We start from the raw sequence: 54,389 nt of genomic DNA, 5'->3' as shown, positions 1-54,389 counted from the left end.
TGTCAGCGCCTTCAACCACGGCTTCGACGCGGCGGCCTATGTCGACGCCATCCCGGCCGAGCGGATCGTCCAGGTGCACCTGGCCGGGCCCAGCGACTACGGCACGCACCTGATGGACACCCACGACGCCCCGGTGCTGGACGCCGTCTGGCCGCTGTACGCCCAGGTCCAGGCCCGCACCGGCGGGGTGTCGACCCTGCTGGAGTGGGACGCCAATATCCCCGCCTGGCCCGACCTGCTGGCCGAGCTGGCCAAGGCCGACGCGGTGCGGGGCGGCTGGCTGCCGGACGGATTCCGGACACCGGCGCGGGCCCCCTTGCACGCCCATGGCTGAGCCCGACCTGACCGACCTGCAGCGCTGGATGCAGGGCGCGATCCTGGGGCGCGCCGCGCCGGCGGGCCTGGACGCCATCGTCGTCGGCGAACCCCGGGGCGGGAACAGCCTGACCGCCGCCCAGCGCCTGACGCTCTACGCCCGCGGCTACCGCGCCCGGCTGATGGAGTGCCTGGCCGCCGAATTCCCCTGCCTGCGGGCCCTGGCCGGCGAGCAGGTGTTCGAGCTGTTCGCGGCCGGCTACATCGCCGAGCGGCCCTCGAACGATCCCAGCCTCTACGGCCTGGGCGCCGGTTTCGCCGACTATCTGGAGGCCACGCGGCCGGCCGGCGACGACGGGCCCTGCGCCTTGTCGGCCATCCCCGCCGATCTGGCCCGGCTGGATCGGGCCCGGGCCGAGGTCCAGCGCGCCGCGGGCGTGGAGCGCCAGGCGGGGCCCCTGGCCGCGGCCGACCTGATGCTGATGCCCGGCGCCCGCCTGCGGCGACCCGACAGCGTGCGGCTGCTGACCCTGGGTTTCGATCCCGGGCCGGTGCTGGCCGCCGTGGACCAGGGCGGGCCGATCGATCCGCCGCCGCCGTGTCCGACGCCGGTCGCCGTGGCGCGCAGCCGCTGGCGCGTCGCCGTCCACGCCCTGCCGGTCTGGCGTCATGCCTGGCTGGAAGCGCTGGGGGAGGACGGGACCGACGTCCACGCCGCCGCCGCCCGCGCGGCCCAGGCCACCGGTCGCGAGACCGGCGCGGTGATCGCCGACCTGACCCTGTGGCTGCCGGTGGCGGCGGCCCAAGGCCTGGTGACGGTCTGAGAGCGGCCGGGCGCCGAGACGACCGTCATCGTCCCAGCATATAGCGGACGCTCAGCGACGCGCTGAACTGGTCCGGCGAGCCGAGGTCCGCGACGATGGGGCTGTCGGCGATGTCGCCCAGTCCGCGCCGATAGCGGGCGGCGGCGACCAGGTTCCAATGGCGGTTCAGCGGGAACTCGGCGCTGGCCGTGACGCCGGCGGCCAGGGCGGGACCGTCCGGGGCGTAGGGCGCGATGTCGAACGGGCTGCGGGCGGCTTCGGCGGGATCGACCGCGAAATAGGTGCGGGCAAAGGCGTCGTCGGCCCAGGTCAGGCGCGGTCCCAGCGAGGCGACGAGCCCGCCTTCGCGCCAGACGATGTCGGCCCCCGCGTCGGCGATCCACGCGGTGTGGCCGCCGACCCCGCGCCGCAGCTCGCCGCGCAGGCGCAGCCAGTCCCTGGGCCAGTAGGCCGCGAAGACGCCGCCTTCGGCCGCCCAGTCGACCTTGTCGAAACCCCGCAGGTCGCCGTCGCTCTCGCGGGGACCGCGCAGGCGTCCGACCAGTCCGGCGGACCATCGGGAGTCGCCGATCAGGCCGAGGCCGGCGCCGTCGTCGGGCGCGCCGAAGCCCGGCTGGGTCCCCCGCCGGGCGAAGTTGATGCTGCCGCTGGGGAACAGGCGATAGTCGTTCGAGCCCATATAGTCGGGCGCGACCCGCGCGCCGAAGCGCACGTTGTGCAGCGACCATCCGAGGATCGTGATGTCCGTCAGGTCGGCGCGGGCCTGGACATGGGCAGGAAGCGACGAGACCGCGACGGCCGTCCCGATCGCCGCCGCCCAGGAACGGGCGCGGGGCGCCTCCACCGCCGAACGAAGCACGGCTTGCCTCTTCATGGCAGGGAGAATTGGCCGCAAACCGAGCCCCGCCAATGCGGGCAACCCCCGAGACGTCGCTCAGCGAATCCGGGGCTAGGCCGAGGCCGGCGACCGCCGGCTATCGAAATCGGCCTTCAGCCTGGGGTCGATGATCGCTCTTCCTTGCACGTCACGACCACAGCAGGCCGGCGCGCCTGTCGGGCTCGACGAAACCCAGCAGGGTGGTGAGGGCCGTCGTTCGCGCCTTTTCGGGCAACTGAGCATCGGTGATCTCGTCGGCGATCCAAAAGGACAGGCAGCCGCGAAAGGCGATCGCCAGTTGCTCGGGCACGCGCTCGGCGGCGACCTTGGCCAGGGCGGGATCGACGCCGTCGCCCTCGCCGAATGCAGCGGCCCATAGGGCTCGTGATTGAGCGCTGACTTCGCTCGGCTTGGCGCCGGGGAAGCCTAGCGACCGGATGATCGCCCGGTTGATCTGGGGCTCCTCGAGCATGACGGCGACCGCGATCGATACGGCGGCGAGCACGCGGCTGATCGCGTCGCCGGGCGGCGCGGCTTCGGAAAAGCGCTCGCTCATGAGATCAATCCGGCGAGCCGACAGCGCCTGCGCGATCGCCGCCTTGCTTCCGAATTGATTGAACGGCGTGGCGAAGCTCACGCCGGCCTCGGCCGCCAGCTCGCGCATCGAGAACGAAGCGGCGCCATCGGCGCGGAGCAGGCGCTCGGCGGCGTCGAGCACCGCCTCGCGCGCCCGTGTTCGCTTCTGCTCTCGAACCGACATCTCAACCATGTGGGCAAAGGTGGTCCGCCCCGCGTCTTGCGTCAAGAAATTATATCATAATATAAATTTGTATTCCCCCCCCATCTGACGACTTCGAGAACCGCCATGACCGCATCGACCAAGACGTTTTTGATCACCGGTGTCAGCTCCGGCTTGGGCCGCGCCTTCGCCAGCGCCGCCTTGCGGGCCGGCCACGTTGTGATCGGTACGGTCCGCAACACACAGGCCGCGTCGGCGCATGAGGCGCTGGCGCCGGGGCGGGCTCATGCGCTCGTGCTCGACGTCACCGATTTCGACGCCGTGGCCGCCCAGGTCCCCGACGCGGAGCGCCGGTTCGGCGCGGTCGATGTCCTCGTCAACAACGCCGGTTACGGCCAGGAAGGCGTGGTGGAGGAGTCGTCGATCGACGATCTGCGCCGCCAGTTCGACGCCAATGTCTTTGGCGCGGTGGCGATGATCAAAGCCGTGCTGCCAGGCATGCGTGAGCGCGGCTCGGGCCGCATCATCAACGTCACCTCGATGGGCGGCTTCATCACCATGCCCGGCATCGCCTACTATTGCGGAAGCAAGTTCGCGCTGGAGGGTATTTCCGAAGCCCTGGGCAAGGAGGTCAAGTCGTTCGGCGTCCACGTGACCGCCTTGGCGCCGGGTCAGTTCCGCACCGACTGGGCCGGACGTTCGATGGACCGTGCGCCGCGCAGCATCGCCGCCTACGACGCGATCATGGATCCGATCCGTTCGGCGCGTCAGGCCAAGAGCGGACGCCAGCCGGGCGATCCAGCCAAGGCCGCCCAGGCCTTGCTGACGCTGGTGGAATCCGAGGCTCCGCCAACGCGGCTGTTTCTTGGCGAGGACGCGCTGGCCGTGGTCGAGCAGAAGCTGGACCTGATGCGAACCGAGATCGCCGCCTGGGATGCGCTCTCCCGGTCAACGAACTTCGACTAGGGGGAGGAGGCGGGGCATTGCCGGCGTGAGCGGCGACGCGACGCCCCGCCTAGTCGAACACCACCGTCTTGGCGCCCGCGATCAGCACGCGGTGCTCGACGTGCCACGTGACCGCGCGGGCCAGCACGGCGCACTCGACGTCGCGGCCCAGGGTGACCAGGTCCTCGGGGGTGTGGCTGTGGTCCACGCGGTGGACGCCTTGTTCGATGATCGGGCCCTCGTCGAGGTCGGTGGTGACGTAGTGGGCCGTGGCCCCGATGATCTTCACGCCGCGCTCGTAGGCCTGGTGATAGGGCTTGGCGCCCTTGAAGCTGGGCAGGAACGAGTGGTGGATGTTGATGCACTTGCCCGACAGCCGCGTGCACAGGGCCGGCGACAGGATTTGCATGTAGCGGGCCAGCACCACCAGATCGACGTCCAGGTCGTCGACCAGCTTCAGGAAGGCTTCCTCCTGCTCGGCCTTGTTGGCCTTGGTGGTGGGCAGGTGGAAATAGGGCAGGCCGCTCCATTCGGTGAACGAGCGCATGTCCTCGTGGTTGGACACCACCCCGACGATCTCGACCGGCAGCAGGCTGGCGCGCCAGCGGTGCAGCAGGTCGAACAGGCAATGGCCGAATTTCGAGACCGCGATCAGCACCTTGGGCTTGGCGCCGGCGTCGTGCAGGGCCCAGGTCATGCCGAACCGCTTGGCGATCAGTTCGAAGCCTTTGCGCAGGTCGTCGATCCCCGGCATGTCGCCGTCCGGGCGGAACACCGTGCGCATGTAGAACTGGTCGGCCAGGCCGTCGTTGAAGTGGCTGCTCTCGACGATCGAGGCGTCGTTGTCGGCCAGGAAGCCGGAAACGGCGGCGACCACGCCCTTCCGGTCGGGGCAGTGCAGGATCAGGATGTAGCGGTCGGCGGCGGTCTGGGAGTCCATGGCGGGCGTGGTAGTCGACCGCGCGCGCGAGGCCAAACGCATTGTTCTGGCGGGGCTTTCACAAAAAGGCCCGCCCTTGACGAAAACGGGCCGCGATCACCGACATGATCGCGGCCCGCGCCTCCGGCCGGTCGAAGGGGATATCCCGGCCGAAAGCCCCCCAAGGGACCCCTAGAACCGCACCGCCAGAGAGACGGCGTAGTTGCGATCAGGCTGGGTGTAGGCGTCCTTGACGGTGGAGTTGTCGGCCAGGCCGCGCACGTCGCTCCACCAGGCGTAGGTCTGGCCGGTGATGTTGAAGACGCCGCCGCGCAGGGTGACGTTGTCGGTGACGTTCCAGTAGGCCGTCAGGTCGAACACCGTGAACGCCTTGGGCATCCAGCAGTAATCCGAACCGGTCTGGGTCAGGGGCGGCAGGGGCGCGGGACGGGTGATCGTCACGCTGCAGCTGACGCCCGAGCGACCGGCGGACTCCTTGGCCGAGTGGACGGCGTTCAGCGCCCCGCCGAACCGGCCGGCCGGATCGCGGTACGACAGGCCCGCCACCAGCTTGACCGGGTCGATCGAGACCAGCGGCGTCTTCTTGCCGGCGTTCTCGGAATTGCCCCGGGCGTAGGAGGCCGCGCCCTGCAGGGTGAAGCCGCCGCCCAGCTAGGTGATGAAGCGGGCTTCCGCGCCCGAGATCTCGGCCTTGGACTGGTTGATGTACTGGTAGACCGCCGGGTCGGTGGGGGTGAACGCGCCGCGCACCTGCACCTGCTCGATGAAGTCGTCGTACTTGCCGGTGAAGCCGGTGACGCTGGCGTTCCAGGTCGGACGGTTCAGCCGGAAGCCCAGTTCGAAGGTCTCGCTGGTCTCGGGCTTCAGGTCGGGGTTGGAGATCGACATGTAGTTCGAGGCCAGGTTGGCGAAGCCGTTGTTCACCTGGGACGGGGAGGGGGCCTTGAAGCCGGCGGCGACGTTGGCGAACACCGTCACCAGGTCGGTCGTCTTCCACACCACGCCCAGCTTGGGCGAGACGTGGCTCTCGCTCTGGCTGGCCGGGACGTTGGCGGTGAACAGGGCGTCCTGCTTGGGGTCCAGCTTGTAGTAGTCGAAGCGCACGGCCGGATAGAAGGTGACCGGGCCGAAGGCGACCTCGTCCTGCAGATAGGCCCCGGCCAGGGTGTAGTCGGTGGTCGGGAAGGCGCGGGTGGGGAAGGTCTCGCCGGCCGGCGGCACGGTGCCGTCGCGCACGCCCTCCTGGCGGGTGATCGAGGCGTCGCCGCCCCAGACGAACTTGTTGGCCACGCCGCCGATCGTCGCGTCGCTGTGCAGCTCCAGGGCCGCGCCCCAGACCTCATTGTCGAAGGTGGCGTCGCGGGTGCGGTCGACGGCGGTGTTGCGGTCCTCGGCCGAGTACTGCCGGGTGGTGCTGTCCTGGTAGTAGATCGTGGTCTGGGCCGACTGGATCAGGCCCTGGCCGCCGTTGAAGCGGTGGTCCAGGCTGACGCGGTCGCGCCGCATCTTGTCCCAGGCGGTCAGGCCCAGGACGCTGGTCGAGGCCAGCGGCGGCTTGGCGATGGCGCTCAGCACGTTCCAGGTCGTGTCGCTGTCCAGGTGGTCGTAGGTCAGGCGGAAGCGGTTCTGGTCGTTGGGCGCGTAGACCACCCGGGCCAGCACGGCGTTGGACTGGTCGTCCTCGGGATTGGCGGTGGTGCGGTCGGTGTTGGCGGAGTCGTTGGCCCCGGCCGTCTTCTGGCCCTCGCCGTCGCGGCGGGTGTAGGCGATCATGCCTTCCCAGTTCCCGCTCTTGCCGGCGGCGGTCAGGCTTTCGGTCCAGCTCTCGTCGGCCGAGGCGTAGGCGACCTTGGCGCCGCCCGCGAAACTCTTGCCGCCCTTCAGGAAGTCGGACGGGTCCTTGGTGAAGTAGTTGACCGAGCCGGCCAGGCCGTCGCTGCCGTAGAGGGCCGAAGCGGGGCCGCGCACGATCTCGACCGACTTCAGGGTGTCCAGGTCCACATAGTCGCCGCGGCCCATGTTCTGCGCCCCGAAGGCGTAGCCGTCGGGCACGCGCACGCCGTCCACCATGATCAGGACGCGGTTGCCTTCCAGGCCGCGGATGTTGAAGCCGGCGTTGCCGTCGCGGCCGGTCGAGGCGCCCGCGGCGGTGAAGCGGGCGGGGGCGCGGCGCACCGAGACGCCGGGCTCGAAGCGGACCAGGTCCTTGATGTCCTTGACCAAGGCGTCGTCGATGTCCTGGTCGGAGATGACGCTGGCGGTGACCGGGGCGTCCTGCAGCTTCTTCTCCGAGCGGGTAGCGGTGACCGTCACCTTGTCCAGCTCCACGGCGTCGGCGCCCGGCGCCGCGTCGGCGGCAAAGGCCGCCTGGGCGCAGAGCAGGGCGGTGGCCGAAACGGCCGCGAAGATTGCGGACTTTCTGGCGAGCTTGGAGCGAGACATCGAAGACCCCCGGGTCTGTTGATTAGATGCGAACCGTTCGCATCTCGTTGGGGTCGAGCTACGGCCATCGGGCGGCCCGGTCAAGCTAAATGAGATTGATTCTTAGAATCACTAGCATTAGGGATTTCGGCAACGCTTCCCGAAACCGACCTCGAATCCGGAGATCTGGCCCATGCGCCGCTCGCTTTCCTTCGCCGCCTTCGCGACCGGCGCGGCCCTCGCCGGCGCCCTGGCCGGCGCGGCCCAGGCCCACTCGCCCTACCTGCTGCCCACCGTCTTCGACGTCAGCGACCGCAAGCTGGTGACGGTGGAGGGCTCGTTCACCGAGAGCTTCTTCACGCCCGAGGTGGTGATGAAGTCGGACGCCTGGGCGGTGGTCGGGCCGGACGGGACGCGCAAGCCGCTGACCGCGACCAACCTGCGCGAGCTCGCCCTGGTCGAGGTGGCCACCGAGGCCCCCGGCACCTATCGCATCACCAGCGGCCAGCGCACCGGCCGCACCGCCAAGGCCGTGCTGGTGAAGGACGAGTGGGTGTTCATCGAGGACCCCAGCAAGGCGCCCGCCGGGACCACGCCGGTCGACATGCAGAGCCTGACCCTGGCCGACGTCTACGTCACGCGCGGCGCGCCGACCAAGGCGGCTCTGGAGCCCATCGGCAAGGGCTTGGAATTCATGGCCGTCACCCATCCCAGCGAGATCACCACCGGCCAGGACGCCCGGTTCGTGGTGCTGTTCGACGGCAAGCCGGTGAAGGGCCAGGCGATCACCCTGCACGGCGCCGACGACCGCTACGCCGACGCCAAGGCCGCGCCGATCACCGTGACCAGCGACGATCAGGGCCGCTTCACGATCAAGCCGAACCGTTCGGGCGTCTACCAGATCCAGGCCCGCTATCGCGTCGCGCCGACCGCCGCCGACCCGGTCGGCCACTCCTACACCTACGCCCTGACCTTCGAATCCCTGCGCTAGAGAAAGCCTCCCCGATGAACACCAAGACCGCCCTCCTGGCCGCCGCCGCGCTCGCCGCCGTTTCCTTGGGTGTGGCCGCCCCGGCTTTCGCCGCCTCGCACGCCCGCGACACCTTCATCAAGGAGCAGGACCTCAACGGCGACGGCTCGGTCAGCAAGGAAGAGTTCAAGACGGGCCGCGAGAAGCAGTTCGCCAAGATCGACGCCGACCACAACGGCGTGCTGTCGCACGACGAATATGTCGGCGAGTTCAAGGCCCGCCTGACCGCGCGCCTCGCCGCCTCGACCGACACGGCCGAGAAGAAGGAAGAGGAGCGCATGCGCCAGGAGCGCCAGGCCGAGGTGCGCTTCGGCGTGCTCGACACCGACAAGAGCGGCGGCATCACCCCGGCCGAGTTCGAATATTCCGGCTGGCGGATGTTCGTGACCCACGACACCAACAAGGACGGCGCGGTCTCGGCGGCCGATCCGGTGGCCGAGGATACGAACTAGGACCCCTCCTATCCGCTCATCCCGGCGAATGCCGGGACCCAGATGGAATGGCCCTGAGACTGACGCCAACAGCGCTGAGCCCTTCCAGTCAGCTACCCCGCTATAGGATCTGGGTCCCGGCATTCGCCGGGGAGCGGATTTATTTGCAACTCAATGGTTGCCTATCCGGTTTCCCGGAGTCATGAATGCGCAATCAGGAGGTTGCTTATCATGACCGATCGTATCGAGAAGACCATCGACTTGAACGCGCCCGTCGAGCGTGTCTGGCGCGCCGTCAGCGACCACAAGGAATTCGGGACCTGGTTCAAGGTCGACCTGGAGGCGCCGTTCGCCGTCGGCCAGGAGGCGCGGGGCCAGATCACCCATCCGGGCTATGAGCATGTCACCTGGAAGGCCAAGGTCGTGGCCATCGAACCCACCAGGCGCCTGGCCTTCACCTGGCATCCCTACGGCGTCGATCCGGACATCGACTACGACCAGGAAGAGCCCACCCTGGTGGAGTTCCTGCTCCAGCCGAACGGCGACGGCACGCGGCTGACGGTCATCGAGTCCGGCTTCGACAAGGTGCCCGCCAACCGCCGCGAGGAAGCCTTCCGGATGAACGACGGGGGCTGGACCCAGCAGGTCCAGAACATCAAGGCCCATGTTGAATCCTAGCGCCGCCGACCCCGCGCCGATCTTCGCCGCCCTGGGGGATCGCACCCGCCTGGCCCTGCTGGGCAAGCTGGCCGACGGCCAGGCGCGGTCGATCTCGGCCCTGTCGCTCGACACCGCCCTGACCCGCCAGGCGATCACCAAGCACCTGCACGTGCTGCAGGACGCCGGCCTAGTCGCGTCCTTGCGCGTCGGCCGCGAAAGCCGCTTCGCCGCGCGGCGGGAGACCCTGGACGAAGCGCGGGCCTATCTGGACCGGGTGTCGGCCCAATGGGACGAGACGCTGGGGCGGCTGAAAGCGTTCGTGGAGGGGTAGGGTCGGGGACATGCCCTTGCGGCGTGTCCCCATCAGCATCCACTGCGCCAAGACTTGGGGACACGCCGCAAGGGCATGTCCCCGGCCCTACGCCCCCACCGGCGGCTCAGCGTAAGACGCCGACGCCGTGATCACCTCGTCGGGCGCGGCCAGCATCTGGAGATAGGCCTTCCTCGGATAGGCCATGTGCGGCTTGTCCTCGGCGTATTCCGGCTGCGGCACGGGGCTGGGGCCGTCATAGGGAGCGGGGGCCTTGAAGCGGGCGGCTTCCTCGGGGCTGATCCCGGCCTTGGCCAGCACGGCCGGGTCGACCCAGCGGGCCGGGTCGATCGGCTCGCCCGGGGCGGCGACCTCCAGGGTCATCTGGTCGGGGCCGGCGAAATAGATCGAGCGGCACATGCCGTGGTCGATGGGGCCCAGCACGTTGACGCCGTGGCTGCGGATGCGGTCGCGCAGGGCCAGCAGCTCGGCCTCGGTGTCGGCGCGGAAGGCCAGGTGCTGCAGCGTGCCCGGCGCGCTGGGCAGGGCCCCGTTGCCGGCGTGGGTGACGCCCAGCTGGACGGGGATCTTGTCGACGTCCGGCAGCTGGACGATCGAGAAGTAGCTGTGATCGTTCATCCGCAGGAAGGCGTGCAGGCCGCCGGGCACGCCGTGCATGTCGAACAGGGCCACCAGCGGGCAGCCCATCACCTCGCTGAAGAAGGCGATGTGTTTCTTGATGTCGCCGGCCATGAAGGCCAGGTGGTGGATGCCGGTCGGATGCTGCGCCATGGCGGTGTTCCCTTGCCGCCCCGAAGGAGGGGCTGCCTTGACTTCCCCGGGGACAGTCGCCGTCCCTTTTATTCCGGATAACGATGTTACGTTGCGGGAGGCAAGATGGCGAAGGATCCGGTCCGCGTCGTGCGCGAACCCTACGGCTACACCTATGCCGAACAGGCCCGCCTGAAAGAGACCTATGGCGGGCCGGCGGGCCAGGTGTTCGTCGAGTGCATGCGCGTTCGCCCTGAAACAGGCGAGTCCGACACCGTGATCCTGTTCAGCCATCCGATCGGCGGCGGCTCGTTCCTGCCGCTGGTCACGGCCCTGGCCCGGTCCGGGCGGCACGTCGTCTATTGCAACACCCGCTACCGGGGCAACGACACGGCGCTGATCCTGGAGAAGTGCGTGCTGGACCTGGGGGCCTGCGTCGCCGATCTGAAGACCCGCTTTGGGTACAAGAAGGTGGTGCTGGGCGGCTGGTCGGGCGGCGGCTCGCTGTCGCTGTTCTACCAGGACCAGGCGACGAACCCGACGATCACGCAGACGCCGGCCGGCGACCCGGTCGACCTGGTCGGGGCGGGGCTGCAGCCGGCCGACGGGGTGATGCTGCTGGCCGCGCACGTCAGCCGCTCGGTGACCCTGACCGAATGGCTGGACCCCTCGATCCTGGACGAGGACCGGCCCTTCGACCGCGATCCGGCCCTCGACATCTACGCGCCGAACTGCCCGCACCAACCGCCCTATGACGAGGCGTTCGTCACGGTGTTCCGCCACGCCCAGCTGTCGCGCAACCGCCGCATCACCGCCCGGGTGCGCGAGACGCTGGCGGCGCTGAAGGCCCGCGACCCGGACATGGAGCGGCCGTTCGTGATCTACGGCACCATGTGCGACGTGCGCTGGACCGACCCGGCCCAGGACCCGTCCGACCGACGGCCCCACACCTGCTATCTGGGCGATCCGCGCATCGCCAACGACGGTCCGGTGGGGCTGGCGCGGTTCACGACGCTGCGCTCGTGGCTGTCGCAATGGAGCTACGACGAGAGTCGGGCCAACGGCGTGCTCAACGCCGCCAACGTCTCGTGCCCGGTCCTGGTGATCAGCAACACGGCCGACCTGGCCTGCACGCCCAGCCACGCCCGCCGGCTGTTCGACGCCCTGGCCAGCGCCGACAAGTCCTATGTCGAGATCAAGGACGCCGACCACTACTACATCGAGCGGCCGGACCTGCTGCCCCAGGCCGTGGCGGCGGTGGGAAGCTGGTTGGATGAGCGGGGGTTCTGAGGGGCGGCTATTGGGGTTCTGGTTCCCCAAAGTTGTCATCCCGGAAAGCGCGCAGCGCTTGTCCGGGACCCAGGGCAACCGCACCGCCTTCGCCCAGTCTCCTGGGTCCCGGACAGCCCCTGCGGGGCTTCCGGGATGACAACGGTTTGGACGGGGGCGAGGCGGTCCTTAGTCGCGCACCGCCAGCACCCGCACGCCGCGGGCCCGGCCCTCGGGGTCGGTCCAGTGGAAGGCCTCGCCGGCGGTCAGGCCGATCAGGGCCGCGCCCACGGGGCTGAGCACCGAGATGCGGTTGTCGTCGATGCTGGCGTCGCGCGGCAGGCTGATGCGCACGTCGCGGACCTGGTCGTTGGACAGGTCCTGGAACTGGACCCGTGAGCCGATGCGGACGAAGGGCCGCGGCGCCTCGCCGGGCTCGACGATCACGGCGCGGGCCATCTCGTCGGCCAGCACGCGGCCGGCCGGGGCGCGATCCGCCGTGGCCTCGGCCAGGTTGGTCAGGACCTCGAAGTCCGCCTCGGTCACGTAGATCGCGGGCAGGGCTTGGGTGGTTTGGGTTTGGGTATTCAACATAGTCTTTTGCTTTTTCTGGATGTGTTCCGAGCCCGGGCCGGCGCTTCTGTGCGCGGGCCTGCTGAGGCTCGAGGCGCTCCGCGAGACGCGGGCGTTTTCATGAAGACCGGAAGCTTCGGGGAAAGAAGCCGCGTGCCGGATCAGGTTCGTGCGTGGCCTTGAGCGACGCGGGCCGTGTTACGGCCGAGCTGAAACGGGCATGGCGGGGAAACGTTCCTATTCATTCCAGGCCTCAAGGCCAGATGTTCTGGCGCTGTGCGCGGCCTGGATGTCGGAAGCCTGAGGTCAGGCGTTTCGGCGCGATGTCCTCGCGGCCGACGAAGGATAGATGGGGGCGATGGCCGCCGATGTCAAATGGAGGGGGGAGCGGTGGCGGTGAGAGAGGGATTCGAACCCTCGATAGAGTTTCCCCTATACACGCGTTCCAGGCGTGCGCCTTCAACCACTCGGCCACCTCACCATGCGCACCAGATGCGGAAGGCGGTTGAGACCCCCGACGCAGGAAGGGGCGCAATATACTCAGGACGATTGCGGTAGCAAGCGGCCATACGAGGTGAAACGAGATCGCGAAGGTCCTAGTATCGGCGGCTCAGTTTCGATCCCGAGATACCGCCATGGCTTCCGCCACCAAAATCCTGGACATGCCGACCGTCGACATCGCCCTGCCGGGGCGGGAACAGGCGATCCCGACGGCCCGCAGCCACTTCGTCAACGGCCACCCGCTGAAGGGGCCCTATCCCGACGGGACCGAGATCGCGGTGCTGGCCATGGGCTGCTTCTGGGGCGTGGAGCGGGTGTTCTGGAAGGTCCCGGGCGTCTACGTCACCGCCGCCGGCTACGCGGCGGGCGTCACGCCGAACCCCACCTACGAGGAGGTCTGCACCGGCCGCACGGGCCATACCGAGGTGGTGCAGATCGTGTTCGACCCGCGCGTGGTCACCTACGAGGCCCTGCTCAAGACCTTCTGGGAGAACCACGACCCGACCCAGGGCATGCGCCAGGGCGGCGACATCGGCACCCAGTACCGCTCGGGGATCTATGTGACCTCCGACAGCCAGGCGGCCGCGGCGGTGGCCTCGAAGGAGGCCTACCAGCAGGCGCTGGACGCCCAGGGTCTGGGGACCATCACGACCGAGATCGGCGCGGCCGGGCCGTTCTACTTCGCCGAGGACTATCACCAGCAGTACCTGGCCAAGAACCCCGAAGGCTATTGCGGCATCGGCGGCACCGGCGTGGTCTGCCCGATCGGGATCGGCGTGGAGGCATGACCTTAATCCCGCTCATCCCGGCGAATGCCGGGATCCAGATGGAAAGGCGCTGAGGCGGGTTCCATGAGCGCCGAGTTCTTCCAATCATCCACACCGCCATCGGATCTGGGTCCCGGCATTCGCCGGGATGGGCGGATTGGGGATGGTGCTTTCAGGATAACTCCATGACCCCCGAGGCCTTCCATGCCGCGGCCCTGGCCCTGCCGGCGGCGACCATGACCGTCCAGTGGGGCGCCGACCAGGTCTACAAGGTGGGCGGCAAGATGTTCGCCGTGCTGGGCGAGGGCGGGTTCTCGTTCAAGGCCTCGGACGTGGCGTTCGAGGTGCTGACCGAGACGGGCCCCGGCGTGCCCGCGCCCTACATGGCCCGGGCCAAGTGGGTGCGGTTCTACGACCTGGCGGCCGCCGACGAGGCCGAGGTGGCCGACTGGCTGAAGACGGCGCATGCGCTGATCGCGGCCAAGCTGACCAGGAAGGCGCGGGCCGAACTGGGGCTGTAGAGCTGGCCCTCCCCCTGTGGGGGAGGCGATCGCGCAGCGATCGGTGGGGGGAGTATTCGGGCCGGCGATCGCAGGTCCGGCCGTCTGCCGACCACGCCCCCTCCGTCGGCTTCGCCGACACCTCCCCCACAGGGGGAGGGATGTCTAAACCTGTTCGCTGTCCTTGCCCGCCAGGTGCGGGCCCACGACCACCGGCTGGTGCTCGAGGATGTGGCGGATCTTGCGCACGGCGGCCGAGGCGGGGCTGCGGCGCTGGCGCCAGAGCAGCAGGGCCATGGCCCCGCCGGTGGCCACGGCGAAGGCGATCGGGCCCAGCAGCCAGGCCGCCGCCGCCAGCGCGAAATAGTAGCCGCGCACCCCGGCGTTGAAGGCCGACAGGGCCGGGTTCAGGATCGCGCCCGCCGCCTCGGCGTACTCTTCCAGCACCGCGCGCGGGGCCCACATCGGGGCCGCGCCGATGGCGGCCAGGCAGTAGTTCATCTGGCGGATGGCCCAGATGAAGTCCAGCAGGCCGCGCGCCAGGGCGACCAGCACCACGCCCAGCTTGATCTGGAACACCAGGGCCGAGGCCGGGGCCAGGACGGCGATGCCCTCGATGCTCTTGAGCGCGCTGTCGCCGCCGAACAGCACCCCGGCCGCCGCGGCGATCAGGATCAGGTTCGATGAGGCGAAGAACGAGGCCGAGTTGATCGCGTGGCCCAGCAGTTGGCCATCCAGCAGAGCCACCTCGCGCACCGCCATCTCGGCCATCCACCGCCGTCGGATCACCGTCATGTCGGTGTTGATGACGTTCTTCTCCTTGCCCAGCTGCTTGAGCATCGGCTCGTAGAACAGCCAGCAGAACAGGAAGAAGGCCAGGACGACCAGGTCGATGACCGGCATGGCCAGGAACTGCTTGGACAGGGCGTGGGTGAGCGAAGAAGCCATGGCGCGAACTTAGGTCGATAACGAGAGTCGATGAAAGAGGGCCGGAGGGGCCAAGCTGTGAGCGGTATCAGTCCTCGAGGATCAGGCTGTGCTTGCCCGTGTCCTTCAGCAGCAGCGAGACGGTCAGGCCCACGGCCATGATCGCCGCCACATAGAGGTAGAAGCCGCTCTCCATCCCCTCGGACTTGAACCACAGGGCGACGTACTCGGCCGTGCCGCCGAACGCGGCGTTGCCGATGGCGTAGGGCAGGGCCACGCCGAGGGCGCGCACGTGGGTGGGGAACAGCTCGGCCTTCACCACGGCGCTGATCGAGGTGTAGCCCGACTGGACGAACAGGGCCGCGAAGATCAGGCCGAAGGCGACGAGGGGGCTGCCGGCCCTGGCGGTCAGAGTGAACACCGGCCAGGCGATCAGGGCGCCCACCCCGAAGGCGAAGACCAGCATCGTCTTGCGGCCCAGGCGGTCCGACGCCCAGCCGAACAGCGGCTGGATCAGCATGAAGCCGGCCAGGGTGGCCAGGTTCACGGCCCCGGCCGTGGCCTTGTCGAAGCCGGCCGTGTTGACCAGGAACTTCAGCATGTAGGTCGTGTAGGCGTAGAAGGCCAAGGAGCCGGCGGCGGTCAGGCCGATGATCGCCAGGGTCTGGTTGGGGTGGCGCGAGACCAGGGGCGCGGCCAGGGCCACATAGGTGGCGACCAGCAGGACGACCGCGCCGTACTGCGCCGTGGCCGCGAACGCGGCTTCGGTGAAGCTCCACACCATGGACGCCACCGTGGCCAGCAGCAGGCCGGTCACCCAGACGATCTGCCGGCGGCTGACGGGATCGCGGGGCGCCGTGACGTTCTGGTGCGAGATGCTCTCCTCGATGCCGGTGCGGATCCAGAACACCACCACGGCCAGGGCCGCGCCCACGAAGAACGGGATGCGCCAGCCCCACTCGGCCAGGTCGGCCTTGCTCAGGGCGTTCTGCAGGATCACCAGCACCAGGGCCGCCACCAGCTGGCCCATGATCAGGGTCACGTACTGGAAGCTGGACCAGAAGCCGCGGCGCTTCCGCCCGGCCATCTCGCTCATATAGGTGGCGCTGGCCCCGTACTCGCCGCCCACCGACAGGCCCTGCAGCAGGCGGGCCAGCAGCAGGATCACCGGGGCGGCGTCGCCGATCGTGGCGTGGCCGGGGCAGAGGGCGATGATCAGCGAGCCGACGCACATCAGGCCCACCGCCAGGGTCAGGCCGGCCTTGCGGCCCTTGCGGTCGGCGTAGAGGCCCATCAGCCAGGCCCCGACAGGGCGGGCGCCGAAGCCGACCGCGAAGATGGCGGCGGTCTGCATCAGCTGGGCGGTCTGGTCGCCCTTGGGGAAGAAGACCTTGGCGAAATAGATCGAGAAGGCGGCGTAGGCGAACCAGTCGTACCACTCGACCAGGTTGCCGGCCGATCCGCCGAGGATGGCCCGGGTGCGTCGCCAGGCGCTGAGGGGCGGCGTCGCCGTCGCGGCGGTGTCGGTCATCTGGCCCCCCTCAGGTCGTCTTGGCGACGACCTTAGGCGAACATCGGTCGTTCGGGGAGGGGGCGCGGTCGGGGACACGCGCGGGCGCGTGTCCCCAGCAGGCTTTGGGTCGCTAGATCCTGCCGAGCAGGACCAGGATGATGATGATCACCAGGATCAGGCCCAGGCCGCCGGAGGGGAAATAGCCCCACGAGCGGCTGTGGCCCCAGGTCGGCAGCGCGCCGATCAGGGCCAGGATCAGGATGATGATGAGGATCGTGCCGAGCATGTCCGTCTCCGTTGCATTCGTGCGCCCTGCGCGCCGGGGTTAGGCGGAGGGAATGCGAGAAGCGCGGCCAAGGTTCCGCGAGCGGAGCCTCAAGGGTGCGGCGGCGCGGGCGGCGGCGCGGGCGGCGGCGGGGGCGCGGGCGGATGGCGCCGCCGCCACCACCGGCGCAGCTTGGCGCGGTTGGCGAAGGCGGTTCCCAGCAGGGCCAGCAGGCCGCCGATCACCCACTGCAGGCCCTTCATGCGGTCCATCTGCCACGACAGCCAGTCCAGCAGGCCGATCTTCACCGACATCTCGTGGACCAGGGCCGGGCGTTCCAACTCGATCGGTCCGTCGGGCGTGACCAGTTCGTTGAAGATGCGCAAGGTCAGGGTGGTCCGGCCCGGGCGGGTCGGCTTGACCAGCCAGACGAAGGTGACGTTCTGCAGGGCGGTGACGTCGCGGACCTGTTCGGGCTTGTCGATCTCGACCTCCAGCCCGGAGAGTTCGGCGCGCACCCGGCGGCCGATCGCGACGGGCTTTTCCTCGACATGGGCCCCGCTCTTGGCGGTGGCGCTGTCGAGGGCGGCGACGGCCGCCGCGCGGTCCGCCGAGGCGATGACGGCGGTGATCGGCGTCTGCCGGCCCCAGGGCAGCTGGTCGCGCCAGCCGACGAGGACGGGCAGGGTGCGGATCTGCCGCCGGGCCAGGTCGGCCAGATAGCTGGCGCGTTCGGCGTCGTCGCAGGCCGGGTCGGGCGTCTCGGCGGCGCAGGGCGAGGGGTGAGGCGCCTCGCTGGCCGCCTCGTAGCGGGCGTCGCAGCCGGCCAGGACCAGCGCGACCAGGGCCAGGAGCGTGGCCGGACCCCGGGCGAGGCGGCGCGTGAGCGGCCGGTCGGGAAGGCCCGCGGCCGCGATGGCGACAAGGATGAGCAGGACGAGCAGGCCGGCCATTTCACGCCTCCCCGGCGGATGGTCCGATCCTCGCCCTATCGGCGCCGGTTGGCAACCATGGCGCGCGTCGTGGTGGATGATCGCCTGCCGCGCGCTTTCCGGGCGGCCCTCAGCCGCCGGGGCAGTCCTCGGCCTTGCGCAGGCCCACGGCCCACAGGGCGCCGATCACCGCGCCCTTGACGCGGGGCAGCAGGAGCAGGGTCAGGCCGGCCAGGGGCAGCACGGTCAGCGGCACCACCAGGGCCGGCGTCATCTTCCAGATGAACGGGAACAGCAGCAGCGGCGCCACCACCAGGTGGCCGATGATCAGGATGGTGAAATAGGCCGGGCCGTCGTCGGCCGGATAGCGCGCCAGGTCATGGCCGCAGACCTCGCAGTCGAGGTCGACCTTCAGATAGCGCGTATACAGCCGACCCTCGCCGCAGTTGGGGCAGCGATGGCGCACGCCGCGCTTCATGCCGGTCAGCATGCTGACCGTCGGAGCGCTGGAGGAGGACGGCTGGTCGTTCATGGGCGTGCATATGCCTCCGCGACGGTCCTGAAGGAAGGGGGCGCGGGGTCGCATGCGCCATTTTGAATCAGGTTTCGTTGAGATGAACGACGGTTTCGCAAAGCATTCGCCCGAAAGGCGAGCGAGTAGAAACGCTGTTACCTGGACGGGTTAACCACGACTGCTTTGGGGTTCTGCGGCTAAGCCACGGTTCGCTTGGGGAAAACGCGACGGTTGCGGCGTCGCCCGGCGGAGCAGCTTAACTATACCGAGGTTCGCGGACTCCGGTCGGCCGGAGCCCGCAACCCTCGATCCTGCGACTATTTGGCGTCCTTGGCGGTGTTGGTCACGGCGCGGCCGGCGGCCGAGACGTCCTGGCCGACGCCGGCGATGGTGTTGCAGGCCGAAACCATCAGGGCGGCGGCCACGGCGGCCAGGATCACGATCTTGCGCATGGAGAGGTCTCTGAGTTGAATGGCGGCGGACCTTAACCTTGGCCCATGGCGACGTTCAAGCGTGCGACCACGGCGAAGTCATGGCGCCGGGGCGCTAGCGCTGGGTCCGATCCAATTGCCGCTTCCCCAGCCGTTGTCATCCCGGAAAGCGCGCAGCGCTTGTCCGGGATCCAGGTGAACCGCACCGCTTCCACCCAGTCCCCTGGGTCCCGGACAGCCTCTGCGAGGCTTCCGGATGACAACCGTTCTGAGATGTTCGCTAGCGAATGCGAGCTCACCGCTTCCCGGGCCGATAATCCTCCTTCACGTGCCCTCGAAGTGCGTCTTCCGTGAACAGCACCGGCTTGGTGCGCATGGCCGCGAACAGCGGGGTCTGGTCGGCGTAGTGGGGCGAGGCGGCGTCCAGGGTGGCCGAGCCGAACTGGTGGATGCTGTCGGAATGCACCGCCCCGGCCGCGTCCCAGCGCACGAACATGATGAAGGTGTCGCCGGCGTCGGCGGTCAGCGTGCCGTCTTTCTGCGGGACGCCCCAGACCGAGCGGTAGGTGTCGGCCCCGCCGTCGATGGGCAGGTCGACCTTGCCGCGGCGGATGCGGTTGACCTGGCCCCATTCCGGGTCGAGGCGGCCGAAGTTCGTCTTCAGCGTCTTGATGGCGGCCTTCAGGCTGTCGATCGGGGCGGGCGGCGTGTCGCCGTTGATCTGGGCCACCAGGATCGGCTGGATCGTCAGCGAGGCCAGGGCGGCGGCGCGGTTGTGGACGTCGGTGCGCCGGTCCCAGCCGCGCAGGATCGTCTGGGCGGCCTTGAGGTCGGCGTCGGTCCCGGGATCGAGCGCCGTCAGCGCCTTGATCATCGCCACCTCGGACGAGTGCTCCGAATAGGTGATGTCGAACTTGTAGCGCCGGAACGCCTCGTCGGTGATCGCCGGATCGGCGCCGACCAGTTCCTGGATGCGCAGGGCGCGGTTGGTGACGTTGGTCTGCAGGCCCTGGCTGGCCGGGAAGTCGGCGGGCTTGAGGTTGTCGGCCGGATCGCTGGCCAGGAACGGGCTGTTGTTGGAATTGTAGACGTAGCCCGACTTGGGGTTCCACAGCTGGGGAATGGCGTCGACGGGACGATAGCCCTGCCAGATCAGGTCGGAGCGGTCGCCCGGCAGCACGCCGCTCCAGTCGACGCCCTCGCGGCGGTTCGGATACTGGCCGTTGTGGACGAAGCCGATGTTCCCGGCCGCGTCGGCATAGATGTAGTTCAGGCTGGGCAGGGCGTGGGTGGCGATGCCGGCCCGCCATTCAGCCAGGTTCCGCGCCTTGTTCAGCCGCCAGTACTGCAGCGGCTGGCGGTATTCGCCCATGCCGGCGTAGCGCAGGGCGAACAGGCCGTGCTTGGTCTCCAGCACCGGGCCATGGACGGTGCGCAGGGCGGACTTGGTCACCGGGATGACGATCGGGCCCCACAGCCTGACCTTCAGCTTCACCTCGTGGCGCTGGAAGTCGCGCCAGGCGCCGTCCAGCCGGTACTGGTTCTTGTTCCGCGGATTGATCGTCAGACGATAGGCGTCGAACAGGTCGGGCTTGGAGACGGTGTTGGCCCAGCCCAGGTTGGCGTTGTGGCCGTGCAGCATGAACGGCGCGCCGGGGAAGAAGCCGCCGGCCACGTGCCAGCCGTCGCCGCTCTCGACCACGGCCTCGTACCAGGCGACCGGACCGGTATAGGGCTGGTGCGAATTGACCAGCAGGCGGGGCAGGTGGTCGGCGGTGCGCGAGGGCGCCAGGGCCAGGCCGTTCGAGCCCTTCGGCGGGGCCTTCTGCGGCTCCTCCGGCGCGTTCAGCCGCTTCAGCTCGCCGTCCAGGCCGTAGAAGAACGGCTGCTTGAACACGAAGCCGGCCAGCACGTCCTTGCCGGTCATCGGCAGCAGGCCCGGCGTCACGGCCTTCGGATGGGTGGCGGCGTAGTAGTTCGCCCCGTCGGCATAGGCCTCGAGCACGGCGCGCAGGTCGGCCGGCAGCTTGGGATATCCCGCGTCGACCGTCGGCCAGACGTCCAGCAGGCCCACCAGATAGTCGGTGACGGCCGCCTTGGGGCCGTCACGGCGCGCCAGCGTCCCCCGCGTGGCCAGCACCACCGACTGCAGGGTCGCGAAGTCGTCCTCGGACTGGGCGTAGGCCAGGCCGAACGCGGCGTCGGGATCGTGCTTGCCCAGGACGTGCGGCACGCCCCATTCGTCGCGACGGATATGGACGTCATAGGCGTCGGCGCGGGCGATCAGGGCCTGGGTGTCGGGCTTGGGCGGCCGGTCGGCCAGGTCCAGCGCGATCAGCACCAGCACGGCCGCCAGGGCCAGGCCGACGACGGCCAGCAGGCCGCGCGCAATCCACCGCATCATGTTCCGCCCCGATCCTTGTTTTGGGGCGATGATGAGCGCGGATCGCCGCCGACGATAGGCGGACCTTAGGGAAAGGCGAGCTTTGGCTGGAAACGGCCAGGCATGACGCCCGGCCTGGCGTCAGCCTTCGCCGTCCGCGCCGCTGGAGCCGGAGCGCAGCGGGCCGTCCACCACGCCGAAGTCGCGCGAGCGCATCTTGCCGTCGGCGAGCTGGACGCCTTCGGCCTCCAGGCCTCGCTTCAGCAATTCGCGCACGGCGGCGGCTCGGCTGGGCATGCGGCGCGCGAAGCGCCAGTCATCCAACGCGGCGAGCTCATCCTGCGTGAGCATGATCTGCAGGCGTTCGGGTCGGGTCAGGTCGTTCATCGGTCTCGGCCCCCGGAAAAGGGGCGGCTCTCCTCTAGTTCGGTGGAGCTAACGCGCGAGGGCCGCCACCGGGTTCCATGATAACGCCAAAACCGTAACTGGCCAAGAATGGGCCACTTACTCATTAAGTGCATTCAGCGCCTTTCACTAAGTTAACGCCAAGTGATTGATCGGCTGAATTTAAGTCAAAGATCAGTCGAGTTTCCGACATTGAGGGTTGTGATTGTGATCACTAAATAAAACTCGGATTCTTCGTCAAACAAAACCATCGCTTTTTACCTCGATTTGTGGTTTCTTGGCGGTGACGGAATATCCTGCCGCCTTACCGAAAGCCCCCCGAGCCATGGACGTCGAGCACCGAGAATTCGGTGATGCGGCCGTTCGCCATGTCGGGTCTGACGACCGGCTGAGCGAAGCCCAGCATCGCATCGCCAACAACCTGGCCCTGATCGCCGGCTATACGCGGCTGCAGGCCACGCGGCTTCACAAGTCCGGTCAGCCCCTGTCGGCCCGCGAGGCCTGCATCGCGCTGGAGGAAGTGGCGACCCGGATCGAGACCGTCGGCGAGCTGCACCGCCTGCTGTCGGCCGCGCCGGGGCATGGCCCGGGCTCGAGCGACGGCCGCGTCGACCTGGGGCGTTTCCTGTCCAAGCTGTGCCGCAGCCTGATGGAGACCGTCAGCTTCGCCGGCGAGACCGTCATCACCCACAGGGACGCCGGCGGCTGCGTCGTCCGGCCCGACCAGGCCACGCCCGTGGCCCTGATCGTCAGCGAGCTGGTGACCAACGCCCTCAAATACGCCCACCCCACCGGCGTGGCGGGCCGCATCCTGGTGTCGTGCCGGTCGACCGGCGGCGGCCTGGTCGTCGAAGTGACCGACGACGGCGTGGGCCTGAGCGAGGACTTCGACCCGCTCACCGACGGCGGCCTCGGCTTCCGGGTCGTGCGCGGCCTGGCGCGCCAGCTGGGCGCGGACCTGGTCTACGAATCCCGCGGCCTCGGCCTGACCGTGCGCCTGACGCTGGGCGCCGACGACGAGCACCGGGTCATCCCGCTCTGGCCGGATCGCGGCGCCGGATCGAGCGCGGATCGGGACTAACCGCTCGCGTTCTAGGGTTTTACCCGATGGCAGGCCCGATACGGATGCTGCAACCTGAACGGGCTTGCAGACGTCGAGGTGTCCTCCCCCGATTCCCCTCGACGCGCCGGGCCGCCTACTTCCGACGGGGCGTGTCCAGCCGCAGGCCGAGAGCCGGCCGGGGTGTCCCGACGCACGAATTCGGCCGGCTCTCCCCCATCCTCTTCCCAGATCAGGTTTCGGCTCAGGGCGCCGTCTTGCGGGCGTCCGGCGCCTCGTCGACCGGCATGTCCAGGCCGCCCAGCCCGGCGGCCTTCATCGCGTCGCGCAGGTTGGTGACCGGGTCGCCGGTCCCGGTCGTGAACGACAGGCTGCCGGGCGCGGCGCGGTTTTCGGCCAGGTTGCTGAAGGCCGGACCGCCGGGCGCGGCCGGGTTCAGGGCGACGGCGTAGGTCTTGCCCGGCAGGGCCGTGCACAGCAAGACGAAGGTCTTGGCGTCGTTGAGCAGGCGAGGGGTCCGCAGGCAGTCCAGCTTGTCGCCGCCCGCGCTGCCCAGATCGTAGGCGAAGTCGCGCGGCGTCATCTGCTGGTCGAACACCATCTTCAGCACCAGCACGCCCGGGGCCACCGTCTGGCCGTTCTCGGGCCAGGTGGCGACCAGCTTGGGCTTTTCGGTCGGCGGCATGACCGTGACGGGCGAGACCGGCGTCGGCGTCTCGGCGGGGGGCTTCGTCGGCGGTTTGCCGGCCTGGGCCAGGACGGGGCCGGCCGCGAGACTCAGGAGCAGGACGAGGGGAAGGGCGCGCATGATCCGCAAGGTGTGGTCAAAGCACGGCGTTCTCAAGGCGCCGCTTCGCACGCTAGCGCGTCATCCAGGGCTTGCTCTTGCTGCTCGAGGCGGCCGCGGCGGCCTGCTCGCGCTGGAACCGGCCGCCCCGCGGCGGCTTCGGCTTGGCGGCCAGGGCGGCCTTCTTCAGGCGCAGGGCGCGCTGGATCGGGGTCTCGTTGGGATCTTCGGGCTGGTCGGTCATGGCGGGCTTCTAGCATGCTCCGGGCGATCTGTCCGGAGGCCGGCGAGCAACATGGCGACCCAATCCTGGCGTTGCGCTCCCGCATCGGGCATCGTCGCCGCGTGGGCGACTCGGCGATCAACGGCAAGACCTGGAACGAGGCCGAGCAGGACATGGTGGTCGGCGACTACCTGGTCATGCTCGACAAGGTGATGACCGGTCGCGCCTACGATCCGGCCAACCATCAGCGCGCCCTGCGTTTCGTCACCAACCGCTCGGGCGGGGCGATCACCTTCCTGCAGGGCGAGATCTCGGCCGTGCTGACCCTGATCGGCCTGCCCATCCTGAAGGACCACCCGCCGCGCTGGGACTTCGGCGACGGCCTGGTGGATTCGGTGGACCGCTGCCTGACCGCCAAGCCCGCGGCCCTCAAGGACCTGGCCCAGCCGCCAGCCCTGCTGGGCCGTTCGGTCGCCCCGACCCTGGCCGAGGGCGCGCCGTCGCGGGCCCACCACGCGCCGCCCAGCGAACGCACCGAGCGGCTGGTGGCCAAGTTCGACCCCGCCGCCCGCGACCTGGAGGCCCGCATGCTGGCCCGGATCGGCGTCGCCGCCGCCCTGGTCTACGAGCAGCGCCGGCTGGAGGAGCGCGGCCGGGCGGACCTGGCCGAGCAGGTGCGCCTGATCCAGCCGACCGATCCGGAAGGCTGCGACCTGGTCAGCTTCAGCCGCACCGGCGCCCCGCGCCTGATCGCGGTCAAGACCACCACCGGCGGCCCGGCCACGCCGTTCCGGCTGACCCCCGCCGAGGACGCCCTCCGCGAAGCCCAGCCGGGGGCGTTCATCGTCTATCGCCTGTACGACGTGGCCCGCGAGGCCCGGGTTTTCCGGGTGCGGGGCCAGCCGCAGGCCCAGGCGCCCGAGGATCAGGCGTCCCAGGATCGGGCGGCCCAGGATCAGGCGTCCCAAGATCAGCCGTCGATGTCCCAGCCCAGCGCGACCCTGCCCGAATAGCGCCGCTGCGGTCCGTCCTGCAGGGGATGGAAGCGCGCGCCCTGGACGTCGCGGAACGCCCGCTCCAGCCCCGTGTCGCGATAGAACGACGCCCCGCCCGCCGCCTCCATGGCCCGCTCGACCGTGGCGATCGCGTTCTGGGCCAGCAGGGTGCGGCCGATCATGACGCGGCTGGTGGTCTCGGGACCGGGGACGCCGGTCTCGGCGGTGTCGACCATCCGCTCCCAGGCCATCTCGGCGCCGGCGAAGGCGTTCTCGATCGACCCGACCAGCTCGGCCGCGGCGGCGTCGGGCGACTTGCGGCCCACCAGTTCCAGCGCCCGGGCCCGCGCCCCCTCGGCCACGCCCAGATAGGCCGAATAGATCAGGGGGAAGGCGATCATGCCGATGATGTGGAACAGCGGATGCCACGGTCCGCTGGGCCGGCGGCCCGAGATCGCCGCCTCGGGCACGAAGACATCGGTCAGCACCACGTCGTGCGAGCCCGTGCCGCGCATGCCCAGGGTGCGCCAGGTCTCGATGATCTCGACGCCCGGTCCCTTCAACGGCACGGCGAAGTGCAGCACCGTGGGGCCGCCTTCCGGGTCGTTCCACACCGCGCTGGTCGACAGCAGGTCGCCGGCCAGGCAGCCGCTGGAGAACGCCTTGCGGGCGGTGATCGCAAAGCCGCCCTCGACCTTGACCGCCGTCCCGCCGCTGGCCAGCCAGTCCGACCCGCCGCTGGAGACCAGCACCAGGTCCTCGGCGGCGACGCGCTTGAGCAGGCCCTCGGTCGGCGCGCCCTGCTTGCGCCAGCGCCACGCGGCGGCGGCGACCAGATGGCTGTGCATGGCGAAGGCCAGGGCGGTGGAGCCGCAGGCCGCGCCCAGGCGGCGGATCACCCGGCAGACCTCGGCGACGCTCGCCCCGCCGCCGCCGAACTCGATGGGGACCAGGGCCTTGAAGAAGCCCTGCGCCTTCAGCTGGGCGTAGGCGTCGGCCACGAAGCTGTCGTCGGCGTCGTGGGCGGCGGCCTGGGCCGCGATGACCTGGGCCAGCGCGTCGGCGCGCGCCAGCCAGTCGATCGAGGCGGTGATTTCCGGAGTCGCGGTGTCGAGCGGCATGTCTTGAACCCTGTTGTCGAAGGCGGGTCCTTCGCCCGCCGGTTCCGCGACCTTGCCCAGGCGGGCGACCGGCCAGCTAGTTCAGCAACTGAATCTGGCCGGTACAGTCACTGAACTAGTCCGCCCGGCCCGGCGGGCTTAATCTAACATCGTTATGTCTTCGGGAGGTGGCGATGTCGCAACGCAGCTACGGGCAGTTCTGTCCTGTCGCGATGGCGGCCGAGATTCTGTGCACGCGGTGGACGGTGGTGCTGCTGCGCGAGATGGTGGCCGGCTCGACCCGGTTCAACGACCTGAGGCGCGGCGTGCCGCGGATGTCGCCGGCCCTGCTGGTCCAGCGCCTGCGCGACCTGGAGGACCACGGCGTGGTGCGCCGCGTGGCCGGCCGCGACAGCGGGGTGCTGGAATATCACCTGACGCCGGCCGGCCAGGAGCTGGAGACCCTGGTCGGGGCCATGGGCCATTGGGGCCAGCGCTGGGTGACCAGCGAGCTGTCGCTGCAGCAGCTCGACGCTTCCCTCCTGATGTGGGACATGCGCCGCCACCTCGACCTGGAGCCCATGCCCCGGCGGCGCAGCGTGATCCAGTTCCTCTACGCCGAGCAGGCCGCCGTCGACCGCTCCTGGTGGCTGATCGTCGAGCCCGACGCGGGCCCCCACGCCGGCAAGGCCGGCGCGCCGGTCGACCTGTGCTCGGTCGAGCCGGGCTTCGACGTCGACCTCTACGTGGCCTGCGATCTGAAGACCATGACGGGCATCTGGATGGGCGTGGACACCGTCCGCGCCGCCCTGGACAGCCAGCGCATGCACCTGACGGGAGACGCGGAACTGGCGTCGAACATGCAGTCCTGGCTGGGCCTCAGCCCGTTCGCCAAGACGCGGAAGCTGGCGAGCTAGCTCTATTCCTGATCCGCTCATCCCGGCATTCGCCGGGATGAGCGGAGGGGAGGCTAAGGAACCTCGTCCAGCGCCCAGCGCCCGAACTCCGGACGGTCCTTCAGGCGCGCGTAATAGGCCCGCACCGCCGGCAGGTCGGCGTGGTCGATCGGGGTGCGCACCCAGCGGTGGACCGAGACGCCCAGCACGATGTCGGCCAGGGTGAAGTCGTGGCCGGCGGCGTGGGCGCCGGTCTGGTCCAGGCGCTGGTCGAGGATGGCCATGGCCTTGTTCCAGGCCTGGGCGCTGGCGGCGATCTTCTCGGGATCGTCATAGCCCGGCGTCGGGCGGCCCAGGGCCAGGAAGGCGTAGCCCCAAGTCGGGTTCAGGGTGGTGGCCTGCCAGTCCATCCACTGCTCGACCCCGGCGCGGTGACGCGGCTCGACCGGCAGCAGGTGGCCATGGCCGAAGCGGGCGGCCAGATAACGGCAGATGGTGTTGCTCTCGTAGAGCGCGCCCTGCTCGTCGATCAGCACCGGCACCAGGCCGTTGGGGTTCAGGGCCAGGAATTCGGGCGACCGGGTCGAGGCGAAGCCCGTCCCCCAGTCCTCGCGCTCATAGGCCAGACCCAGCTCGTCGCAGGTCCACAGCACCTTGCGGACGTTCAGCGAGGAGGTGCGGCCGAGGATCTTGAGCATGGGGGTCTCCGTCTCGATGGAGCGGTCTAGGCGACGCTTCCAACATAGGAAGCCGCCACCGCCTCGGCGACCTTGATGCCGTCCACGGCCGCCGAAAGGATGCCGCCGGCGTAGCCCGCGCCTTCGCCGGCCGGGAACAGGCCGGCGACGTTGAGGCTCTGGAAGTCTTTGCCGCGGGTGATGCGGATCGGCGAGGAGGTGCGGGTCTCGACGCCCGTCATCAGCACGTCGGGATGGTCGTAGCCGGCGATCTGGCGGCCGAACACCGGCAGGGCCTCGCGCATGGCCTCCAGCACGAACGGCGGCAGGCATTCGGCCAGGTCGGTCATCTTGATCCCCGGCTTGTACGAGGGCTGGACCTCGCCGAGTTCCTCCGACGGCCGCCGGGCCAGGAAGTCGCCGACCTTCTGGGCAGGGGCCCTGTAGTCGCCGCCGCCCGCCGTGAAGGCCAGGCTCTCCCACTTGCGCTGGAACTCGATGCCGGCCAGCGGGTGGCCGGGATAGTCGCGCTCGGGATCGATGGCCACCACGAAGCCGGAGTTGGCGTTGCGCTCGTTGCGCGAATACTGGCTCATGCCGTTGGTGACGACGCGGTTCGGCTCGGACGTCGCGGCCACCACCGTGCCGCCGGGGCACATGCAGAAGCTGTAGACCGTGCGGCCGTTGCTGCAGTGGTGCGACAGGCTGTAGTCGGCCGCGCCCAGGTCCGGGTGGCCGGCGCAGGCCCCGAAGCGGGCCTTGTCCATCCACGATTGCGGATGCTCGATCCGCACCCCGATCGAGAACGGCTTGGCCTCGATGTGGACGCCCCGGTCGTACAGGGTCTGGAAGGTGTCGCGCGACGAGTGGCCGACGGCCAGCACCACGTGCTCGGCGGCGATATAGTCGCCGCCGGTGATGTGCAGGCCCTTCAGCTTGCGCGAGCCGTCGGCGGCGGTCTCGATGTCGAAGTCCTCGACCCGGTGCCGCCAGCGGTACTCGCCGCCCAGGCTCTCGATGAGCGCCCGCATCTGCTCGACCATGTGCACCAGGCGGAAGGTGCCGATGTGGGGGTGGGCCTCGGTCAGGATCTCTTCGGGCGCGCCGGCCGCGACGAACTCCTCCAGCACCTTGCGGCCCAGGTGGCGGGGGTCCTTGATCTGGCTGTAGAGCTTGCCGTCCGAGAAGGTGCCCGCGCCGCCCTCGCCGAACTGGACGTTGGACTCCGGGTTCAGCACGCTCTTGCGCCACAGGCCCCAGGTGTCCTTGGTGCGCTCGCGCACCACCTTGCCCCGGTCCAGGATGATCGGCTTGAAGCCCATCTGGGCCAGGATCAGCCCTGCGAACAGCCCGCAGGGGCCGGCGCCGATGACGACCGGACGCGGGCCGTCGAAGCCCTCGGGCGCCCGGGCCACCAGGCGATAGTCGGTATCGGGCCGCGGCCGCACCTGGCTGTCGCCGGCGAAACGCTCCAGCACGGCCGCGTCGTCGCGCAGCTCGATGTCGACCGTATAGACCATCAGGATCGCCGCCTTCTTCCGCGCGTCATGGGCGCGGCGGGCGATCGTCCAGCCGATCAGGTCGCGCTCGGGAATCCCCAGGCGCTTGCAGATCGCGGGCCCGATGTCTTCGAGCGGGTGGTCCAGGGGCAGGCTAAGGTTCGAGAGGCGCAGCATGGCGCTAACTCAGCTCCCTCGGATCAATCCTCGTCCATCTTCAGCGCCGCGATGAACGCTTCCTGCGGGATCTCGACCTTGCCGAACTGGCGCATCCGCTTCTTGCCGGCCTTTTGCTTGTCCAGCAGCTTGCGCTTGCGGCTGGCGTCGCCGCCGTAGCACTTGGCGGTCACGTCCTTGCGCAGGGCCCGCACGGTCTCGCGGGCGATGATCCGGCCGCCGATGGCCGCCTGGATCGGGATGACGAACATGTGCTGGGGGATGAGCTCCTTCATCTTCTCGCACATGCCCCGGCCCCGGCTTTCGGCGCGGTCGCGGTGGACCAGCATCGACAGGGCGTCGACCGGCTCGGCGTTGACCAGGATCGACATCTTCACCAGGTCGCCGACGCGGTAGTCCTCCAGCTGGTAGTCGAAGCTGGCGTAACCCTTGGAGATCGATTTCAGGCGATCGTAGAAGTCGAACACAACCTCGTTCAGCGGCAGGTCGTAGATGATCATGGCGCGGCTGCCGACGTAGGAGAGCTCGCGCTGCACGCCGCGACGGTCCTGGCAGAGCTTGATGATGCCGCCCAGGTATTCGTCCGGGGTGAAGATCGTGGCCTTGATCCAGGGCTCGGCGATGCTCTCGATCTGCATCACGTCGGGCAGGTCGGCCGGATTGTGCAGCTCCATATGAGAGCCGTCGCGCATGTTGATCTTGTAGACCACCGACGGGGCGGTCGCGATCAGGTCGAGGTCGAACTCGCGGCTCAGGCGCTCCTGGATGATCTCCAGGTGCAGCAGGCCGAGGAACCCGCAGCGGAAGCCGAAGCCCAGGGCGGCGCTGCTCTCCATCTCGTAGGTGAAGCTGGCGTCGTTCAGGCGCAGCTTGCCGACGGCGGCGCGCAGGTCCTCGAAGTCGGCGGCGTCGACCGGGAACAGGCCGCAGAACACCACCGGGACCACTTCCTTGAACCCCTTGAGGGCTTCGGAGGTGGGCTTCTTCTCGTCGGTGATGGTGTCGCCGACGGCGGCGTCGGCCACTTCCTTGATCGAGGCGGTGAAGAAGCCGACCTCGCCCGGGCCTAGCTCGGCCACGTCGGTGGCCTTGGGCGTGAAGACGCCGACCTTGTCCAGCTTGTGGGTGGCGCCGGTCTGCATCATGCGGACCTGCTGGCCGGCCTTCAGCGTGCCGTCGAAGATGCGCACCAGCACGACCACGCCCAGATAGGCGTCGTACCAGGCGTCGACCAGCAGGGCCTTCAGCGGGGCGTTGCGGTCGCCCTTGGGGGCGGGCAGGCGGGTGACGATGGCTTCCAGGACGTCCGGGATGCCCAGGCCGGTCTTGGCCGAGCACTCGACCGCGTCCGAGGCGTCCAGGCCGATGACCTCCTCGATCTGGGCCTTCACCCGATCGACGTCGGCGGCCGGCAGGTCGACCTTGTTGAGGACCGGGACGATCTCGTGGTTGTTGTCGATGGCCTGGTAGACGTTGGCCAGGGTCTGGGCTTCCACGCCCTGCGAGGCGTCGACGACCAGGATCGAGCCTTCGCAGGCGGCCAGCGAACGCGACACCTCGTAGGCGAAGTCGACGTGACCGGGGGTGTCCATCAGGTTCAGGACATAGGTCTCGCCGTCATTGGCCTTGTAGTTCAGGCGCACGGTCTGCGCCTTGATGGTGATGCCGCGCTCCTTCTCGATGTCCATGTTGTCCAGCACCTGGGCGCTCATCTCGCGCGCGGTCAGGCCGCCGGTGGTCTGGATCAGACGGTCGGAAAGGGTGCTCTTGCCATGGTCGATGTGCGCGACGATGGAAAAATTGCGGATCTTGTCGAGAGGCGTCGAAGTCATGGCGCTGCGTCTAGCATATTTGCGGGCATTCGCGAGGGTCGTTGCGAAGTCCCTCCCCCTGTGGGGGAGGCGGCCGAAGGCCGGTGGGGGGAGTTCCGGGATCGATTATCCGGAACCCGGCCGTCATCCGATCACTTCCCCCTCCGTCGCCCTGCAGGCGACACCTCCCCCACAGGGGGAGGGATGGTTAACTCGCCATTAAGTTCCAGGCCGCAAACCCGACTCAATGGGTTGAGACAGTCAAGACTGTCAGAATCGCGAGAGAGACCATGGACCGCCGCAAGCTGATCCTTTCGGGCATCGCCACCGCCGGGCTGAGCGCCTGCGCCAGCACGGCCCAGGAGCAACCGGGCGCTCCGCCGGCCAAGTCGCAGTACGACACCGGCCGCGCCCAGACCTATTCGGCCGACGAGATGATCCGCAGCGGCTCGGACTTCCTGGGCGTGACCGCCGAGAGCATCGGGGCGGTGATCGAGCGCGCCTTCCGCGACAACGGCCAGCCCACCGGCTACGTCGCCGGCGAGGAGGGCTCGGGCGCCATCGGCGTGGGCCTGCGCTACGGCCGGGGCCTGCTGTACATGAAGGGCCGCGACACCCAGGAGGTGTTCTGGCAGGGCCCGTCGGTGGGCTGGGACTGGGGCGGCAACGCCAGCCGCGTCTTCACCCTGTGCTATAACCTGCAGTATCCGGACGCCATCTTCCGCCGCTTCCCCGGCGTCGAGGGCTCGGCCTACCTGGTGGGCGGCCTGGGCGTGAACTACCAGAAGGCCGACACCATCACCCTGGCCCCGATCCGCGCCGGCGTCGGCCTGCGCCTGGGCGCCAATGTCGGCTACCTGGCCTACAGCCGGCAACGGAACATCCTGCCGTTCTAACCTTCTTTGAGGGCGGTGGTTCTCGCCACTTGCCCCCTACGGACCGCTTCGCGGTCGTCTTCCCCCATAGGGGGAAGAGCCTCGATAGCGGCCGCGCGCGTGGCTCCGCCCCCTACGGGGGCGGACAGGCGGCGAAGCGGCCAGGTGGGGGCAAGTGGGCGCGAACACCCCAGACCTAGCGCTTGGATTCGCGCGAGTTCCCTTGCAATATCAATCCCAACGAGAATGAGTCCGCCTGGAGCGGTCCGTCGGTCGACGGCCGACCGTTCGCCCTCGGCGCGCTCGCCCGCAGGGAAGCGCCATGTTCGAGCGGCTGAAGCGTACCTGGTTCGTCTGGCTGCTGCTGGCGCTGGTCTGCGCCGTCTTCCTGCCCCGGCTGATCGACGCGCGGACGACGTCGGCCGCGCCGCCGTCCGCCCAGGTCCTCGCCGCCTCGCGCTTCGTCGTCCACGACCCCGGCGGCGCGACCATCGGCTGGCTGAACATCAAGTATCCCCGCACGATCCGCGAGAACGAGGAGGGGGTGCTGGAGGCCGAGTACACCACCGGCGACACGCACTGGACCGGGGCGGCCAAGGGCGGGTCGGGCGACATCTACGACAAGGCCTATGACCACGCCTACGGCTACGTCCAGCCGCCGGCCGGCATGAAGGTCGAGCTCAGCGGCGCGGACCTGGCGATCACCCCGGCCCCGACCCACGAGTTCGACGTCCAGCGCATCGCCGCCACCGGCGTCGAGCGGGTCAAATGGATCGTCTCGCCCAAGGCCGAGGGCGACCACGTGCTGCTGGTGCGGTTCAACGTCAGCCCGGCCACCTTCAAGGCCATCCCGATCTCGGCCAACGGTCAGCCGCAGGGGGCGGACCCGCAGATCCTGCTGCCGGTCAAGGTGTTCACGATCTACGGCGTGCCCAAGGCCACGGTGCTGATCGCCAAGGGCGGGGTGGGTCTGGTCTCGTTCCTGCTGACCCTGCCGGCGGCCTTCGTGCTGTTCGAGCGGTTCTTCAGGAAGAAGCCGAAGGCGCGGCGGAAGAAGACGGTCTAGACCGCCGTCACCGTCACGCTCTGCGCCACCATGGTCGCCTTGCCGAAGATCGTCAGGAACGCCACGTCGGCCGCGTCGCGGCCGTAGGCGATGCGGACCAGGCCGTCGATCGGCGCCAGGCCCGTCGGGTCCAGCAGGCGCCAGCGGCCGCCGACGAACACCTCGACCACGGCGTGGAAGTCGGGCGGCTCCAGGGTCAGGGCGTAGACGCTGGCCACCCGGGCGGGGATGTCGCTGGCCCGGCACAGGGTGATGGCCAGGTGGGCGAAGTCGCGGCATACGCCCGCCCGCTGGACATAGGTCTCGAGCGCCGTGGTGCGGGCGTCGCTGCAGCCGATCCGGTATTCGAGGTGGCCGGCGATCCAGGCGGCGACGGCGGCCACCCGCGCGCCGCCCTTCAGGGCGCCGAACTTCTGGTCGGCGATGGTCTCGAAGGTGTCGGACGGGCAGTAACGGCTGCCGCGCAGATAGGGCAGGGTGTCGATCGGCAGCTCGGCGATGGGGTGCTGGGCGGCCTCGGCCAGGGCCATATCACGGTGGTCGATCTCGACGACGGCGTCATAGGCGATCGCCAGCCGCCCCTGGTGGGTGAAGGCCACCCGGCGCTCGCCCGAGACCGGGTCGTCGCGGCGGGTGACCTGGACCGGCGGATCGAAGACCAGGCGCTCCTCGACCACCGTCTGGTCGTCGGCCACGGCGGCCTCGATCTGCAGCAGGGATTCCACCCGTTCGGGGAAGTCGTAGTCCAGCCGGGTCTCGAGGCGCACGCGCATGGTCGTCTCCCGGCGGTCCAGCCGGCACAACGGCTCGTGGACGAGGAAGGTTCAGTGCCGGGTGACCTTGCCGGAGATCCAGTCCATCGTGGCCATCAGCACGCCGGAAACGATGAACGCCACGTGGATCCCGACCAGCCAGCCCAGCCGGATCTGGTCGAACTCCACATCGGGGTCCTCGCTCATCTTCAGGCACAGTTTGAGCACCGAAACGGCGGAGATCGCGGCGACGGACGCGATCAGCTTCATCTTCATGCCCGAATAGTCGACCCGGCCCATCCAACTGGGCCGGTCGCCGGAGTTGGTCTCGATCTGCGAGACGAAGTTCTCGTAGCCGGCCAGGATGACGATCAGCAGCAGGTTGCCGGTCAGGGACAGGTCGATCAGCGACAGGGCCAGGATGATCGCGAACTCGGGCTTGGAGCCCAGGGCCTTGGGCAGGTCGTGGGCCAGTTCCCGGAAGAAGACGACGACCAGCAGGCCCAGCATGAAAACCAGGCCCAGATAGATCGGGACCATCAGCCACCGCGAGGCGAAGAGCCCCTTTTCCAGCGTGTGCTCGAACGACCGCTTCTCCAGGGGCATGTGCGATCTCCAGCCTTCGTCCAGCGGCGCGTTTGCTGGGCGTACTCCGGAGGCAAGCGGCCTGAGCGTCAATCAGGGGAAGACCTGAGTTTCCGGGCGGCCGGCGCCAGGCTCAGCGCTGGCGCCGTCGAGGCGTCAGCCGCCCCACACCTGCTTCAGCCGCAGGTCGCGGCCGCAGCCCATGCGGTAGGCGTGGTACTCGATCGAGTGGTTCCGAGCGTAGTCGCGGTGATAGGCCTCGGCCGGCCAGAAGGTCTTCAGGTCCAGGATCTGGGCCTTCATCGTGCCGGTCTTCAGGCGCTTGGCGGCCTCGGCGCGGGACTTCTCGGCGATCGGGCGCTGGTCGGGCGTGACGAACACGGCGGGGCGGTACGAGGGGCCGCGGTCGCAGAACTGGCCGCCGTCGTCGGTGGGATCGACCAGCTTCCAGTACTTGTAGAGCAGGAAGCCGTAGTCGAGCTTGGCCGGGTCGTAGGTGACGCGCACCGACTCGTAGTGGCCCGAGGTCTCGCTGGTCACGTCGCGATAGGTGGGCCGGTCGACGTGGCCGCCGGTGTAGCCGCTCTCGACCTTCAGCACGCCGGGAATGCCGCGCATGTCGTTCTCCATGCACCAGAAGCAGCCGCCGGCGAAGACGGCGGTGGCGGGCGGGGCGGGCTTGCCGGCCGCCAGCACGTCGGCGGGCAGGACGATGGCGGCGAAGCTGGCGATCAGGACAAGGAGACGGCGGATCATGGGGGAACTCCGGGGAACCTGTCCCTAGATACGGATCAGGCCGGCGAAAGGTTACACCCTAGCGCCAGCCGAATCCGACGCCGCGCACCGACGGGCAGGCCGACAGGCGGGCGGCCAGGGTCTGGGCCCGCTCGTCGCCCTGGTCGTCCAGCTCCAGCCGGATGCTGAGGCCCGCGCCGTCCGGCTGGGCCGTGAGGGCCCGCAGCCGGGCCTGCTGGACGTTGGCCACGCCCAGCACCCGCATCAGGGCGTCGGGCGTGTCGTCGGCGATCACCAGGAAGAGGCGGCGTTTGTCGCCCTCCGGTTTGGCGGCCTCCGCGAGGCTCAAGGCCGCACCCACTGATGCTCGACGCTGGCCGAGGTGACGCCGGGCCACGCGGCCAGGTCGCGGGCCAGCAGGCGAGCCGCCTGGTCGCTGAGGTGGCGGACGCGCAAGGACCCTTCGACGATCTGGCCGACCGGCTTCATCGTCAGGCCGCACAGCTCGGCGCCGCTGTCGGCCAGGCCCTGGCGGACGGCTTCCAGCGCGGACGGGGCGTCCTGGGCGGCCAGCAGCAGCTGGTGGACGGTGACGCCTTCGGGGTCGGAGTGGAAGGCGGGTGGGGAAGGCAGGTAGCTCATGGGTGTTCTCGGATCCTTTGGGTTTGAAGGGAGGACCGATGACCGCACAGCAAAAACCCCGCTCCTGGTGGGAAGCGGGGCTTTGCGGATCTTGCGATCTTTCGGCTTTTTGGTCGTCTAGTCGACCGCGCGCCTGTGCTGCCCCGTTCGCACACGAACGGTTTTAATCTTGGCCTGCATCATAATGGCGCGCGCGCACGAGATCGCGACGCCGGCGGTGAGGCCGGTGGCGATCAGAACGTTCATGGCCAGCTGCGAGAGCATGACGGCGGCGAAACTCCGTGTGCGATTACACAGTTAGCGTGGGCGTAGGGTTAGCGCAAGGCTTTGCCGGGCGCGTGCGGCGATTGGAGCCGGGTGCGCAAGAAATGTGCGGCGGGCGCCCAATAGGTCCTCCCCCCATGGAGGAGGTGTCGGCGAAGCCGACGGAGGGGGGAGTTCGCCGACGCGGGTCTGCTCCCCCCACCGGCCCATTCGGGCCGCCTCCCCCACAGGGGGAGGGCCTTTGATCCTAAGACCGCAGCTTCCCGCCGGCCTTCTCGACCGCCGCCACGATCTTGGCCGACAGGGCCTCGATCTCGGCTTCGGTCAGGGTCTTGTCGCGCGGCTGGACCACCACCTCGAGGGCGATCGACTTGGCGCCGTCCGGCACGCCGGGGCCCTCGTAGACGTCGAACACCCGCACGGCGTCGATCAGCGCCTTGTCGGCGCCGGCCGCGGCCTTGACCAAGTCGCCCGCCGCCTTGGCCTTGTCGGCCACGAAGGCGAAGTCGCGGGTCAGGGGCATCAGGGGCGAGGGGCTGAACGCCGGACGCGACTTGATGGCCTTCTTCTTCGGCTCGGGCACGGCTTCCAGGGTGATCTCGAAGCCGTAGACCGGGCCCGCCACGTCCAGGGCCTTGAGGACCGCCGGATGCAGTTCGCCGAACTCGGCCAGCACCGCCTTGGGGCCCAGCTGCAGGCGGGCCGAGCGGCCGGGATGCCACCAGGACGAGGCCGAGCCCTGGGCGGTCTGCAGCGAGGCGACCGGCGCGCCGATCTCCTCCAGCAGGGCCAGCAGGTCGGCCTTCACGTCGAACAGGTTCTCGGCCGGCGCCTTGTCCCAGCCGCGCGGGGCGCGGGGGGCCAGGATGGCGGCGACGGCGGTCTTCTGGTCCTGCGGGCGGTCGCCGAAGAACACCGGGCCGATCTCGAACAGGGCGATGTCCGGGAAACCCTGGCGGGCGTTGCGGCCGGCCGCGTCGATCAGGTTGGGCAGCAGCGACGGGCGCATGCAATCCAGCTCCGAGGCGATCGGATTGGCCAGCATCAGCACGTCCTGGCCACCGCCGAACAGCTCGGCCGTCTTGCGGCTGGTGAAGCTGTAGGTCAGGGCCTCGGCGTAGCCGCCGGCCGCCAGGGCGCGGCGCGCGGTGCGGGCGCGGGCCTGCTTGGCTGTCAGCACGCCGCCGACGGCGCGCGGGACCTCGGGCAGGGCCGTCGAGGGCAGCTCGCCGTAGCCGGCGATGCGGGCCACTTCCTCCACCAGGTCGGCCTTGCCTTCCACGTCGCGGCGGAAGGTGGGCGGGGTCACGCAGACCACGCTCTCGGCGTTCGTGGCGAAGGCCGCGGTCGAGACGTCCTTGGGCGGCTCGATCGTGAAGCCCAGGTCCGTCAGGATTTTCAGGGAACGCTCGGGGGCGATCTCCAGGCCCGACAGCTGGCCGACATAGGCCGGGTCGAACAGGATCGGGCCGGGCGCGGCCGGGGCCTCGCCGGCGACGACGATGTCGGACGGCTGGCCGCCGCACAGCTCCAGGATCAGCTTGGTGGCCAGCTCCAGGCCCGGCACGACCGAGCCGGTGTCGACCGTGCGGGCGAAGCGGTACTGGGCGTCGCTGGCGATGCCGGTGGCGCGGCCCGTCTGGGCGATGCGGATCGGCTCGAACCAGGCGCATTCCACGAAGACGTCGACGGTCTCGTCCGAGCAGCCGGTGCTTTCGCCGCCCATCACGCCGCCCAGGCCGATCGGCCGCTCGCCGGCGGCGTCGGAGATCACGCTCATCTCGGGCGTCAGCTCGTAGGTCTTGCCGTCCAGGGCGATCAGGTGCTCGTCGCCGTTGACGCCGTGATGGCCCAGCCGCGCCTCGATCACGGTCCCGACCAGCTTGGCCGCGTCATAGACGTGCAGCGGCCGGGCGCGGTCGTACGAGATCAGGTTGGTGACGTCGACCAGGGCGTTGATCGGGCGCAGGCCGATGGCCTTCAGGCGGTCCTGCAGCCACTTGGGCGAGGGGCCGTTCTTGACGCCCTTGATCAGGCGGCCGGCGAACACCGGACAGGCGTCGCCGTCGACCTTGATCGCGATCGGGCAGGGGAAGGTCCCCGGCACGGGGGCGATCGACAGGTCCTTCAGCGTGCCCACACCCGCTGCCGCGAGATCGCGGGCGATGCCCGCCACGCCCAGCCAGTCGGGGCGGTTGGGGGTGACCTCGAAGTCGATCACGGCCTCCAGGCCCAGGGCCTGGGCGGCCGGGGTCCCGACGGCCAGGTCGTTCGACAGCTCCAGGATGCCCTCGGAGCCGTCGTCGGCCTCCAGCTCGGAGCCCGAGCACAGCATGCCGTTGGACACCACGCCGCGCACCGGCTTCTCGACCAGGGTCACGCCCAGGCCGGGCACATAGGCGCCGATCGGGGCGTAGACGGTGGTCAGGCCCGGACGGGCGTTGGGCGCGCCGCAGACGATCTCCTTGCGGCCGTCGACGGTGTCGACCTGGCAGACGCGGAGGCGGTCGGCGTTGGGGTGCTGCACGGCCTCGACGATCTTGGCCACGGTGAAGGCGGCCAGCTTCGACGCCGGATCGGTGACGTGTTCGACCTCGAGGCCGGCCATGGTCATGGCGGCGACGACGTCGGTGGCGGACGCCTCTGTGTCGAGGTGGTCCTTGAGCCAGGAAAGGGTGAACTTCATTATCGCGTTTCCAGCGCCAGCAACTGATCGAGGAATTGGGCGGGGCCGGTGAAGCCCAGGCCGAAGAACTCGCAGTTGATGAATTGGCAGTCCTCGACGGGGATCGTGCCGATGACGGAGGTGGGGCTGGCCGGGCGCAGCACGAGGTTGCGCACGTCGCCGCCGTTGGGGCCGAAGTTGGTGGCGTCGAAATTGCAGTTGTCGAGCACCAGCATCACCGCCGGACCCTCGATCCGGCAGTTGCGGAAGGTGCGGCCCGAGAGGGTCCGCTGGCCCGCCGCGAAATTGGCGCGGTACAGGTCGTAGAGCGACAGGTCGAGGTTCTCGAACACCTTGGCCAGGGCGTCGGTGGGGATGCGGCCCGGGCGGCCGCCTTGTTGGAAGCTCTGGGTCATCAGCTCAGTCCCGAGGCGGCGTTGGGGGCGGCGAAGGCCGAGAAGCCGTAGTGGCTCAGCCAGCGGCTGTCGGACGCCCACATGTCGCGGAGGTCCGGCATGCCGTACTTCAGCATCCCCAGCCGATCGACGCCCATGCCGAAGGCGAAGCCCTGGTACTCGTCCGGATCGATGCCGCAGGCGCGCAGCACGTTCGGATGGACCATGCCGCAGCCCAGGATCTCGAGCCAGGACGTGCCCTGGCCGATCTTGATCTCGCCGCCCGAGCGGTCGCACTGCACGTCCATCTCGGCCGACGGCTCGGTGAACGGGAAGTGGTGCGGCCGGAACTGGGTGGTCACCGCGTCGGTCTCGAAGAACCGCGCCAGGAAGGTCTCCAGGGTCCACTTCAGGTGACCCATGTGGATGCCCTTGTCGATCACCAGGCCCTCGACCTGGTGGAACACCGGCGTGTGGGTGGCGTCGTTGTCGACGCGATAGGTGCGGCCCGGGGCGATGATCCGGATCGGCGGCTTCTGCGACACCATGGTCCGCACCTGCACGGGGCTGGTGTGGGTGCGCAGCAGCATGCGCTCGCCGTCTTCTTTCGTGTTGAAGAAGAAGGTGTCGTGCATTTCCCGCGCCGGGTGCTTGGGCGGGAAGTTCAGGGCCGTGAAGTTGTGGAAGTCGTCCTCGATGTCCGGACCCTCGGCCACGGCGAAGCCCATCTCGGCGAAGATGGCGATCATCTCGTCCATGGTCTGCATGGTCGGGTGGACGCTGCCGCGGCGGCGGTGCGGGGCCGGCAGGGTCAGGTCCAGGGTCTCGCTGGCCAGGCGCGCGTCGAGGGCGGCGGTTTCCAGCGCGGCCTTCTTGTCGTTCAGCGCCGTCTGCACGCGGTCGCGCAGGACGTTGATGGCCGCGCCGCGCTCCTTGCGCTCGTCGGGGCTCATGGCGCCCAGGGTCTTGAGCAGGCCCGAGATCGAGCCGGTCTTGCCCAGGGCGGAAACGCGCACGGCGTCCAGGGCGGCGAGATCGCCGGCGGCGGCCACCTGGGCCAGCACGTCGGCTTCGAGAGTGGTGAGATCGGTCATGACGGGGTTCCGTCTAGAGCATTCGTGGGACGGGGAGTAGGGGAGCGCGCAGCAAAAAGCCCTCCGGCTCGCGCCGGAGGGCTTTTCAGATCGCAATCGGGTCGGAACCCGAAAAAGACCTTAAGCGGCCAGGGCGGCGCGGACCTTGTCGGCGATGGCCTTGAACGCGACCGGGTCGTTGCCCGCGATGTCCGAGAGGACCTTACGGTCGATCACGATACCCGCCACGTCCAGGCCGTGGATAAACTGCGAGTAGGTGAAGCCCTCGGTGCGGGCGCCGGCGTTGATGCGTTGGATCCACAGCGAACGGAAGGCGCGCTTGCGCACCTTGCGGTCGCGATAGGCGTACTGGCCGGCCTTGTCGACCGCGGCCTTGGCCGTGCGGATGGTGTTCTTGCGGCGGCCGTAGAAGCCCTTCGCCTGTTCAAGAACCTTCTTGTGCTTGGCGTGGGCGGTGACGCCACGTTTAACGCGAGCCATGTGTCAGCGCTCCTCTTAAAGGCCGTAGGGCAGGTACGAACGGATGGTCTTGGCGTCAGCCTCGCTCATCACCTTCGTTCCGCGGTTTTGGCGGATGTACTTGCCGTTGTGGCCGATCAGACGGTGGCGCTTGCCGGCGACGCCGGCTTTGAGCTTGCCCGTGGCGGTGATCTTGAAGCGCTTCTTAGCGCCCGACTTCGTCTTCAACTTAGGCATTTCGCGTCGGAGCGTTTAACGGCCCCGTCCTCTGGATAGCATGACGAACCGCCATGGCATGCCAAACTGGCCAGGCGGTTCCGGAAAGGCGGGGTTAGTACGGGAAAGGGGCGGAGAAGGCAAGCGCCGTCTCCGCCCCTCGCGCAGGTCCGCCGTCGGACTAGTTCGGCGGGTTGTTCTTCTCGAGGAAGGTGATCAGGGCGGACAGCATCTGCTGGCGCGTGGCTTCGCGCGAAAGGAAGTGATCCTCCTCGCGCAGGGTCACGAACTCGACGGGCTTGTGCGCCTTCTCCAGGGCCGAGCGCATCGCGGTGCTTTGGCTGTATTGGACGCGGGTGTCGTCCTTGCCATGGATCAACAGCACGGGGCCGTCGGCCTGATCGGCGTGGCGGGCCGGGGAGCGTGCGCCCAGCTTGGGGTCGGAGATCGAGGTCACGCCGAACCAACGCTTGCGGTAGCGCACGATCGAGCTTTCCTCGTTGTAGCGGAGAGTGTCGAACTTGATCAGTTCGGCGACGTCGCTGATTCCGGCCACCGAGGCGGCGCAGCGATAGACCCCCTTGTCGAGCGTGATGCCCGCAAGAGCCGCGTAGCCGCCATAGCTGGCCCCGGCGATGCAGACCCTCTTGGGATCGACAAGGCCTTTGCCGGCCAGGAAGCGGACGCCGTCCGAAAGGTCGGTCTGCATCTTGCCGCCCCACTCCCCGTCGCCCGCCCGGATGAAGCTTTCGCCATATCCGGTCGAACCGCGGAAATTGGGCTGCAGCACGGCATAGCCGCGCGAGGCCATGGCCTGGGCCCACCAATCGAAGCTGGCTTCGTCCCGGTCTTCCGGGCCGCCGTGGGGGAAGACGATCAGTGGCAGGTTCTTGACGGCCTTCCCGGGCGGCAGGGTCAGGTAGGCATGGATTGGCAAGCCGTCGGCGGCCTTGTAGGTGATCGCCCGCACTTCGGCCACGTCGGCGGCGGTGAGGCCCGGATAGGCCGAGCCGACCTTGCTGAGCTTCTTGGCGTTCAGGTCCAGCAGATAATAGCCGCCCGGCTCGCCCGTCCCTTCGGCGTAGAAGACGACCTTGGTGTAGTCCTCGGTGTGTGACGACAGGCTCAATTGGCGACCCGGGAAAACACCGCTGATCGCGGCCCAGGCGGCGGCCAGGCGCGGTTCGTCGAACGCGTACTGCTTGTAGCCGGCCTCGGTGACGCGCCCGATCACGTGATTGGCGTCGTCGTAGACCATCTTGAAGGACTCGTTCGGACCGTAGAAGTCGCCCAACTTGCCGGTAGCGATGTCCAGGTCGGCCAGGCGGTAGTCCTTGGTCTTGTCGTCGAGGATCGACATCACCACCGACTTCTCGTCGAGCGACAAGCCCAGCATCGACGGGCCGTCGATCGGCGCGGTGACGACATAGGCGTCGACCCATTTGCCGTTCTTGCGCAGTTCCATCGACCAGCGCGAGTTGTCGCGGTCGTAGCGCGTTCGGCCGATCACCGAGCCGTCCGTCTTGAACAGGTACTCGGTCGTGTTGAAATCGCCCATCTGCACCATCGTGGCGCTGCCGGTGTCTGGATCGATGCGATAGAGGTCGAAGCGCCCTTCCTGCCAGGAGTTGCTCTGTTCGCCGGCGTAGAGTTGGGCGAACACCGTCGGCTTGCCGCCGACAACGCCGCCCACCGGGGTGGAGCTGAGCACGTTCTGCACGGTCTCGGCCGACTTCTTCGGCAACTGTACCGAGGCGCCGGTCTTGATGTTGATGCTCGTGGCCTGGAACATCTCGCCGACATAGGTCTGGTTCTCGACCGACCCCGTACGGGAAACCAGCGCCACCACATGGTTCGGATCGCCCCACATCACGCCGCGCATCTTCACCTTGCCGAAATCCACGCTCTGGACCTCGCCGCCGTTCAGGGGCTGGATGATGACCCGGCTGGTTCCGCCGTCGTGGGCGATATAGGCCAGGTTGGCGCCGTCGCTCGAGATTTCGACGTCGGTGATGGCCGGCAGGCGGCCGTAAGCGTCGAGCGAGGCGCCCAGGGCGGCGCTCGACGAAACCAGCGCGGCCAGGGCGGCGCCGGCGAACAACTTCAACATGAACTCCCCCAACTCAATGTTGAGAGGATTAGCGGCCCACGGTGAAGCTGTCGAGCCTCAGGCCGCGGCCTTGACCCGATGCTCGATGGTCAGGGCGAAGGCGACGGCCGGCAGCATCAGCACCGCGCCCAGCCAGTAGGGGCCGCCGATCGCCAGGCCGAACAGGGGCCCCGCGATCATCGGGCCGGTCATCCGGGCCAGCGAGCCGGCGGCCATGTTCAGGCCCAGCATGGCGCCCTGCTTGTCGGGCGGGGTGGCGCGCGAGATCAGGGCCGCCACGCAGGGGAAGACCAGCGACTGGCCGAAGGCGGTGCAGCCGACGGCCAGCGGCACGAAGGCGCTGGTCGGCACGAACGGCGTCAGGGCCAGGCTCAGCGCGATGATCGCCAGCCCCGTGGTCAGCACCTTGGCCTCGCCGAACCGGCGGGCGAGGCGTCCGGTGATCAGGCCCTGGCCGACCGAGGCGATCACCCCGATCACCGCGAAGCACAGGCCCACCTGGCGCGGACCCCAGTCGAAGCGGGCCTGGGTCCACAGGCCGAAGACCGACTCCATGCCGGCGAAGGCGGCGGTCGAGACCAGGGTGACCAGCAGCACGCGCGACAGCACCGGGTGGGCGGCGGCGGCGGCCAGGTGGTCGCGGCGGCGGATCACCGGGGCGTCCTTGTGACTGGGCGCGCGGCTCTCGACCACGAGCAGGAACACGCCCAGCGAGGCGATCGCCGCCAGGGCCGCGGCGGTCAGCAGCGGGATCTGGAAGGCCAGGCGGCCGGTGTCGGAATGGCCGAAGAGGTGGGCCAGGCCCGGCAGCAGCCCGCCCAGGGTGGGGCCGACCACGAAACCCATGCCGAAGGCCGAGCCCAGCAGGCCCATGCGTCCCGCCCGCTTCTCGGGCGGGGTGACGTCGGCCATGTAGCCCTGGATGGTCGAGATATTGCCGCCGCCGAACCCGCTGAGGAGGCGCACCAGGAAGGCCATGCCGATGGTGGGGGCGAAGGCGAGGGCCACATAGGACAGGGTGTTGGCCAGGATGGTGACGATCAGCACCGGCCGGCGGCCGATGCGGTCGGAGAGCCGGCCCCAGAACGGCTCGGCCAGGAACTGGCCCAGCGAATAGGCCGAGAACAGCGCCGTCACCTGCCACGGGCTGGCGTTCAGCGACTTGGCGTAGAAGGGCAGCAGCGGGATCACCAGCCCGAAGCCGACCAGGTTGATGAACACCACCAGCAGCAGCACGTAGAGCGCGCGCGGGCTGGCGTCCGGCGTCGTCTTGAGGCCGGCGGGGGCGGTCGGGGCGTCGGGCGGGGAAACCGTGGTCATCAGGCCGCGCGGTTTACGCCTCATCGCGCGTCCTGGCGACCGCTATCTGAAATTTCAGACGGCGGCGGCCCTGACGGTCTTCCGATCCGCCGTCAGTTGGGCGGGTTGTTCTTCTCCAGGAAGCCGACGACCGAGTTCAGCATCTGCAGGCGGGTGGCGCCGCGCGACAGCCAGTGGTCCTCACCGGGCAGGGTGACCAGTTCGACCGGCTTGCCGGCCTTCTTCAGGGCGTCGGCCATCAAGGTGCTCTGGACGTAGGGCACGACCGTGTCGTCCTTGCCGTGGATCAGCAGGATCGGGATTTCGACCTTGTCGGCCATCTGCGACGGCGAGATCGCGGCCAAGTCGGGGTCCTTCAGGCCCTCGGCGCCCATGTACTGCAGCCAGAAACGCATGGTCGAGTTCTTGCTGCTCTCGTAGAGGCGGTTCTTGTCGACCAGGAACCGCTTCATGTCGGACGGGCCGGCGATCGAGGCGGCGCAGCGATAGACGCCGCGATCCAGGGTGGCCCCGGCCAGGGCCGCGTAGCCGCCGTAGCTGGCGCCGACGATGCAGACCCGCTTGGGATCGATCACGCCCTGCTTGGCCAGGTGGCGCACGCCGTCCGACAGGTCGGTCTGCATGGCCTTGCCCCACTGGCCGAAGCCCGCCTCGACGAACGGCCAGCCGAAACCGGCCGAGCCCCGGAAGTTGGGCCGCAGCACCGCGTAGCCGCGCGAGGCCAGGGCCTGGCTCCACCAGTCGAACTCCAGGGTGTCGCGGGACTTCGGACCGCCGTGGGGCAGCACCACCAGGGGCAGGTTCTTGGGGTCCCTGCCGTACGGCAGGGTCAGGTAGCCGGTGATCTCCAGGCCGTCGGCGGCCTTGTACTTGATCGGCTCGACCTTGGAGACGCCCTGCGGGGTCAGGCCCTGATAGACCTCGGCCAGGAAGCGCGCGCTCTTGGTGTTCAGGTCGACCAGGGCGTAGGCCGGGCCCAGGGTGGCGGAATCGACCTGGACCACCAGCTGGCGCTTGTCGTCGGACCACGAGGCCAGGGACACCTGGTCGCCGGGGAAGGCCTTGACCACGGCGTTCCAGCTGGCCTGCAGCTTGGCGTCGAAGAAGGTGTAGCGGCGGTCGTCGCCGACCAGGCTGAACGCGCCCACCAGGCTGGCGCCGTCCGGGGCGTGGATCAGGCTGTCGAACTTGGCGCTGTCGGGGATCACGACGTGGCTGCCGTCCGGCGCGTACTCGTTCAGGACGGTCGTGTCCTCGTCCTTCTCGTCGTCCATCCAGACCAGCACGGAGCGTCCGTCGCGGCCGAGCCCGGCCAGGCCCAGGGATCCCATCTTCGAGACGACGCGCTCGGCGGTGTTCCAGCCGCGGTCGCCCTTGATCTGCAGCGACCAGGCGCCCGCCTTCTCGTCGTATCGCGATTGGGCCAGGGGCTCGCCGTCGGGCGTCACCAGCCAGCCGTCGGTGTCCTTGTTGCCGGCGGCCCCCATCATGCGGGTGACGCCGGTCTTCAGGTTGGTCTTGTAGAGGGTGTTCTGGCCGTAGTTGTCGACGAAGTGCACGCCCTCGACGAAGGCGTAGGGCACGCCATCGAGGATGCGCACGGTCGGCGCGTCCAGCACGACGTTCATCGCCTCTTCCTGGCCCTCCATCAGCGAACGCTGCTTCTTGGTGACCAGGTTGAAGTCGAAGGCCATCCAATATTCCTGCCTTGGCCCGGACAGGCCGAAGGGCTGGGCGGTGCTGGAGATGGTGACCAGGACGTGCTCCGAGCCCGCCCACCGCACGCCGCGCAGCTTGGTGTCGCCGAAGTTCAGCCCCGCGATCATCTTGCCGCCCTGGACGGCCTCGCGGATCACCAGCATGCGCTTCTCGCCGTCGGTGACGGCGATCGCCAGCTTCGCGCCGTCCGGCGAGATCTCGATCTGTTCGATATTGGGCAGGCGCCCGTAGACCGACAGCGGCGGAACGTTTTCCGGCGCGGCCTGCGCGCCCACCGCCGCGGTCATGACAAAACCGGCCGCGACCACGGCCAAGACACTCTTCAACACGCTTAGTCCCCCCAAACTGAGGCCAAGCTAGAAAAGCCGAATATTATTGTCGAGCTTGTTTTCGCCGTCCGGTTGCGCGGGCGGGCAAGGCAAGGGATCGGGGCAAAGAAAAGCGCCCCGGCCTTGCGGGCCGGGGCGTTTTCTCGAGCTCGGTTGGAAGCCGGCGCTTAGCGCGGCGCCAGGATCATGATCATCTGGCGGCCTTCCATGCGCGGCTCGTATTCGACCTTGGCGACCTCGTCGAAGTCGGCCTTGACCTTGAGCAGCAGCTTCATGCCCAGTTCCGGGTGCGCCATTTCACGGCCGCGGAAGCGCAGGGTCACCTTGACCTTGTCGCCTTCCTCGAAGAACCGGTGCATCGACTTGGCCTTCACGTCGTAGTCGTGAATGTCGATGTTGGGGCGCAGCTTGATTTCCTTGAGCTCGACGATCTTCTGCCGCTTGCGAGCCTCGTTCTTCTTCTTCTGCTCCTGGAACTTGAACTTGCCGTAGTCCAGGATCTTGCAGACGGGAGGGTTCGCGTTGGGAACGATCTCGACCAGGTCCAGGCCAGCTTCCTCAGCCGCTTCCAGGGCGGCGGAAATCGGCATCTCGCCTTGCTTCTCGCCGTTCTGGTCGATCAGCAGGACGCGGGGGACCCGGATGTCTTCGTTGATACGCGGACCATCCTTGACGGGCGGCGTTTGCATAGGACGGCGAATAGGGCGGCTCCGGTGTTGTTAAAGGGCGCTGTGCAATAAAACGGTATCGTTGAACAGGTTCGCGCGGAGTCCGGGGGACGCCGCGTTCGCAAGTGATATATGACGAAGGAGTCCCGCGCTATCAAGGCGCATGCGCGACGGAACCCGCCTTTTAACGGGCCGGGCGCTTCAAAAGGGACCGGGGGAGCGGAACGCCGGGGTCGGGTCGGCCTCCATCCCCAATCCTGATCCGTTCCACGCCTTCATGAGCACGCCCACTTCCGCCGCCCGCCACACCCCGATCGAGGACGTCCACGCCCTGCTGATCGGCTCCAGTTTCATCGCCGTGGGCCTGACCCTGCTGAAGGCGGCCGGCCTGTCGACGGGCGGGGTGGCGGGCATCGCCCTGATCGTCTCCTACGTCACCCATTGGCCGGTCGGGGTGCTGTTCCTGCTGATCAACATCCCGTTCTACGTCCTGGCCCAGCGCACCATGGGCTGGACGTTCACGGTCAAGACCCTGGTCACCAACCTGCTGCTGGCGGGCCTGGCCCTGGGGCTGCCCCGGTGGCTGCGCGTGACCGAGGTCGATCCCCTGTTCGCCGCGGTCTTCGGCGGCACGATCATCGGCATGGGCATCCTGGCCCTGGCCCGCCACAAGTCCAGCGTCGGCGGCATCGGGGCCCTGGCCCTGTGGCTCTACGAGAAGCGCGGGATCAGTGCCGGCAAGGTGCAGATGGCGTCGGACTGCCTGATCCTGGCCTGCGCCTTCGCGGTGCTGAACTGGGACAAGCTGTTGCTGTCGATCCTTTCCGCCGTCGCCTTGAGCATCGTGATCATCGCGAACCACAAACCTGGTCGCTACGAAGGCTATTGAGGCGCGGGCGCCCCCTGCGGTGAAGCTCCCTGTTAAGCTTGGTTAACTTGGTGTAAAGCTTAGGCTTTAATCGCCGAGTTTGGGCGCGACCTTGGTCTGATCGAGCGCCGCACGTCGGAAACCTGCGGGCTTGATCCTTTGGGGGCTACGAACGTGCGAAAGATCCATATCCTCATTGCGTCCGCTTGCCTGGTCCTGGGCGCGGCCACCGCCTATGCGGGGCAGTCCGGCCGCGGGCGACACGCCGAGCCCAGCGTCGGCGACCAGGCTCTGTCCCTGATGGCCAAGGGCAACAACTGGCTGGGCACCAACGTCTTCAAGCGGCTGGTGGCCAAGGACAACTCGCCCTTGAACCGCTTCAACCTGGCCACCGGCTATCAGCGCACCGGCCGCCTCAAGCAGGCCGAAAGCATCTATCGCGACCTGCTGGTCGAGGGGCGCAACACCAACGTCGTGGCGACGCCGTCGAAGGACGCGCCGGACGTGCGGGTCTTCAACCTGGCCGAGGAGGCCGCCTCGCGGCTGCTCTATTTCGACTGGCTGAAGTCCGAGAACGGCCGCCGGGCGATGGCGGCGCGGTCGGGCCCTGGGCGCCCTCGGCCGAGGCCTTCGGCGCCGAGGCGTCGGTCACGATCGGCGGGCCCACCTATGGCGACGTGTCCGACGAGAAGGCCATGGCGCTGGACAGCCAGGCGGGGCAGGGCGCCACCGAGTAGCCGGACCTATGGCGGCGCGACCGGGGACGCCGCGCCGCCAAGGTGTCGACGACCCCGACGAATACTTGCGATCGCTTGCACATATCGGTGTTCGAAAGGCGAGAAATACAACTTCGAACACACCGCGTTTCAACCTGAGGGCGGCCGCCGAGGGGTTCCCTTGGTCATGATTAATAGAATGTGAAACTATTCAGCGCCTCGCGCGCTCCTCCAGCCTCGCCAAGTATCCACGCGTCGGAAGCCTGTGGACTTGGAATTTTGGGGAGAGCGGACGTGCGAAAACTTCACGCTATTATTGTGTCTGCATGTGTAGGCCTTGGCGGTACGGCGGCCTATGCGCAACAGGCGGCCGTCGCCCCGGCGACCCAGGCCGCCGTCGAGGTGAAGAGCCTCGGCGAAGTGTCCGCGATTGAGGCCGTGAGCTTGATGGCCAAGGGCGACAACTGGGCGGGGACCAATGTCCTCAAGGCGAGGCTGGTCAAGAACGACACGCCGCTCAACCGGTTCAACCTGGCGACCGGCTATCAGCGCACGGGCCGCATCGACCAGGCCCAGGCGCTCTACCAGGACCTGCTGAAGAGGGGCCGCACCACCAACGCCGTGGAGACGCCGGCCGCCGGAGCCGCCGGCGGAGGCCTCCGGGTCTTCAACCTGGCCGACGAGTCCGCGTCGCGCCTTCTCTACATCTCATGGCTCAAGTCCGGACGGACGCCGAACGCGCCCGCCTCGGCCGACAGTTTCGCCACCGACACCTCGGCCAGGGTCGGCGGGCCGACGCACGGCGATGTGACCGACGAACAGGCGCTGGCGCTGGACCGCCTGGCGCACGAGGCGACGCACTAGACGCGGACGCGAAAGGCTACTGCGGCAGCAGGGCGATCGCCGCGCTGGCCACCGTGCTGACGGGCAGGGCCTTCAGGTCCGGCGAGCGGATCACCGCCACGTGGCCGCGCGGGCCGCACAGCTCGGGGTCCGAGGCGTCGGAGAAGAGGGCGATGGTCGGCGCGCCGGCGGCGGCCAGCAGGTGGGTCGGGCCGGTGTCGTTGCCGACGGCCAGGGCCGCCTTGGCGCCCAGCACGGCCAGCTGGGCGAAGTCGGTGCGGCCGGTCAGGTCGCGGGCCTGGCCCACGGCCTTCTGGATCTGGCGGGCCATGGCGCTTTCCTGCGGGCCGCCGATGATCACGATGTCCAGCCCGCGCGCCTTCAGCAGGGCCGCCAGCTGGGCGTAGCTCTCGACCGGCCAGCGCTTCTCGGGCCGATGGGCCGAGCCGCCCGGAACCAGCAGGACGTAGGGGCGCGGGGCGGCGGCGCCGGCCACCGGGCGCGGCTCCTTGATGCGGCGCAGGATCCACGACAGGTCCGGGGCCGGCGCGCCGCCGGGCTCGGTCGGGGCGTCGGGCCAGATGCCGGCCTGCTTCAGCTGGTCGGCCTGCCGCTCCAGCGTGTGCATGTGGTAGCGGGCCTTGCCGCGCTGGGGCAGCGAGCAGCCGGCGGCGATCCCCGACCATTGCGGCGGGAAAGGCCGCAGGGCCTGGAAGTACCAGTTGGTGCGGCTGTTGGTCTGCAGGTCGTAGACGCGGTCGTAGCGGGCCTTGCGCAGCCGGCCGAGCAGGGCGGTCAGGTCGCCGAAGTCGCTGGGACGCCCGTCGGTCTCGACGCTGTTGAAGTAAGGCGACAGCTTGGCCAGGGCCTCGAAGGGCGGCGTCGTCAGCAGGGTGATCTTGGCGCGCGGGTGGGCCTCGCGGATCTTCTTCATCGCCGCCAAGGCCAGTACGAAATCGCCGAGGGCGCCCAGCTTGATGACCAGGACCTTCTTGATTTCCTTGCTCAACTTTTCGTCTCCAGAACGCGTGCGTAGACCTTGAGCGTTGCTTCGACCATCGCGTCAACAGAATACAATTTCCGGGCGCGCGCCCGGGCGGCCATGCCCATGGCCTGGCGGCGCGCCGCCCCCGCCTCGCAGGCGTTCGAGAGGGCGGCGGCCCAGGCCTCGACGTCGCCCGGCGCGACCAGCCAGCCGGTCTCGCCGTCGACCACGGTCTCGCGCGCCGCGCCGTGATCGGAGGCCAGAACGGGCTTGCCCATCACCTGCGGCTCGACCGCCGTGCGGCCGAAGGCTTCGGGCTCCAACGAGGGGGCGATGGCCAGGTCGGCGACCAGATAGGCGGCCGGCATGTCGTCGCAGTGGCCCACCAGCCTGACGCTGTCCTGCAGCCCCGCCTGGGCGATCATGTGCTCCAGCTCGGCGCGATAGGCCTTGCGGCCCTGGTCGTCGCCGACCAGCAGCAGCAGCACGCGGGTGTCGGACACCGCCTTCAGCCGGGCCACCGCCTCGATGACCAGGGCCTGGCCCTTCCACCGGGTCAGGCGGCCGGCCAGCAGCACCTTCAGGCGGCGGTCCTCGGGCGACACGCCCCAGGCGTCCCGCAGGGCCTTCACCCGCTCGGCCGAGACCAGGCCGGGCTCGAAGCGGGTCAGGTCCACGCCGCGCGGGATGGCCACCACGCGGTCGGGCGAGATGCCGTGCTCGGCGATGACGTGGGCGCGGGTGTATTCGGAATTGGCGATCACCAGGTCGCCCTTGGTCATCACCGCGTTGTACCAGCGCTTGAGGCTGGACTTGGCGTTGTAGACCCCGTGATAGGTGGCCACGAACGGGACCTTGGTGGCGTGCGCCGCCCACAGGGCGCTGAAGGCCGGGGCGCGCGAGCGGGCGTGGACCAGGCTGACCTTCTCGCGGCGGATCAGGTCGATCATCCGCGCGGCGTTGCCCAGCATGATCAGCGGGTTCTTCGACTGGGCCGGCATCTGGGCCAGGCGACCGCCGTCGGCCTCGAGCCGTGCGGCCATGCGGCCGCCCTTGGTGGCGACCAGGGCCTTGCCGCCCTGGGCGATGACGCCGTGGGCCACGTCGATCGTCGTCTGCTCGGCGCCGCCGGTTTCCAGTTCCGGAGTCACCTGCAGAAGAGTGAAATCGTCGGGGAGGATGGACACGCGTTGCTCTAACCGGGTTAGGGGGTCGTAGTTATCGAAATGAACAAGGCCGCGCCATGACCGATTCCCTTCAGCACCTCGTTCGCAACGACAATCTGCGGTTGGCGTACCGCGTCGTCCACGGTGTCCATCCCACGGTTGTGTGGCTGGGCGGATTCCACTCCGACATGACGGGGACCAAGGCCCAGGTCCTGGCCGACCAGGCCAAGGCGACCGGCGGGGCCTATCTGCGGTTCGACTACTTCGGGCACGGCGAGTCCGACGGCGCCTTCGAGGACGGGACCATCAGCCGCTGGCGAGAGGACGCCCTGGCGGTGATCGACGACCTGACCGAGGGGCCGCTGGTGCTGGTGGGTTCGTCCATGGGCGGCTGGCTGGCCTGCCTGGCGGCGATCGCCCGGCCCGACCGGGTCAAGGCCCTGGTGCTGATCGCCCCCGCGCCCGACTTCACCGAGAAGCTGATGGAGCCGGAGCTGTCGGCCGAGGCCAAGGCGGCCATCGCCCGCGACGGCCGCTGGATCCGTCCCTCCGAATACGACGACGGCGGCTATGCGATCACCCGCGCGCTGCTGGAGGACGGGGCGCGGTGGTCGATCCTGCCGGGGCCCGTGCCGATCGACGTTCCCGTGCGGGTGCTGCAGGGCGGGGCCGATCCCGACGTGCCCTGGACCCACGCCCTGGAACTGGCCAACGGCCTGAGCTCCGACGACGTGGTCTTCACCCTGGTCAAGGACGGCGACCACCGGCTGTCGCGGCCCCAGGACCTGGAGCGGCTGGTCGCGGCCGTGGCCGAGGCGCGCATCCTGGCCGAGCCGGTCGACGACGACCCCGTCGCCCGCCGCCTGGCCCGCGCCGCCCGCGCCCGCGCGGCGGGTCAGGCGCCGGCCACCGCCTGGGCGGCGGCGGACATGGGGCCGGAGGAGGAGTAGGGCGCTTGATCGCCGGGCTGCGTTCGTCGCACACTGCAGCCGGAGCGTGTGGCTCCTCGGGGGATTTTCGAATGATGAAACGCGCGACCTGCGCCGCCTTGGCCCTGGCGCTGACGGCCGCCGCGCCGGCTCGGGCCGAAGCGCCCGAGACCACGACCGACCTGAAGTGCCTGGTGTTCGCGATGGGCATGGCCGGCAATTCCGACCCGAGCAAAGCCTCGGTGGGCACGATGGCCGCGCTCTACTTCCTGGGTCGGATCGACGGGCGCGAGCCGAAGCTTGACCTCGAAAAGCGCCTCGTCGCGCCGGACCTGCAGATCAAGCCGGCCGATTTCCCGAGCCTGGGCGCGACCTGCGGCGGCATGCTGACGACCCGCGGGAACGACCTGACGACCATGGGGCAGCACTTCCAGGCCGCCGGGAAATAGGCTGGCTCAGCCGCCCGCCGCCAGGATCGCCGCCAGGCCCTCGCGATAGGTCGGGTATCTCGGCCGCCAGCCCAGCTCGGCCTTGGCCAGGGCGTTCGAGACGCGCTTGTTCTCGGCGTAGAAGCGGCGGGTGGCGGGCGACAGGCCCAGCTCGTTGAACGGCAGATCGGGCGGCACGGGCGCGCCCAGCAGGCTGGCGGCGTGCTCCATCACGTCCTGCGGCGGGGCCGGCTCGTCGTCGACCAGGTTGTAGACGCCGCCGGCCCGGGGGCGGTCCAGCGAGGCCAGCAGGCCCGAGACGATGTCGTCCAGGTGGATGCGGCTGAACACCTGGCCCGGCTTGACGATGCGGCGGCCCTCGCCGGCCCGCAGGCGGTCCAGGGCGCTGCGGCCGGGGCCGTAGATGCCGGGCAGGCGGAAGGTGGTCACGGTCAGGCCCATGCCGCGCCCCACCTGGCGCCAGTCGCGCTCGGCCCCGACGCGGCGCGCGCCCTCGACCGACTGGGCCTTCAGGGGACTGCTCTCGAACACCCAGCGGCCCTCGAAGTCGCCGTAGACGCCTGTGGTCGACAGATAGCCGATCCAGTCGGGGAAGGCCTGCGCCGCCGCCAGGGCGGGGATCGTCGCCTCCAGGCCCGGACAGCCGTCGGCGGTGGGCGGGGCGGTGACCAGCACGGCGTTGACGCCGGTCAGGGCCGCGGTCATGGCGGCGCGGTCCTCGGCGTCGACGGGCTCGATCCCCAGCGCGCTCAGCTCAGCCGCGCGCACGGCGTCCCGCGCTGTCGCCGCCACGCTCCAGCCGCGCCCGATCAGCGCCTCGGCGAAGGCCTGGCCGACATAACCCAATCCGAACACGAACAGACGCAAGACGCTCAAGTCCCCGAAACGAAGGGGCGAATGAGTGTATGAAACCGAGGTTTGCGCAAGGGCGGATCCTCCCCCGAGGGGGGAGGTGCGACGCGTTGTCCACAATGACGCGTTCGAACCCGCTTCAGACCGCTTGCCAACCGCAAGGCGCTCTGCCATAAGCCGCCTCCTCGTCGCGGGGCGCTGTTTCAGCCCCCGCCGATGCGGGCGTAGCTCAGTGGTAGAGCACAACCTTGCCAAGGTTGGGGTCGAGAGTTCGAATCTCTTCGCCCGCTCCATTCTCCGGTCCTCCGGCGGTGGAACGAGACCCGAAATATCCCGGATGCGGGCGTAGCTCAGTGGTAGAGCACAACCTTGCCAAGGTTGGGGTCGAGAGTTCGAATCTCTTCGCCCGCTCCAATTTCCCCCCAAATTGAAGCGTGACGCATCCGGTGGGCGGCTGTTAGCTCTGCCATGGAACCCCGTTGCGCGCCCCACCGTTCCTGAGCGGTGATCACCTGCGCGGAGCGGGCGGGACTGGGGATGTCGGACAATGACCTGTTTCAAGCTTGAACGAACGCGGGCGGCCCGGATGGCGGCGCTGGCGACCCTGTTAGCGCTGACGGGGGCGGTCCACGCCCAGGCGGCCCAGGCCAAGCCTGAATATCCGACCCGGAAGCCCGCGGCCGAGGCCGGGAGCGCCAAGCCCGCCAAGCAGGTGACGCCCCCGGTTTCGTCGACGACGCCGGAAAGCGCCGAGCCCAACCCGGGCGGCTGGACCGAGGTGCGCAAGAAGTCGGTGGACATCGGCACCCAGCCCGTGCGCGACGTCGGCATCATGAAGCGCCAGGTCCCGCCGATCCTGGTCAAGGCGCAGAACGATCCCTACAGCCTCAAGGGCCTGAAGACCTGCAAGCAGCTGGCCGCCGAGGTCAGCGATCTCAACGCTGTGCTGGGCGACGACTTCGTGGTCGGCAACGAGATCAAGGAGAACCGGGCCGGCAAGCTGGCCGAGGCCGGCGGCAAGACGGTGATCAACTCGATCATCCCGTTCCGCAGCCTGGTCCGCGAAGTCACCGGCGCGGCCCCCGCCGACCGCCGGCTGAACGCCGCTCTCGACGCCGGCTACGCCCGCCGGGGTTTCTTGCGCGGGGTGCACGCCAACCGCCGCTGCAAGACGCCGTTCTAGGTCGAGCTTCTAGTCCCTGGCGATTCCTGATCTAAC

At 69.1% G+C, this 54,389-nt stretch carries 58 protein-coding genes, 3 tRNA genes and 1 pseudogene (1 of these 62 only partly in view); 23 read left to right on the top strand and 39 right to left on the bottom strand.

What is annotated here, in order from left to right; genetic code table 11:
- Both BR39_RS0115840 and BR39_RS0115835 read left to right on the top strand, forming a co-directional pair.
- Positions 1–334, top strand: partial view of a DUF692 domain-containing protein gene (locus tag BR39_RS0115840; RefSeq protein ID WP_051695845.1) — the 3' portion only. It extends 572 nt beyond the left edge of the window; 334 of the gene's 906 nt are visible here — the last part of the coding sequence; its start codon lies beyond the left edge, outside the window; the stop codon is at positions 332–334.
- Positions 327–1,139 (top strand): DNA-binding domain-containing protein, encoded by an 813-nt coding sequence (locus BR39_RS0115835; protein WP_051695767.1) that lies wholly within the window; start codon positions 327–329, stop codon positions 1,137–1,139. Before BR39_RS0115840 ends, BR39_RS0115835 begins: the two co-directional genes overlap by 8 nt.
- A gap of 25 nt (positions 1,140–1,164) precedes the next feature.
- Here the strand turns inward: BR39_RS0115835 and BR39_RS0115830 are convergent, their stop codons facing one another.
- Positions 1,165–1,998, bottom strand: coding sequence for a MipA/OmpV family protein (locus BR39_RS0115830; RefSeq protein ID WP_197026718.1), 834 nt, complete (start codon positions 1,996–1,998; stop codon positions 1,165–1,167).
- A gap of 166 nt (positions 1,999–2,164) precedes the next feature.
- Positions 2,165–2,821 carry a TetR/AcrR family transcriptional regulator gene (locus BR39_RS0115825; protein ID WP_197026717.1) on the bottom strand — a complete coding sequence of 219 codons (657 nt, stop codon included), beginning with the start codon at positions 2,819–2,821 and terminating at the stop codon, positions 2,165–2,167.
- 60 nt (positions 2,822–2,881) lie between these two features.
- On the opposite strand from BR39_RS0115825, the gene BR39_RS0115820 reads away from it, so the two are divergent.
- Positions 2,882–3,721: an oxidoreductase gene (locus BR39_RS0115820; protein ID WP_029913874.1), complete on the top strand. Its 840-nt coding sequence runs from the start codon at positions 2,882–2,884 to the stop codon at positions 3,719–3,721.
- 49 nt (positions 3,722–3,770) lie between these two features.
- Here the strand turns inward: BR39_RS0115820 and purU are convergent, their stop codons facing one another.
- Together purU and BR39_RS25390 are read right to left on the bottom strand one after the other, a co-directional pair.
- Complete coding sequence (gene purU, locus BR39_RS0115815; protein WP_029913873.1) at positions 3,771–4,640, bottom strand: formyltetrahydrofolate deformylase; 870 nt, start codon at positions 4,638–4,640, stop codon at positions 3,771–3,773.
- A 171-nt stretch (positions 4,641–4,811) separates the two neighbouring features.
- Positions 4,812–7,082, bottom strand: a pseudogene (locus BR39_RS25390) (TonB-dependent hemoglobin/transferrin/lactoferrin family receptor).
- Positions 7,083–7,254: 172 nt separating this feature from the next.
- Between BR39_RS25390 and BR39_RS0115805 the strand changes: the two are divergent.
- The 4 genes from BR39_RS0115805 to BR39_RS0115790 all read left to right on the top strand — a co-directional run bounded on the left by BR39_RS0115805 (position 7,255) and on the right by BR39_RS0115790 (position 9,513).
- Positions 7,255–8,052, top strand: a complete 798-nt coding sequence (locus tag BR39_RS0115805; RefSeq protein ID WP_029913872.1) for a DUF4198 domain-containing protein — start codon at positions 7,255–7,257, stop codon at positions 8,050–8,052.
- Between the two features lie 14 nt (positions 8,053–8,066).
- Positions 8,067–8,543 carry an EF-hand domain-containing protein gene (locus BR39_RS0115800; RefSeq protein WP_029913871.1) on the top strand — a complete coding sequence of 159 codons (477 nt, stop codon included), beginning with the start codon at positions 8,067–8,069 and terminating at the stop codon, positions 8,541–8,543.
- Positions 8,544–8,753: 210 nt separating this feature from the next.
- Positions 8,754–9,200, top strand: coding sequence for an SRPBCC family protein (locus BR39_RS0115795; RefSeq protein ID WP_029913870.1), 447 nt, complete (start codon positions 8,754–8,756; stop codon positions 9,198–9,200).
- On the top strand, positions 9,187–9,513 hold the full coding sequence (locus tag BR39_RS0115790; protein WP_029913869.1) for a helix-turn-helix transcriptional regulator: 327 nt from the start codon (positions 9,187–9,189) through the stop codon (positions 9,511–9,513). The genes BR39_RS0115795 and BR39_RS0115790 overlap by 14 nt, the downstream gene beginning before the upstream one ends.
- A gap of 87 nt (positions 9,514–9,600) precedes the next feature.
- On the opposite strand, the gene BR39_RS0115785 is transcribed toward BR39_RS0115790, so the two are convergent.
- Complete coding sequence (locus tag BR39_RS0115785; RefSeq protein ID WP_029913868.1) at positions 9,601–10,284, bottom strand: VOC family protein; 684 nt, start codon at positions 10,282–10,284, stop codon at positions 9,601–9,603.
- Between the two features lie 105 nt (positions 10,285–10,389).
- On the opposite strand from BR39_RS0115785, the gene BR39_RS0115780 reads away from it, so the two are divergent.
- On the top strand, positions 10,390–11,553 hold the full coding sequence (locus tag BR39_RS0115780) for a S9 family peptidase (RefSeq protein WP_029913865.1): 1,164 nt from the start codon (positions 10,390–10,392) through the stop codon (positions 11,551–11,553).
- 168 nt (positions 11,554–11,721) lie between these two features.
- Here the strand turns inward: BR39_RS0115780 and rnk are convergent, their stop codons facing one another.
- Both rnk and BR39_RS0115770 read right to left on the bottom strand, forming a co-directional pair.
- Positions 11,722–12,126: a nucleoside diphosphate kinase regulator gene (gene rnk, locus BR39_RS0115775; RefSeq protein WP_029913863.1), complete on the bottom strand. Its 405-nt coding sequence runs from the start codon at positions 12,124–12,126 to the stop codon at positions 11,722–11,724.
- Between the two features lie 370 nt (positions 12,127–12,496).
- Positions 12,497–12,586, bottom strand: a tRNA-Ser gene (locus BR39_RS0115770).
- 154 nt (positions 12,587–12,740) lie between these two features.
- Between BR39_RS0115770 and msrA (BR39_RS0115765) the strand changes: the two genes are divergently transcribed.
- Positions 12,741–13,394 carry a peptide-methionine (S)-S-oxide reductase MsrA gene (msrA, locus tag BR39_RS0115765; RefSeq protein WP_029913861.1) on the top strand — a complete coding sequence of 218 codons (654 nt, stop codon included), beginning with the start codon at positions 12,741–12,743 and terminating at the stop codon, positions 13,392–13,394.
- Positions 13,395–13,558: 164 nt separating this feature from the next.
- Complete coding sequence (locus tag BR39_RS0115760; protein WP_029913859.1) at positions 13,559–13,894, top strand: MmcQ/YjbR family DNA-binding protein; 336 nt, start codon at positions 13,559–13,561, stop codon at positions 13,892–13,894.
- Positions 13,895–14,038: 144 nt separating this feature from the next.
- Here the strand turns inward: BR39_RS0115760 and BR39_RS0115755 are convergent, their stop codons facing one another.
- From BR39_RS0115755 to BR39_RS0115720, 8 genes are all read right to left on the bottom strand, one after another.
- Positions 14,039–14,776, bottom strand: coding sequence for a DUF599 domain-containing protein (locus BR39_RS0115755; protein ID WP_029913857.1), 738 nt, complete (start codon positions 14,774–14,776; stop codon positions 14,039–14,041).
- Between the two features lie 112 nt (positions 14,777–14,888).
- On the bottom strand, positions 14,889–16,331 hold the full coding sequence (locus tag BR39_RS0115750) for an MFS transporter (protein ID WP_029913855.1): 1,443 nt from the start codon (positions 16,329–16,331) through the stop codon (positions 14,889–14,891).
- Positions 16,332–16,443: 112 nt separating this feature from the next.
- On the bottom strand, positions 16,444–16,599 hold the full coding sequence (locus BR39_RS26215; protein ID WP_081916837.1) for a DUF3309 family protein: 156 nt from the start codon (positions 16,597–16,599) through the stop codon (positions 16,444–16,446).
- A gap of 89 nt (positions 16,600–16,688) precedes the next feature.
- Positions 16,689–17,531, bottom strand: coding sequence for a hypothetical protein (locus BR39_RS0115740; protein WP_029913853.1), 843 nt, complete (start codon positions 17,529–17,531; stop codon positions 16,689–16,691).
- 109 nt (positions 17,532–17,640) lie between these two features.
- Positions 17,641–18,042: a DUF983 domain-containing protein gene (locus BR39_RS0115735; RefSeq protein ID WP_029913851.1), complete on the bottom strand. Its 402-nt coding sequence runs from the start codon at positions 18,040–18,042 to the stop codon at positions 17,641–17,643.
- 299 nt (positions 18,043–18,341) lie between these two features.
- Positions 18,342–18,476, bottom strand: coding sequence for an entericidin A/B family lipoprotein (locus tag BR39_RS0115730; protein ID WP_029913849.1), 135 nt, complete (start codon positions 18,474–18,476; stop codon positions 18,342–18,344).
- A gap of 274 nt (positions 18,477–18,750) precedes the next feature.
- Positions 18,751–20,856 (bottom strand): acylase, encoded by a 2,106-nt coding sequence (locus BR39_RS0115725; RefSeq protein ID WP_029913842.1) that lies wholly within the window; start codon positions 20,854–20,856, stop codon positions 18,751–18,753.
- 123 nt (positions 20,857–20,979) lie between these two features.
- Positions 20,980–21,225 carry a hypothetical protein gene (locus BR39_RS0115720; RefSeq protein WP_029913841.1) on the bottom strand — a complete coding sequence of 82 codons (246 nt, stop codon included), beginning with the start codon at positions 21,223–21,225 and terminating at the stop codon, positions 20,980–20,982.
- A 343-nt stretch (positions 21,226–21,568) separates the two neighbouring features.
- Between BR39_RS0115720 and BR39_RS0115715 the strand changes: the two genes are divergently transcribed.
- Entirely contained in the window at positions 21,569–22,324 is a 756-nt protein-coding gene (locus tag BR39_RS0115715) for a sensor histidine kinase (RefSeq protein WP_029913840.1), read from the top strand.
- A 223-nt stretch (positions 22,325–22,547) separates the two neighbouring features.
- Here BR39_RS0115715 and BR39_RS0115710 read toward each other — a convergent pair whose 3' ends face one another.
- Both BR39_RS0115710 and BR39_RS26785 read right to left on the bottom strand, forming a co-directional pair.
- The gene (locus tag BR39_RS0115710) at positions 22,548–23,111 is read right to left on the bottom strand and encodes a hypothetical protein (RefSeq protein ID WP_029913839.1); all 564 of its coding nucleotides are present in this window, start codon (positions 23,109–23,111) and stop codon (positions 22,548–22,550) included.
- 52 nt (positions 23,112–23,163) lie between these two features.
- Complete coding sequence (locus tag BR39_RS26785; RefSeq protein ID WP_197026716.1) at positions 23,164–23,334, bottom strand: hypothetical protein; 171 nt, start codon at positions 23,332–23,334, stop codon at positions 23,164–23,166.
- A 14-nt stretch (positions 23,335–23,348) separates the two neighbouring features.
- Between BR39_RS26785 and BR39_RS0115700 the strand changes: the two genes are divergently transcribed.
- Positions 23,349–24,326 (top strand): DUF3883 domain-containing protein, encoded by a 978-nt coding sequence (locus tag BR39_RS0115700; protein WP_231499481.1) that lies wholly within the window; start codon positions 23,349–23,351, stop codon positions 24,324–24,326.
- On the opposite strand, the gene BR39_RS0115695 is transcribed toward BR39_RS0115700, so the two are convergent.
- The gene (locus BR39_RS0115695) at positions 24,284–25,429 is read right to left on the bottom strand and encodes an acyl-CoA dehydrogenase family protein (protein WP_051695762.1); all 1,146 of its coding nucleotides are present in this window, start codon (positions 25,427–25,429) and stop codon (positions 24,284–24,286) included. The genes BR39_RS0115700 and BR39_RS0115695 overlap by 43 nt on opposite strands.
- A gap of 173 nt (positions 25,430–25,602) precedes the next feature.
- Between BR39_RS0115695 and BR39_RS0115690 the strand changes: the two genes are divergently transcribed.
- Positions 25,603–26,325: a helix-turn-helix domain-containing protein gene (locus tag BR39_RS0115690; protein WP_029913832.1), complete on the top strand. Its 723-nt coding sequence runs from the start codon at positions 25,603–25,605 to the stop codon at positions 26,323–26,325.
- A gap of 53 nt (positions 26,326–26,378) precedes the next feature.
- Here the strand turns inward: BR39_RS0115690 and BR39_RS0115685 are convergent, their stop codons facing one another.
- Genes BR39_RS0115685 through lepA form a run of 3 tightly spaced genes read right to left on the bottom strand, consistent with a single transcriptional unit; the run spans position 26,379 to position 30,489 of the window.
- Positions 26,379–27,002 (bottom strand): glutathione S-transferase family protein, encoded by a 624-nt coding sequence (locus BR39_RS0115685; protein WP_029913830.1) that lies wholly within the window; start codon positions 27,000–27,002, stop codon positions 26,379–26,381.
- A 26-nt stretch (positions 27,003–27,028) separates the two neighbouring features.
- The gene (locus BR39_RS0115680) at positions 27,029–28,657 is read right to left on the bottom strand and encodes an NAD(P)/FAD-dependent oxidoreductase (RefSeq protein WP_029913828.1); all 1,629 of its coding nucleotides are present in this window, start codon (positions 28,655–28,657) and stop codon (positions 27,029–27,031) included.
- Positions 28,658–28,680: 23 nt separating this feature from the next.
- Positions 28,681–30,489, bottom strand: coding sequence for a translation elongation factor 4 (gene lepA, locus BR39_RS0115675; RefSeq protein ID WP_029913824.1), 1,809 nt, complete (start codon positions 30,487–30,489; stop codon positions 28,681–28,683).
- Between the two features lie 269 nt (positions 30,490–30,758).
- Here lepA and BR39_RS0115670 point away from each other — a divergent pair, with 269 nt between their 5' ends.
- Positions 30,759–31,364 (top strand): DUF1134 domain-containing protein, encoded by a 606-nt coding sequence (locus BR39_RS0115670; protein ID WP_029913821.1) that lies wholly within the window; start codon positions 30,759–30,761, stop codon positions 31,362–31,364.
- A gap of 301 nt (positions 31,365–31,665) precedes the next feature.
- Positions 31,666–32,409: a hypothetical protein gene (locus BR39_RS0115665; RefSeq protein WP_029913819.1), complete on the top strand. Its 744-nt coding sequence runs from the start codon at positions 31,666–31,668 to the stop codon at positions 32,407–32,409.
- Here the strand turns inward: BR39_RS0115665 and BR39_RS0115660 are convergent.
- From BR39_RS0115660 to infC, 15 genes are all read right to left on the bottom strand, one after another.
- Positions 32,406–33,182: a transglutaminase family protein gene (locus BR39_RS0115660; RefSeq protein WP_029913815.1), complete on the bottom strand. Its 777-nt coding sequence runs from the start codon at positions 33,180–33,182 to the stop codon at positions 32,406–32,408. The genes BR39_RS0115665 and BR39_RS0115660 overlap by 4 nt on opposite strands.
- 51 nt (positions 33,183–33,233) lie before the next feature.
- Positions 33,234–33,767, bottom strand: a complete 534-nt coding sequence (locus tag BR39_RS0115655; protein WP_029913812.1) for a YqhA family protein — start codon at positions 33,765–33,767, stop codon at positions 33,234–33,236.
- 135 nt (positions 33,768–33,902) lie between these two features.
- The gene (gene msrA / locus BR39_RS0115650) at positions 33,903–34,499 is read right to left on the bottom strand and encodes a peptide-methionine (S)-S-oxide reductase MsrA (RefSeq protein ID WP_035018589.1); all 597 of its coding nucleotides are present in this window, start codon (positions 34,497–34,499) and stop codon (positions 33,903–33,905) included.
- A 61-nt stretch (positions 34,500–34,560) separates the two neighbouring features.
- Positions 34,561–34,830 carry a hypothetical protein gene (locus tag BR39_RS0115645; protein WP_369795646.1) on the bottom strand — a complete coding sequence of 90 codons (270 nt, stop codon included), beginning with the start codon at positions 34,828–34,830 and terminating at the stop codon, positions 34,561–34,563.
- Positions 34,827–35,123 (bottom strand): hypothetical protein, encoded by a 297-nt coding sequence (locus BR39_RS0115640; RefSeq protein WP_029913805.1) that lies wholly within the window; start codon positions 35,121–35,123, stop codon positions 34,827–34,829. Before BR39_RS0115640 ends, BR39_RS0115645 begins: the two co-directional genes overlap by 4 nt.
- Positions 35,124–35,240: 117 nt before the next feature.
- Positions 35,241–35,387, bottom strand: coding sequence for a hypothetical protein (locus BR39_RS26780; RefSeq protein ID WP_197026715.1), 147 nt, complete (start codon positions 35,385–35,387; stop codon positions 35,241–35,243).
- A gap of 247 nt (positions 35,388–35,634) precedes the next feature.
- The gene (pheT, locus tag BR39_RS0115630; RefSeq protein WP_029913801.1) at positions 35,635–38,073 is read right to left on the bottom strand and encodes a phenylalanine--tRNA ligase subunit beta; all 2,439 of its coding nucleotides are present in this window, start codon (positions 38,071–38,073) and stop codon (positions 35,635–35,637) included.
- Complete coding sequence (locus BR39_RS0115625) at positions 38,073–38,468, bottom strand: hypothetical protein (RefSeq protein ID WP_051695759.1); 396 nt, start codon at positions 38,466–38,468, stop codon at positions 38,073–38,075. Before BR39_RS0115625 ends, pheT begins: the two co-directional genes overlap by 1 nt.
- Positions 38,468–39,541, bottom strand: a complete 1,074-nt coding sequence (gene pheS / locus BR39_RS0115620) for a phenylalanine--tRNA ligase subunit alpha (RefSeq protein ID WP_029913795.1) — start codon at positions 39,539–39,541, stop codon at positions 38,468–38,470. Before pheS ends, BR39_RS0115625 begins: the two co-directional genes overlap by 1 nt.
- A gap of 120 nt (positions 39,542–39,661) precedes the next feature.
- On the bottom strand, positions 39,662–40,021 hold the full coding sequence (gene rplT / locus BR39_RS0115615; protein WP_018061453.1) for a 50S ribosomal protein L20: 360 nt from the start codon (positions 40,019–40,021) through the stop codon (positions 39,662–39,664).
- Positions 40,022–40,036: 15 nt separating this feature from the next.
- Positions 40,037–40,237: a 50S ribosomal protein L35 gene (gene rpmI, locus BR39_RS0115610; RefSeq protein ID WP_018061454.1), complete on the bottom strand. Its 201-nt coding sequence runs from the start codon at positions 40,235–40,237 to the stop codon at positions 40,037–40,039.
- A gap of 160 nt (positions 40,238–40,397) precedes the next feature.
- Positions 40,398–42,326 carry a S9 family peptidase gene (locus BR39_RS0115605; protein WP_029913792.1) on the bottom strand — a complete coding sequence of 643 codons (1,929 nt, stop codon included), beginning with the start codon at positions 42,324–42,326 and terminating at the stop codon, positions 40,398–40,400.
- Positions 42,327–42,383: 57 nt separating this feature from the next.
- Positions 42,384–43,646, bottom strand: a complete 1,263-nt coding sequence (locus BR39_RS0115600; RefSeq protein WP_029913790.1) for a tetracycline resistance MFS efflux pump — start codon at positions 43,644–43,646, stop codon at positions 42,384–42,386.
- A gap of 92 nt (positions 43,647–43,738) precedes the next feature.
- Positions 43,739–45,694, bottom strand: a complete 1,956-nt coding sequence (locus BR39_RS0115595) for an alpha/beta fold hydrolase (protein WP_029913788.1) — start codon at positions 45,692–45,694, stop codon at positions 43,739–43,741.
- A gap of 167 nt (positions 45,695–45,861) precedes the next feature.
- The gene (gene infC, locus BR39_RS0115590) at positions 45,862–46,383 is read right to left on the bottom strand and encodes a translation initiation factor IF-3 (protein ID WP_018061458.1); all 522 of its coding nucleotides are present in this window, start codon (positions 46,381–46,383) and stop codon (positions 45,862–45,864) included.
- Positions 46,384–46,639: 256 nt separating this feature from the next.
- Here infC and BR39_RS0115585 point away from each other — a divergent pair, with 256 nt between their 5' ends.
- The 3 genes from BR39_RS0115585 (at position 46,640) to BR39_RS0115575 (ending at position 48,810) form a co-directional block, all read left to right on the top strand.
- Positions 46,640–47,251, top strand: a complete 612-nt coding sequence (locus tag BR39_RS0115585) for a YitT family protein (RefSeq protein WP_029913785.1) — start codon at positions 46,640–46,642, stop codon at positions 47,249–47,251.
- 153 nt (positions 47,252–47,404) lie between these two features.
- Entirely contained in the window at positions 47,405–48,151 is a 747-nt protein-coding gene (locus BR39_RS26555; RefSeq protein WP_156035795.1) for a hypothetical protein, read from the top strand.
- Positions 48,152–48,264: 113 nt separating this feature from the next.
- The gene (locus BR39_RS0115575; protein WP_156035794.1) at positions 48,265–48,810 is read left to right on the top strand and encodes a hypothetical protein; all 546 of its coding nucleotides are present in this window, start codon (positions 48,265–48,267) and stop codon (positions 48,808–48,810) included.
- A gap of 16 nt (positions 48,811–48,826) precedes the next feature.
- Here BR39_RS0115575 and BR39_RS0115570 read toward each other — a convergent pair whose 3' ends face one another.
- Entirely contained in the window at positions 48,827–49,798 is a 972-nt protein-coding gene (locus BR39_RS0115570) for a glycosyltransferase family 9 protein (protein ID WP_029913783.1), read from the bottom strand.
- Positions 49,795–50,961: a glycosyltransferase family 4 protein gene (locus BR39_RS0115565; protein ID WP_029913782.1), complete on the bottom strand. Its 1,167-nt coding sequence runs from the start codon at positions 50,959–50,961 to the stop codon at positions 49,795–49,797. Before BR39_RS0115565 ends, BR39_RS0115570 begins: the two co-directional genes overlap by 4 nt.
- Before the next feature lie 56 nt (positions 50,962–51,017).
- Here BR39_RS0115565 and BR39_RS0115560 point away from each other — a divergent pair, with 56 nt between their 5' ends.
- Both BR39_RS0115560 and BR39_RS0115555 read left to right on the top strand, forming a co-directional pair.
- Positions 51,018–51,890, top strand: a complete 873-nt coding sequence (locus BR39_RS0115560) for a carboxylesterase (protein WP_029913781.1) — start codon at positions 51,018–51,020, stop codon at positions 51,888–51,890.
- Between the two features lie 71 nt (positions 51,891–51,961).
- Positions 51,962–52,318 carry a hypothetical protein gene (locus BR39_RS0115555; RefSeq protein WP_029913779.1) on the top strand — a complete coding sequence of 119 codons (357 nt, stop codon included), beginning with the start codon at positions 51,962–51,964 and terminating at the stop codon, positions 52,316–52,318.
- 6 nt (positions 52,319–52,324) lie between these two features.
- On the opposite strand, the gene BR39_RS0115550 is transcribed toward BR39_RS0115555, so the two are convergent.
- On the bottom strand, positions 52,325–53,185 hold the full coding sequence (locus tag BR39_RS0115550; protein ID WP_029913776.1) for an SDR family oxidoreductase: 861 nt from the start codon (positions 53,183–53,185) through the stop codon (positions 52,325–52,327).
- Between the two features lie 203 nt (positions 53,186–53,388).
- Here BR39_RS0115550 and BR39_RS0115545 point away from each other — a divergent pair.
- From BR39_RS0115545 to BR39_RS0115535, 3 genes are all read left to right on the top strand, one after another.
- Positions 53,389–53,463, top strand: a tRNA-Gly gene (locus BR39_RS0115545).
- Between the two features lie 46 nt (positions 53,464–53,509).
- Positions 53,510–53,584 (top strand) — tRNA-Gly (locus BR39_RS0115540).
- Between the two features lie 172 nt (positions 53,585–53,756).
- Complete coding sequence (locus tag BR39_RS0115535) at positions 53,757–54,353, top strand: hypothetical protein (RefSeq protein WP_231499480.1); 597 nt, start codon at positions 53,757–53,759, stop codon at positions 54,351–54,353.
- Positions 54,354–54,389 lie beyond the last annotated feature (36 nt).

Source organism: Caulobacter sp. UNC358MFTsu5.1 (assembly GCF_000712075.1).
Classification (GTDB): domain Bacteria; phylum Pseudomonadota; class Alphaproteobacteria; order Caulobacterales; family Caulobacteraceae; genus Caulobacter.
Note: the sequence above shows the minus strand (reverse complement) of the source record. Positions and strands in the feature narration are given on the sequence as shown.

Coding starts and splice junctions, on each gene's coding strand:
- BR39_RS0115835 (WP_051695767.1), top strand. CDS start 327: ATGGCTGAGCCCGACCTGACCGACCTGCAGCGCTGGATGCAGGGCGCG.
- BR39_RS0115820 (WP_029913874.1), top strand. CDS start 2,882: ATGACCGCATCGACCAAGACGTTTTTGATCACCGGTGTCAGCTCCGGC.
- purU (WP_029913873.1), bottom strand. CDS start 4,640: ATGGACTCCCAGACCGCCGCCGACCGCTACATCCTGATCCTGCACTGC.
- BR39_RS0115805 (WP_029913872.1), top strand. CDS start 7,255: ATGCGCCGCTCGCTTTCCTTCGCCGCCTTCGCGACCGGCGCGGCCCTC.
- BR39_RS0115800 (WP_029913871.1), top strand. CDS start 8,067: ATGAACACCAAGACCGCCCTCCTGGCCGCCGCCGCGCTCGCCGCCGTT.
- BR39_RS0115795 (WP_029913870.1), top strand. CDS start 8,754: ATGACCGATCGTATCGAGAAGACCATCGACTTGAACGCGCCCGTCGAG.
- BR39_RS0115790 (WP_029913869.1), top strand. CDS start 9,187: ATGTTGAATCCTAGCGCCGCCGACCCCGCGCCGATCTTCGCCGCCCTG.
- BR39_RS0115785 (WP_029913868.1), bottom strand. CDS start 10,284: ATGGCGCAGCATCCGACCGGCATCCACCACCTGGCCTTCATGGCCGGC.
- BR39_RS0115780 (WP_029913865.1), top strand. CDS start 10,390: ATGGCGAAGGATCCGGTCCGCGTCGTGCGCGAACCCTACGGCTACACC.
- rnk (WP_029913863.1), bottom strand. CDS start 12,126: ATGTTGAATACCCAAACCCAAACCACCCAAGCCCTGCCCGCGATCTAC.
- msrA (WP_029913861.1), top strand. CDS start 12,741: ATGGCTTCCGCCACCAAAATCCTGGACATGCCGACCGTCGACATCGCC.
- BR39_RS0115760 (WP_029913859.1), top strand. CDS start 13,559: ATGACCCCCGAGGCCTTCCATGCCGCGGCCCTGGCCCTGCCGGCGGCG.
- BR39_RS0115755 (WP_029913857.1), bottom strand. CDS start 14,776: ATGCCGGTCATCGACCTGGTCGTCCTGGCCTTCTTCCTGTTCTGCTGG.
- BR39_RS0115750 (WP_029913855.1), bottom strand. CDS start 16,331: ATGACCGACACCGCCGCGACGGCGACGCCGCCCCTCAGCGCCTGGCGA.
- BR39_RS26215 (WP_081916837.1), bottom strand. CDS start 16,599: ATGCTCGGCACGATCCTCATCATCATCCTGATCCTGGCCCTGATCGGC.
- BR39_RS0115740 (WP_029913853.1), bottom strand. CDS start 17,531: ATGGCCGGCCTGCTCGTCCTGCTCATCCTTGTCGCCATCGCGGCCGCG.
- BR39_RS0115735 (WP_029913851.1), bottom strand. CDS start 18,042: ATGAACGACCAGCCGTCCTCCTCCAGCGCTCCGACGGTCAGCATGCTG.
- BR39_RS0115730 (WP_029913849.1), bottom strand. CDS start 18,476: ATGCGCAAGATCGTGATCCTGGCCGCCGTGGCCGCCGCCCTGATGGTT.
- BR39_RS0115725 (WP_029913842.1), bottom strand. CDS start 20,856: ATGCGGTGGATTGCGCGCGGCCTGCTGGCCGTCGTCGGCCTGGCCCTG.
- BR39_RS0115720 (WP_029913841.1), bottom strand. CDS start 21,225: ATGAACGACCTGACCCGACCCGAACGCCTGCAGATCATGCTCACGCAG.
- BR39_RS0115715 (WP_029913840.1), top strand. CDS start 21,569: ATGGACGTCGAGCACCGAGAATTCGGTGATGCGGCCGTTCGCCATGTC.
- BR39_RS0115710 (WP_029913839.1), bottom strand. CDS start 23,111: ATGCGCGCCCTTCCCCTCGTCCTGCTCCTGAGTCTCGCGGCCGGCCCC.
- BR39_RS26785 (WP_197026716.1), bottom strand. CDS start 23,334: ATGACCGACCAGCCCGAAGATCCCAACGAGACCCCGATCCAGCGCGCC.
- BR39_RS0115700 (WP_231499481.1), top strand. CDS start 23,349: ATGCTCCGGGCGATCTGTCCGGAGGCCGGCGAGCAACATGGCGACCCA.
- BR39_RS0115695 (WP_051695762.1), bottom strand. CDS start 25,429: ATGCCGCTCGACACCGCGACTCCGGAAATCACCGCCTCGATCGACTGG.
- BR39_RS0115690 (WP_029913832.1), top strand. CDS start 25,603: ATGTCGCAACGCAGCTACGGGCAGTTCTGTCCTGTCGCGATGGCGGCC.
- BR39_RS0115685 (WP_029913830.1), bottom strand. CDS start 27,002: ATGCTCAAGATCCTCGGCCGCACCTCCTCGCTGAACGTCCGCAAGGTG.
- BR39_RS0115680 (WP_029913828.1), bottom strand. CDS start 28,657: ATGCTGCGCCTCTCGAACCTTAGCCTGCCCCTGGACCACCCGCTCGAA.
- lepA (WP_029913824.1), bottom strand. CDS start 30,489: ATGACTTCGACGCCTCTCGACAAGATCCGCAATTTTTCCATCGTCGCG.
- BR39_RS0115670 (WP_029913821.1), top strand. CDS start 30,759: ATGGACCGCCGCAAGCTGATCCTTTCGGGCATCGCCACCGCCGGGCTG.
- BR39_RS0115665 (WP_029913819.1), top strand. CDS start 31,666: ATGTTCGAGCGGCTGAAGCGTACCTGGTTCGTCTGGCTGCTGCTGGCG.
- BR39_RS0115660 (WP_029913815.1), bottom strand. CDS start 33,182: ATGCGCGTGCGCCTCGAGACCCGGCTGGACTACGACTTCCCCGAACGG.
- BR39_RS0115655 (WP_029913812.1), bottom strand. CDS start 33,767: ATGCCCCTGGAGAAGCGGTCGTTCGAGCACACGCTGGAAAAGGGGCTC.
- BR39_RS0115640 (WP_029913805.1), bottom strand. CDS start 35,123: ATGAGCTACCTGCCTTCCCCACCCGCCTTCCACTCCGACCCCGAAGGC.
- BR39_RS26780 (WP_197026715.1), bottom strand. CDS start 35,387: ATGCTCTCGCAGCTGGCCATGAACGTTCTGATCGCCACCGGCCTCACC.
- pheT (WP_029913801.1), bottom strand. CDS start 38,073: ATGAAGTTCACCCTTTCCTGGCTCAAGGACCACCTCGACACAGAGGCG.
- BR39_RS0115625 (WP_051695759.1), bottom strand. CDS start 38,468: ATGACCCAGAGCTTCCAACAAGGCGGCCGCCCGGGCCGCATCCCCACC.
- pheS (WP_029913795.1), bottom strand. CDS start 39,541: ATGACCGATCTCACCACTCTCGAAGCCGACGTGCTGGCCCAGGTGGCC.
- rplT (WP_018061453.1), bottom strand. CDS start 40,021: ATGGCTCGCGTTAAACGTGGCGTCACCGCCCACGCCAAGCACAAGAAG.
- rpmI (WP_018061454.1), bottom strand. CDS start 40,237: ATGCCTAAGTTGAAGACGAAGTCGGGCGCTAAGAAGCGCTTCAAGATC.
- BR39_RS0115605 (WP_029913792.1), bottom strand. CDS start 42,326: ATGTTGAAGTTGTTCGCCGGCGCCGCCCTGGCCGCGCTGGTTTCGTCG.
- BR39_RS0115600 (WP_029913790.1), bottom strand. CDS start 43,646: ATGACCACGGTTTCCCCGCCCGACGCCCCGACCGCCCCCGCCGGCCTC.
- infC (WP_018061458.1), bottom strand. CDS start 46,383: ATGCAAACGCCGCCCGTCAAGGATGGTCCGCGTATCAACGAAGACATC.
- BR39_RS0115585 (WP_029913785.1), top strand. CDS start 46,640: ATGAGCACGCCCACTTCCGCCGCCCGCCACACCCCGATCGAGGACGTC.
- BR39_RS0115560 (WP_029913781.1), top strand. CDS start 51,018: ATGACCGATTCCCTTCAGCACCTCGTTCGCAACGACAATCTGCGGTTG.
- BR39_RS0115555 (WP_029913779.1), top strand. CDS start 51,962: ATGATGAAACGCGCGACCTGCGCCGCCTTGGCCCTGGCGCTGACGGCC.
- BR39_RS0115535 (WP_231499480.1), top strand. CDS start 53,757: ATGGCGGCGCTGGCGACCCTGTTAGCGCTGACGGGGGCGGTCCACGCC.